General features: G+C 67.2%; 61 protein-coding genes (1 of these 61 only partly in view). 30 read left to right on the top strand and 31 right to left on the bottom strand.

Translation table 11 applies throughout. From position 1 onward, the window contains the following. The 11 genes from flgL to flgB form a co-directional block, all read right to left on the bottom strand. Window positions 1–906, bottom strand: partial view of a flagellar hook-associated protein FlgL gene (flgL, locus tag J2X09_RS10500; protein ID WP_204733375.1) — the 5' portion only. The gene continues 312 nt to the left of window position 1, outside the view; only the first 906 of its 1,218 coding nucleotides appear in the window; it begins with the start codon at window positions 904–906; its stop codon lies off the left edge, out of view. Window positions 907–1,102: 196 nt separating this feature from the next. Continuing rightward, window positions 1,103–3,016, bottom strand: coding sequence for a flagellar hook-associated protein FlgK (gene flgK, locus J2X09_RS10495; protein WP_204733374.1), 1,914 nt, complete (start codon window positions 3,014–3,016; stop codon window positions 1,103–1,105). 13 nt (window positions 3,017–3,029) lie between these two features. After that, the gene (gene flgJ / locus J2X09_RS10490) at window positions 3,030–3,905 is read right to left on the bottom strand and encodes a flagellar assembly peptidoglycan hydrolase FlgJ (RefSeq protein ID WP_204733373.1); all 876 of its coding nucleotides are present in this window, start codon (window positions 3,903–3,905) and stop codon (window positions 3,030–3,032) included. 1 nt (window position 3,906) lies between these two features. Further along, window positions 3,907–4,995 (bottom strand): flagellar basal body P-ring protein FlgI, encoded by a 1,089-nt coding sequence (locus J2X09_RS10485; RefSeq protein ID WP_310308315.1) that lies wholly within the window; start codon window positions 4,993–4,995, stop codon window positions 3,907–3,909. A 165-nt stretch (window positions 4,996–5,160) separates the two neighbouring features. Next, window positions 5,161–5,868: a flagellar basal body L-ring protein FlgH gene (locus J2X09_RS10480; RefSeq protein ID WP_204733372.1), complete on the bottom strand. Its 708-nt coding sequence runs from the start codon at window positions 5,866–5,868 to the stop codon at window positions 5,161–5,163. Window positions 5,869–5,982: 114 nt separating this feature from the next. Then, window positions 5,983–6,765, bottom strand: a complete 783-nt coding sequence (flgG, locus tag J2X09_RS10475; RefSeq protein WP_204733371.1) for a flagellar basal-body rod protein FlgG — start codon at window positions 6,763–6,765, stop codon at window positions 5,983–5,985. A 25-nt stretch (window positions 6,766–6,790) separates the two neighbouring features. After that, window positions 6,791–7,528, bottom strand: a complete 738-nt coding sequence (gene flgF / locus J2X09_RS10470) for a flagellar basal-body rod protein FlgF (protein WP_204733370.1) — start codon at window positions 7,526–7,528, stop codon at window positions 6,791–6,793. A 136-nt stretch (window positions 7,529–7,664) separates the two neighbouring features. Then, the gene (gene flgE, locus J2X09_RS10465; protein WP_204733369.1) at window positions 7,665–8,885 is read right to left on the bottom strand and encodes a flagellar hook protein FlgE; all 1,221 of its coding nucleotides are present in this window, start codon (window positions 8,883–8,885) and stop codon (window positions 7,665–7,667) included. Window positions 8,886–8,947: 62 nt separating this feature from the next. After that, complete coding sequence (locus tag J2X09_RS10460) at window positions 8,948–9,616, bottom strand: flagellar hook assembly protein FlgD (RefSeq protein ID WP_204733368.1); 669 nt, start codon at window positions 9,614–9,616, stop codon at window positions 8,948–8,950. Between the two features lie 38 nt (window positions 9,617–9,654). Next, complete coding sequence (gene flgC / locus J2X09_RS10455; RefSeq protein ID WP_204733367.1) at window positions 9,655–10,059, bottom strand: flagellar basal body rod protein FlgC; 405 nt, start codon at window positions 10,057–10,059, stop codon at window positions 9,655–9,657. A 133-nt stretch (window positions 10,060–10,192) separates the two neighbouring features. Continuing rightward, on the bottom strand, window positions 10,193–10,606 hold the full coding sequence (flgB, locus tag J2X09_RS10450) for a flagellar basal body rod protein FlgB (protein ID WP_204733366.1): 414 nt from the start codon (window positions 10,604–10,606) through the stop codon (window positions 10,193–10,195). A 238-nt stretch (window positions 10,607–10,844) separates the two neighbouring features. Here flgB and flgA point away from each other — a divergent pair, with 238 nt between their 5' ends. The 6 genes from flgA (at window position 10,845) to J2X09_RS10420 (ending at window position 13,701) form a co-directional block, all read left to right on the top strand. Beyond that, complete coding sequence (gene flgA, locus J2X09_RS10445) at window positions 10,845–11,576, top strand: flagellar basal body P-ring formation chaperone FlgA (protein ID WP_204733365.1); 732 nt, start codon at window positions 10,845–10,847, stop codon at window positions 11,574–11,576. A gap of 130 nt (window positions 11,577–11,706) precedes the next feature. Continuing rightward, window positions 11,707–12,027 carry a flagellar biosynthesis anti-sigma factor FlgM gene (gene flgM / locus J2X09_RS10440; RefSeq protein ID WP_204733364.1) on the top strand — a complete coding sequence of 107 codons (321 nt, stop codon included), beginning with the start codon at window positions 11,707–11,709 and terminating at the stop codon, window positions 12,025–12,027. Between the two features lie 16 nt (window positions 12,028–12,043). Continuing rightward, window positions 12,044–12,418, top strand: a complete 375-nt coding sequence (locus J2X09_RS10435; RefSeq protein WP_204733363.1) for a hypothetical protein — start codon at window positions 12,044–12,046, stop codon at window positions 12,416–12,418. Window positions 12,419–12,598: 180 nt separating this feature from the next. Next, window positions 12,599–12,793, top strand: a complete 195-nt coding sequence (locus tag J2X09_RS10430) for a hypothetical protein (RefSeq protein WP_204733362.1) — start codon at window positions 12,599–12,601, stop codon at window positions 12,791–12,793. A 31-nt stretch (window positions 12,794–12,824) separates the two neighbouring features. Next, window positions 12,825–13,019 (top strand): hypothetical protein, encoded by a 195-nt coding sequence (locus tag J2X09_RS10425; protein WP_204733361.1) that lies wholly within the window; start codon window positions 12,825–12,827, stop codon window positions 13,017–13,019. A 277-nt stretch (window positions 13,020–13,296) separates the two neighbouring features. Then, window positions 13,297–13,701 (top strand): OsmC family protein, encoded by a 405-nt coding sequence (locus tag J2X09_RS10420; RefSeq protein WP_204733360.1) that lies wholly within the window; start codon window positions 13,297–13,299, stop codon window positions 13,699–13,701. Here the strand turns inward: J2X09_RS10420 and J2X09_RS10415 are convergent. Together J2X09_RS10415 and J2X09_RS10410 are read right to left on the bottom strand one after the other, a co-directional pair. Beyond that, complete coding sequence (locus tag J2X09_RS10415; protein WP_204733359.1) at window positions 13,698–14,333, bottom strand: LysE family translocator; 636 nt, start codon at window positions 14,331–14,333, stop codon at window positions 13,698–13,700. The genes J2X09_RS10420 and J2X09_RS10415 overlap by 4 nt on opposite strands. 61 nt (window positions 14,334–14,394) lie before the next feature. Continuing rightward, window positions 14,395–14,766 carry an ankyrin repeat domain-containing protein gene (locus J2X09_RS10410; RefSeq protein WP_204733358.1) on the bottom strand — a complete coding sequence of 124 codons (372 nt, stop codon included), beginning with the start codon at window positions 14,764–14,766 and terminating at the stop codon, window positions 14,395–14,397. A gap of 89 nt (window positions 14,767–14,855) precedes the next feature. Here J2X09_RS10410 and J2X09_RS10405 point away from each other — a divergent pair, with 89 nt between their 5' ends. Next, window positions 14,856–15,356 carry a DUF2059 domain-containing protein gene (locus J2X09_RS10405; protein ID WP_204733357.1) on the top strand — a complete coding sequence of 167 codons (501 nt, stop codon included), beginning with the start codon at window positions 14,856–14,858 and terminating at the stop codon, window positions 15,354–15,356. A gap of 16 nt (window positions 15,357–15,372) precedes the next feature. Further along, window positions 15,373–15,945 (top strand): putative glycolipid-binding domain-containing protein, encoded by a 573-nt coding sequence (locus J2X09_RS10400; RefSeq protein WP_204733356.1) that lies wholly within the window; start codon window positions 15,373–15,375, stop codon window positions 15,943–15,945. A gap of 122 nt (window positions 15,946–16,067) precedes the next feature. On the opposite strand, the gene J2X09_RS10395 is transcribed toward J2X09_RS10400, so the two are convergent. The 11 genes from J2X09_RS10395 to flhD form a co-directional block, all read right to left on the bottom strand. Then, window positions 16,068–16,784, bottom strand: coding sequence for an RNA polymerase sigma factor FliA (locus J2X09_RS10395; protein ID WP_204733355.1), 717 nt, complete (start codon window positions 16,782–16,784; stop codon window positions 16,068–16,070). 2 nt (window positions 16,785–16,786) lie between these two features. Beyond that, entirely contained in the window at window positions 16,787–17,593 is an 807-nt protein-coding gene (locus tag J2X09_RS10390; protein ID WP_204733354.1) for a hypothetical protein, read from the bottom strand. Continuing rightward, window positions 17,586–19,142, bottom strand: coding sequence for a flagellar biosynthesis GTPase FlhF (gene flhF, locus J2X09_RS10385; protein WP_204733353.1), 1,557 nt, complete (start codon window positions 19,140–19,142; stop codon window positions 17,586–17,588). The genes J2X09_RS10390 and flhF overlap by 8 nt, the downstream gene beginning before the upstream one ends. Beyond that, the gene (flhA, locus tag J2X09_RS10380) at window positions 19,139–21,214 is read right to left on the bottom strand and encodes a flagellar biosynthesis protein FlhA (RefSeq protein ID WP_204733352.1); all 2,076 of its coding nucleotides are present in this window, start codon (window positions 21,212–21,214) and stop codon (window positions 19,139–19,141) included. The genes flhF and flhA overlap by 4 nt, the downstream gene beginning before the upstream one ends. Beyond that, a complete protein-coding gene (gene flhB, locus J2X09_RS10375; RefSeq protein WP_204733351.1) occupies window positions 21,211–22,368 on the bottom strand; it encodes a flagellar biosynthesis protein FlhB in 1,158 nt (385 codons plus the stop codon). The genes flhA and flhB overlap by 4 nt, the downstream gene beginning before the upstream one ends. 311 nt (window positions 22,369–22,679) lie before the next feature. Continuing rightward, on the bottom strand, window positions 22,680–23,306 hold the full coding sequence (locus J2X09_RS10370) for a protein phosphatase CheZ (protein ID WP_204733350.1): 627 nt from the start codon (window positions 23,304–23,306) through the stop codon (window positions 22,680–22,682). Between the two features lie 13 nt (window positions 23,307–23,319). After that, the gene (gene cheY, locus J2X09_RS10365; protein ID WP_204733349.1) at window positions 23,320–23,706 is read right to left on the bottom strand and encodes a chemotaxis response regulator CheY; all 387 of its coding nucleotides are present in this window, start codon (window positions 23,704–23,706) and stop codon (window positions 23,320–23,322) included. Between the two features lie 50 nt (window positions 23,707–23,756). Further along, window positions 23,757–24,812, bottom strand: coding sequence for a flagellar motor protein MotB (motB, locus tag J2X09_RS10360; RefSeq protein WP_204733348.1), 1,056 nt, complete (start codon window positions 24,810–24,812; stop codon window positions 23,757–23,759). 144 nt (window positions 24,813–24,956) lie between these two features. Further along, window positions 24,957–25,814: a flagellar motor stator protein MotA gene (gene motA, locus J2X09_RS10355; protein WP_204733347.1), complete on the bottom strand. Its 858-nt coding sequence runs from the start codon at window positions 25,812–25,814 to the stop codon at window positions 24,957–24,959. 159 nt (window positions 25,815–25,973) lie between these two features. Next, window positions 25,974–26,510 carry a flagellar transcriptional regulator FlhC gene (gene flhC / locus J2X09_RS10350; protein WP_204733346.1) on the bottom strand — a complete coding sequence of 179 codons (537 nt, stop codon included), beginning with the start codon at window positions 26,508–26,510 and terminating at the stop codon, window positions 25,974–25,976. 54 nt (window positions 26,511–26,564) lie between these two features. Further along, complete coding sequence (gene flhD / locus J2X09_RS10345; protein ID WP_204733345.1) at window positions 26,565–26,900, bottom strand: flagellar transcriptional regulator FlhD; 336 nt, start codon at window positions 26,898–26,900, stop codon at window positions 26,565–26,567. Between the two features lie 549 nt (window positions 26,901–27,449). On the opposite strand from flhD, the gene J2X09_RS10340 reads away from it, so the two are divergent. From J2X09_RS10340 to J2X09_RS10305, 8 genes are all read left to right on the top strand, one after another. Continuing rightward, the gene (locus J2X09_RS10340; RefSeq protein ID WP_204733344.1) at window positions 27,450–28,637 is read left to right on the top strand and encodes a flagellin; all 1,188 of its coding nucleotides are present in this window, start codon (window positions 27,450–27,452) and stop codon (window positions 28,635–28,637) included. 126 nt (window positions 28,638–28,763) lie between these two features. Then, window positions 28,764–30,173, top strand: a complete 1,410-nt coding sequence (fliD, locus tag J2X09_RS10335) for a flagellar filament capping protein FliD (RefSeq protein ID WP_204733343.1) — start codon at window positions 28,764–28,766, stop codon at window positions 30,171–30,173. A gap of 239 nt (window positions 30,174–30,412) precedes the next feature. Beyond that, window positions 30,413–31,558, top strand: coding sequence for a flagellin (locus J2X09_RS10330; protein WP_204733342.1), 1,146 nt, complete (start codon window positions 30,413–30,415; stop codon window positions 31,556–31,558). Between the two features lie 233 nt (window positions 31,559–31,791). Then, window positions 31,792–32,961 (top strand): flagellin, encoded by a 1,170-nt coding sequence (locus J2X09_RS10325; protein ID WP_204733341.1) that lies wholly within the window; start codon window positions 31,792–31,794, stop codon window positions 32,959–32,961. 219 nt (window positions 32,962–33,180) lie between these two features. Further along, on the top strand, window positions 33,181–34,338 hold the full coding sequence (locus J2X09_RS10320; protein ID WP_204733340.1) for a flagellin: 1,158 nt from the start codon (window positions 33,181–33,183) through the stop codon (window positions 34,336–34,338). A 112-nt stretch (window positions 34,339–34,450) separates the two neighbouring features. Continuing rightward, window positions 34,451–35,647 (top strand): flagellin, encoded by a 1,197-nt coding sequence (locus tag J2X09_RS10315; protein ID WP_204733339.1) that lies wholly within the window; start codon window positions 34,451–34,453, stop codon window positions 35,645–35,647. Between the two features lie 289 nt (window positions 35,648–35,936). Further along, the gene (fliS, locus tag J2X09_RS10310; protein ID WP_204733338.1) at window positions 35,937–36,347 is read left to right on the top strand and encodes a flagellar export chaperone FliS; all 411 of its coding nucleotides are present in this window, start codon (window positions 35,937–35,939) and stop codon (window positions 36,345–36,347) included. A gap of 1 nt (window position 36,348) precedes the next feature. Next, window positions 36,349–36,651, top strand: a complete 303-nt coding sequence (locus J2X09_RS10305) for a flagellar protein FliT (RefSeq protein ID WP_204733337.1) — start codon at window positions 36,349–36,351, stop codon at window positions 36,649–36,651. A 132-nt stretch (window positions 36,652–36,783) separates the two neighbouring features. Here J2X09_RS10305 and fliE read toward each other — a convergent pair whose 3' ends face one another. After that, entirely contained in the window at window positions 36,784–37,098 is a 315-nt protein-coding gene (fliE, locus tag J2X09_RS10300; protein WP_204733336.1) for a flagellar hook-basal body complex protein FliE, read from the bottom strand. Window positions 37,099–37,281: 183 nt separating this feature from the next. Here fliE and fliF point away from each other — a divergent pair, with 183 nt between their 5' ends. The 13 genes from fliF to fliR all read left to right on the top strand — a co-directional run bounded on the left by fliF (window position 37,282) and on the right by fliR (window position 49,003). Then, entirely contained in the window at window positions 37,282–38,979 is a 1,698-nt protein-coding gene (gene fliF, locus J2X09_RS10295) for a flagellar basal-body MS-ring/collar protein FliF (protein WP_204733335.1), read from the top strand. A 32-nt stretch (window positions 38,980–39,011) separates the two neighbouring features. Further along, window positions 39,012–40,010, top strand: a complete 999-nt coding sequence (fliG, locus tag J2X09_RS10290; protein WP_204733334.1) for a flagellar motor switch protein FliG — start codon at window positions 39,012–39,014, stop codon at window positions 40,008–40,010. A 160-nt stretch (window positions 40,011–40,170) separates the two neighbouring features. Next, window positions 40,171–40,875, top strand: coding sequence for a FliH/SctL family protein (locus J2X09_RS10285; RefSeq protein ID WP_204733333.1), 705 nt, complete (start codon window positions 40,171–40,173; stop codon window positions 40,873–40,875). Beyond that, on the top strand, window positions 40,868–42,343 hold the full coding sequence (gene fliI / locus J2X09_RS10280) for a flagellar protein export ATPase FliI (RefSeq protein WP_204733332.1): 1,476 nt from the start codon (window positions 40,868–40,870) through the stop codon (window positions 42,341–42,343). The genes J2X09_RS10285 and fliI overlap by 8 nt, the downstream gene beginning before the upstream one ends. A 125-nt stretch (window positions 42,344–42,468) precedes the next feature. Further along, on the top strand, window positions 42,469–42,933 hold the full coding sequence (fliJ, locus tag J2X09_RS10275; RefSeq protein ID WP_204733331.1) for a flagellar export protein FliJ: 465 nt from the start codon (window positions 42,469–42,471) through the stop codon (window positions 42,931–42,933). A gap of 13 nt (window positions 42,934–42,946) precedes the next feature. Beyond that, complete coding sequence (locus J2X09_RS10270) at window positions 42,947–44,227, top strand: flagellar hook-length control protein FliK (protein ID WP_204733330.1); 1,281 nt, start codon at window positions 42,947–42,949, stop codon at window positions 44,225–44,227. Between the two features lie 242 nt (window positions 44,228–44,469). Next, the gene (locus J2X09_RS10265; RefSeq protein ID WP_204733329.1) at window positions 44,470–45,048 is read left to right on the top strand and encodes a flagellar basal body-associated FliL family protein; all 579 of its coding nucleotides are present in this window, start codon (window positions 44,470–44,472) and stop codon (window positions 45,046–45,048) included. Between the two features lie 15 nt (window positions 45,049–45,063). Then, window positions 45,064–46,068 carry a flagellar motor switch protein FliM gene (gene fliM / locus J2X09_RS10260; protein WP_204733328.1) on the top strand — a complete coding sequence of 335 codons (1,005 nt, stop codon included), beginning with the start codon at window positions 45,064–45,066 and terminating at the stop codon, window positions 46,066–46,068. Beyond that, on the top strand, window positions 46,058–46,477 hold the full coding sequence (fliN, locus tag J2X09_RS10255; protein WP_204733327.1) for a flagellar motor switch protein FliN: 420 nt from the start codon (window positions 46,058–46,060) through the stop codon (window positions 46,475–46,477). Before fliM ends, fliN begins: the two co-directional genes overlap by 11 nt. Window positions 46,478–46,594: 117 nt before the next feature. After that, entirely contained in the window at window positions 46,595–46,954 is a 360-nt protein-coding gene (locus J2X09_RS10250; protein ID WP_310308166.1) for a FliO/MopB family protein, read from the top strand. After that, window positions 46,941–47,708, top strand: a complete 768-nt coding sequence (fliP, locus tag J2X09_RS10245) for a flagellar type III secretion system pore protein FliP (RefSeq protein ID WP_204733326.1) — start codon at window positions 46,941–46,943, stop codon at window positions 47,706–47,708. Before J2X09_RS10250 ends, fliP begins: the two co-directional genes overlap by 14 nt. 114 nt (window positions 47,709–47,822) lie before the next feature. Beyond that, window positions 47,823–48,092, top strand: coding sequence for a flagellar biosynthesis protein FliQ (fliQ, locus tag J2X09_RS10240; protein ID WP_204733325.1), 270 nt, complete (start codon window positions 47,823–47,825; stop codon window positions 48,090–48,092). Between the two features lie 143 nt (window positions 48,093–48,235). Continuing rightward, window positions 48,236–49,003 carry a flagellar biosynthetic protein FliR gene (gene fliR / locus J2X09_RS10235; RefSeq protein ID WP_204733324.1) on the top strand — a complete coding sequence of 256 codons (768 nt, stop codon included), beginning with the start codon at window positions 48,236–48,238 and terminating at the stop codon, window positions 49,001–49,003. Here the strand turns inward: fliR and J2X09_RS10230 are convergent. Next, window positions 48,990–49,958 (bottom strand): LysR family transcriptional regulator, encoded by a 969-nt coding sequence (locus J2X09_RS10230; protein ID WP_204733323.1) that lies wholly within the window; start codon window positions 49,956–49,958, stop codon window positions 48,990–48,992. The genes fliR and J2X09_RS10230 overlap by 14 nt on opposite strands. A gap of 96 nt (window positions 49,959–50,054) precedes the next feature. Here J2X09_RS10230 and J2X09_RS10225 point away from each other — a divergent pair, with 96 nt between their 5' ends. Next, window positions 50,055–51,272: an MFS transporter gene (locus J2X09_RS10225; RefSeq protein WP_204733322.1), complete on the top strand. Its 1,218-nt coding sequence runs from the start codon at window positions 50,055–50,057 to the stop codon at window positions 51,270–51,272. Between the two features lie 8 nt (window positions 51,273–51,280). On the opposite strand, the gene J2X09_RS10220 is transcribed toward J2X09_RS10225, so the two are convergent. From J2X09_RS10220 to J2X09_RS10200, 5 genes are all read right to left on the bottom strand, one after another. After that, on the bottom strand, window positions 51,281–51,820 hold the full coding sequence (locus J2X09_RS10220) for a hypothetical protein (protein ID WP_204733321.1): 540 nt from the start codon (window positions 51,818–51,820) through the stop codon (window positions 51,281–51,283). Between the two features lie 109 nt (window positions 51,821–51,929). After that, window positions 51,930–52,679, bottom strand: a complete 750-nt coding sequence (locus J2X09_RS10215) for an AAA family ATPase (RefSeq protein ID WP_204733320.1) — start codon at window positions 52,677–52,679, stop codon at window positions 51,930–51,932. Window positions 52,680–52,686: 7 nt separating this feature from the next. Further along, window positions 52,687–53,436, bottom strand: a complete 750-nt coding sequence (locus J2X09_RS10210) for a sulfite exporter TauE/SafE family protein (RefSeq protein WP_374726495.1) — start codon at window positions 53,434–53,436, stop codon at window positions 52,687–52,689. A gap of 82 nt (window positions 53,437–53,518) precedes the next feature. After that, a complete protein-coding gene (locus J2X09_RS10205; RefSeq protein WP_204733319.1) occupies window positions 53,519–54,508 on the bottom strand; it encodes a tripartite tricarboxylate transporter substrate binding protein in 990 nt (329 codons plus the stop codon). After that, on the bottom strand, window positions 54,505–54,729 hold a 225-nt coding region (locus J2X09_RS10200; RefSeq protein ID WP_310308161.1), incomplete at its 5' end, for a hypothetical protein. The genes J2X09_RS10200 and J2X09_RS10205, both read right to left, overlap by 4 nt.

Raw genomic sequence — 54,729 nt, 5'->3', positions numbered from 1 at the left:
CAGCGCATCCACCGCGTTCTGCACCACCGAGAAGATGTCGGTGGGCGCGGGCGACGGGCGCACTTCCACGCGGTCGCCCGCGGCGGGCGTGCCGCGCATTTCCAGCGACATGCCGTCGAATTCGATTGTGCGGTTGGCCACGTAGGGCTGGCCGGTGTGGCCAGGCACGGGCGTGCCGGTGGTGGTATTGGTCACGGTGTACTGCATCACGCCGCCCACTTCGGCGAAGGTGATGTCGTAGTCGTTGCCGGTGTAGGCGGTGGCGTTGGTCACCTGGCCCACGGTGGTGTTGACGCTGCCGGTGTTGCTGGTGGGCAGGCCGACCGTGAAGGTGCCGTTGCCCTGGGGCACGCGCATCCAGATGGCGTCGCCATCGAGCGCCTGCGGCAGCGAGTTGTTGCCGGCCGCAGCCTGGCCGCGCTGGCCACCGAACTGCACGCCGTTGCCGCCGGGGCCGTACACGTCCACGAACGGTGTGGAATTGCCGCCCAGGCCGCCGTAGAGGGTGCGCCCGGCGTTGTCCTTGCGGTTGGCCACGGCGATGAGTTGTTCGCGCAGGCCTTCGAGCTGCTTGGCCACGTCTTCGCGCTCGGCGTCGGTGAAGGTGGCGTTGCCGGCGGTGATGAGCAGGTCGCGCACTCGCTGGATCAGGTCGCCCGATTCGGCAAGGCCGCTTTCGGCCTGTTGCAGGCTGGCGCGCGAGGCTTCAAGGGCACGCAGATCGGCCTGCGTGCGCGAGAGGCGGTTGGCCGCGGTCTCGGCCAGCGTGGCGGCCACGGGGTCGTCACTGGCCTTGCGCACACGCAGGCCGGTGGCCACGCCCTCCTGCTGCGAGGCCAGTTCGGCCTGGCGGCGGGTGAGGATGGCGATGGTGTTGTCGTAACTGTGGGCGGTGGCGATTCGCATGACGATTCCTCAATCACTCTGACTTCCGGTATCCAATGCTCCATGCCGGAGCGCGACCCGCACCGCACGAAGCTGTCCCTTCCAGAGGCATCGAGGGTCCGACTCCGCCGGCCCAAGATGCCGTCCCCCCTCCCAGCGCCGAAGGTGCGCCAGAGAGGGGGGAAGCCGAAAAGCGGCGCAGGGGGGTGTTCATATATCAACGACCGACTGTTTGGAGCAGGCTGTCGAAGGTGCTCTGCGCGATCTGGAGAAACTTGGCGGACGCCTGGTAGGCCTGCTGGTACTGCAGCAGGCGGGCGGCTTCCTCGTCGAGGTTGACGCCCGCGACGTTGACGCGCGCGGTCTCGGCGGTGTCGGCGATGTTGGCGGAGAAACTCGCCGCGAACTCGGCCCCCTGCACACGCGTGCCGATGTCGGAGAACAGGCTGACATAGCCGTCGGACAGGGGCACGCCTTCGAAGGTGGCGAGGTCTCGCAGCGCCAGCATGCCGGTGCCGTTGCCGGCGTTCTGGCCGATCGATGCCGTCGGTGCGGCGCCGACGCTGAAGGTGTCGCCGGCGCCCGGGCTGCCGCGCATCGTGAGGCTCCAGCCATTGAGGGTGATGGGCTCGCCGGGGCGGAAGGTGTAGCTCGGTGGCGGACCGGGGTTGTCGGGCGCGGGGTTGCCCGGGCCCAGGCCGGTGGCGGTGAAGCTGCCGTCGGCCAGGAAGGTGATGGTGACCGGGTCGGTGAGGTTGGCCGAGGCGGACGAGGCGTACAGGCTTTCCACGCTGAGGCCGCCGGAATTGCCGGTGCCGGGCGTGACCATGACCGGGCTGGCGGCCGCCAGGCGGTCGGGCGAGCCGATGGCCACCTGCAGGTTGCGCGCGGCGGCTTCGTAGGGCCGGATGAGAAAGCTGTCACCCGGGTTGCCGGCGCCGTTGTCCAGGTTGAAGGTGAGGCCGTCGACCACGGCGGGCAGCGAGCCCACGGGCGTGGCGGTGCCGTCGGACAGGCGGATCACGCTCATGCCGGTGGCTTCGAAGCGCAGTTCGTAGTCGGACGCGATCAGCGCGGTCGGGTCGGCCACGCTGGCGCTGACCTGGGCGCTGCCGCTGTTGCCCGGCCGGGCCAGGCCTGTGGCCGCCGCCGGCTGGTTGAAAAAGTTCTGCCCCGGGTTGCCTTGCAGGTCCACACCCAGGCGGTGCTGGTTGTTCACGGTGGTGGCGGTGGCCAGGGCCAGGCGACCCACCAGGTTCTGCACGTCCACCAGGTCTTCGTTCATGAAGCGCATGAGGCCGGCGAGTTCACCGCCGCCCAGGCTGCCATCGGGAATCGGGGTGCTCACGCCGCCCTGCACGAAGGAGACCACGACGCGCGAGGCGTCGGTGCTGTCCGCGCCGACCGCCATCGTGTTGGAGCGCGAGCCCAGCACCAGCGGCTGGCTGCCGGCCACGAACACGCTCACGCTGCCGTCGGCGGCGTGCACGTTGGTGGTCTGCACGTACTTGTTGAGTTCGCCCAGGATCTTGTCGCGCTGGTCGAGCAGGTCGTTCGGCGTGTGGCCGCTGCCCTGGCTTTCGGTGATGCGGGTGTTCACCCTGGCCAGGTCCTGCGCCAGGGTGTTGATGGTCTTGACCGTGCCTTCCACCTGCTTCTTGGTGGTCTGCTGCAGCGAGTCGATCTGGCTGGCGGTGTTGCGCAGGCGCGAGGCGAATTCCTCGCCCTTGGCGATCACGACCGTGCGTGCGGTGAGGTTGCCCGGCGACGAGGCCACATCGGTCCAGGCATTGAGCATGTCGTTGAGCGCAGTGCCCAGACCGGCCGAACCGGTGGGAAAGGCGGCTTCCAGCTGCTGCAGCCGCGCGTAACGCAACGCGTCGGCGGCGGCCACCGAACCGGCCTTCTGCGCTTCGCGCGTGAGGTACTGGTTGTGCGAACGTTCGACGGTGGCGATCTCCATGCCCTTGCCGAAGAAGCCGTTGCCCATCTGCTGGTAGCCAGAGGTCTGCTGGATGACGTTCTGGCGCGAGTAGCCGGGCGTGTTGACGTTCGCGATGTTGTTGCCGATGACCTGCAGCGCGGCGAGGTTGGCATTGAGCGCGCGGGCGCCGATGTTCAGGGCAGACATGACGTGCTCTCTTTCAGCCCTGCGCCCGCTGGAGCGTCAGGGTGGTGTTGATCGCCCGGCTCAGCTTGGCCGCGTACTGCGGGTCGGTCGCGTAGCCGGCTTTCTGCAGGCCGCTGGCGAAGCCCTGCACGGAATGCAGCTGGTCCATCACGCCTTCGTAGCGCGGGCTGTTGCCGATGAGGCGGGCGTAGTCGCGGAAGGAGTCTGCGTAGGAGTCGTAGGCACGGAACTTGGCCGTCACCTTGCGCGGTTCGCCGTTGACGTATTCGGTGGTCGTGATCTCCGCGACCTTGCCCTTCCAGCTGTCGGTCGCCTTGATGCCGAACAGGTTGAAGGACGGCGAGCCGTCGGCGTTCCTGATTTCGCTGCGGCCCCAGCCGGTTTCGTGGCCGGCCTGGCCGATCATGAAGCTGGCCGGAATGCCCGACTCGCGCGCCACGGTGGCCGCGGCCTCGCTGTGCTGTTCCACGAAGCCGGCCTGGCGCGGGCCCGCGCTGGCGCGGCCCACGGTGCTGGCGTCGCTGATGGACAGGGGGTTGGAGTCGCCCTTGGTCAGGCCCTTGCTGGCGTCGCTGCCCGAGATCTGGCGCGAGAGCTGGCGCTCGATCGCTTCGGACAACCCACCCGGCAGGCCGGAGAGCTGCACCGAGAACTGCTGGTCGAGCAGGTCGTTGCCCAGGTCGCTGCCCTCGCCGTCCATCAGGCCCGATTTCATCGTGGCTTCGCGCATGCTCTTGATGAGCTCGCGCATGAACAGCGATTCGAATTGCTTGGCCGCTTCTTTCAGCGCGGCCTTGTCGTCGCCGCCCTTGCCCGCACCGAAGCGCAGCGCGTTGAGCGCCGTCGGGTCTGCGGCCAGGCCGCCGGGCATGAGCGGGTTGGTGTTCATGTCAGATCACTTCCAGCTCGGCGTTCATGGCGCCGGACGCCTTGATGGCCTGCAGGATCGCGAGCAGGTCCTGCGGCGTGGCGCCCAGCGAGTTCAGTGCGCGCACCACGTCGGCGAGCTGCGGCGCGGTGTCGAGCTTGATGAGCGAACCCTTGTCCTGGCTGATCTGGATGTTGGCCTTCTCGGCCACCACGGTCTGCCCGCCCACCGACAGCGGGTTGGGCTGGCTGATGACAGGGGTGGAGCTGATGCTCACCGACAGGTTGCCGTGCGAGACCGCACAGGCGCCGAGCGAGACGGCCTGGTTCATGACGATGGAGCCGGTGCGCGAGTTGATGATCACGCGCGCGGTGGGGATGGTCGCGTCGAGGCGGATGTCTTCCACCTTGGCCAGGAAGCTCACGCGCTGGCTCGGGTCGGCGGGTGCGCGCAGGCGCACCACGCGGCCGTCCATGGCGCTGGCCACGCCCGCGCCCATGACGCGGTTGATGGCGTCGGTCACGCGGCTGGCGGTCTGGAAATCGTTGGCGTTCAGGCCAAGATCGATGGTCTCGCCCAGCGCGAAGGGCGTGGCCACCGCGCGCTCGACCTGCGCGCCACCGGGAATGCGACCCGCGCTCAGGTGGTTGATCTGCACCTTGCTGCCACCGGCCGAAGCACCCGCGCCGCCGACCAGCAGGTTGCCTTGCGCGAGCGCGTAGATCTCGCCGTCGGCGCCCTTGAGCGGTGTGGTGATGAGCGTGCCGCCGCGCAGCGATTTGGCATTGCCCACGGAAGACACGGTGACGTCGATGGCCTGGCCGGGCTGCGCGAAGGCGGGCAGCTGCGCGGTGACCATGACGGCCGCCACGTTCTTGAGCTGCATGCTCGCGCCCGGGGGCAGCGACAGACCCAGCTGCTGCAGGTAGTTGTTCAGGCTCTGCGAGGTGTAAGGCATCTGGGTGGTCTGGTCCCCCGTGCCGTCCAGGCCCACCACCAGGCCGTACCCGGTCAGCTGGTTGCTGCGCACGCCCTGCACCGCCGCGATCTCCTTCACGCGGATGGACTGCGCGGTGGCGGGCCAGACAGCCAGCACGCCGCACAAAAGCATCAAGGTTCGGAGGAAGCGGTCGATATTCATTTCATTGATCCAACTGAGCCAGAGTGACATGTCCTCATCCAGGGCGCCGCAGAACCGGCTTTGCCGGTCTGCCAGCGCCGCCCCCTCGAGGGGGTCGCACGCAGTGCGGCAGGGGTGATCTATCTTGCAACGGGTTCAGAACGGAAGAACCGTCAAAAAGAACCGTGCCAACCAGCCAATTGAGAGCGCTTCGCCCTGCTGGCCGCGTCCGCGCGACTCGATGCGCACGTTGGCGACCTGGGTCGAGGCGACGACGTTGCCGGGGCGGATCTGCCGCGGGTCCACTGTGCCGGTGAAACGCAGCACGTCCACGTTCTGGTTCACGCCGATCTGTTTCTCGCCCACCACCACCAGGTGGCCGTTGGGCAGCACGTCCTGCACCGTGGTGGTGATGGAGCCGGTGAAGGTGTTGGCGTTCTCGGTCTCGCCGTTGCCCGCGAACTTGTTGGACGAGTTCGCGCCCACGTCCAGCTTGCCCAGGATCGAACTGCCCGGGCTGACGAAGGGCAACGCGGAAACACCCCCCGACACACTGCCGCTGCGATCGACGGAAGACGATGACTTCTGCGTGGCGCTGATGCGCTCGGTGATCTGCACGGTGAGGGTGTCGCCCGGCATGCGCGCGCGCGGGTCTTCGAAAGCCGGCCGATAGCTCACCGCCTGGAACAGGCTGCCACCGGGCGCCACGGTGACGGCCGGCGCCGCCAGTGGTGCCGTCTGCGCGTAACGCACCGGCTGGGCGGGCGCCAGATCGACCTGGGGCGTGCGCTGCAGCGTCTCGCAGCCGCCCAGCAACAAGGTGGCGGACAACAGGGCCAGCAGAGAAGAGACGGAACGTTTCATACACATCTTTCGAGAGAAGTGCCTCAAGCCGGGAACACCGCGGAACCGGCTTTGCCGGGCCGCTGGTGTTGCCCCCTTGAGGGGGTCACGGCCACCAGGCCGTGGCGGGGGTGATCACAATTGGCTCAGACGCTGGAGCATCTGGTCAGAGGTCTGGATGGCTTTCGAATTCATTTCGTACGCGCGCTGGGTCTGGATCATGGTCACCAGTTCCTGCACCACGTTGACGTTGGAGGTTTCGACGAAGCCCTGCATCAGCGTGCCCATGCCGGCCGAGCCGGGTGCGCCGTTGATGGGGTTGCCCGACGCCAGGCTCTCGCCGTACAGGTTCTGGCCCAGGGGCTCCAGGCCGGCGGGGTTGATGAAGCTGGCCAGTTCGATCGTGCCGACCTGCTGGGGCGCGGCGTTGCCGGGCAGCTTCACGGTGACCACACCATCGGCGGAGACGGTGATGCTCTGCGCCTCGGCCGGCACGGTGATGCCGGCGGTGAGCGGGTAGCCGCTGTTGGTGACGATGCGGCCTTGCGCGTCGGGCTTGAAGCTGCCGTCGCGCGTGTAGGCGGTGGAGCCATCGGGCATCTCGATCTGGAAGAAGCCGTTGCCGTTGACCGCGATGTCCAGCGGGTTGTCCGACTGCTGCATGCTGCCTTGCGAGAAGTTGCGCGAGGTGGCCACGGTGCGCACACCCAGGCCAACCTGCAGGCCGGTAGGCAGTTCGGCCTGCTCGGCCGTGTTGGCGCCCACCTGGCGCAGGTTCTGGTACATCAGGTCTTCGAACACCGCCGTGGCGCGCTTGAAGCCGTTGGTGGACACGTTGGCCAGGTTGTTCGAAATCACGTCCAGCTGCATCTGCTGCGCCTGCATGCCGGTCTTGGAAATCATCAGCGAATTGATCATGGTGTGCTCCGCAAGGGAAGAGTGATTAGCCGTTCATGCTCAGCAACTGGCTGGCGGTTTTGTCGTTGGTTTCGCCGTTCTGCAGCATGCGCATCTGGGTCTCGAACTGCCGGGACACCGCGATCATTCCGATCATGGCCTCCATGGGGTTGACGTTGGAGCCTTCGAGCGCGCCGTCCTGCAGGCGGGCGACATCGCTGGCGGGCAGGGGGTCGCCCTGCGGGCCGCGGAACAGGCCGTCCTCGCTGCGGCGCAACGGGTTGTCCGCATCGGGAATCACCATCTTCAGACGGCCCACCGTCTGCGGGGGTTCGGCGCCGATGGTGGTGGTCACCGTGCCATCGCTGCCGATGTCCACGCGCGCGCCGTCGGGAATCACGATCGGGCCGCCGTCGCCCAGCATGGGCAGGCCCTGGGCGCTGACGAGCGTTCCGTCCTGCGTCACCTCGAGCGCGCCGGCGCGGGTGTAGGCCTCGGTGCCATCGAGCCCCTGCACCGCGAAGTAGGCGTTGCCGCGCGCGGCCACGTCGAGCTTGTTGCCGGTGGAGGTGATGGCGCCGGGCAGGTCGGAGTGGCCCGGGGTGGCTTCGAGCGCGAACACGCGCGTGCTCGCGCCGTCGCCGCGCACGGGCACGGCTCGGAAGGTGGAGAGCTCGGCGCGGAAGCCTGCGGTGGACACGTTGGCCAGGTTGTTGGCCAACACCTGCTGGCGATACTGCGCGGCGTTGGCGCCGGTCATCGCGGTGTAGATCATGCGGTCCATGCAGGGCTCCTTCGATAACAAGTGCCGGTGCGCGCGAGATGGCTTCGACCAGGGGCACCGCCGGGCCGGCTTTGCCGGACGGCCAGTGCCGCCCCCTTGAGGGGGTCGCGCGCAGCGCGGCAGGGGTGTTTCATGTTCAGCGCATGTTCAGGAGGGTGCTCAACACCTGGTCCTGCGTCTTGATGGTCTGGGCATTGGCCTGGTAGGCGCGCTGCGCGGTCATCATGTTCACCAGTTCGGCGGTGAGGTCGACGTTGGAGTCTTCCAGCGCGCCGGAACGGATGCCGCCGAAATTGCCCGCGCCCGGCTCGCCGCGCACCGGTTCGCCCGACGCATAGGTCGCCGACCAGACGCCGCCGCTGGAGGGCGACAGGCCTTGGGAATTGCGGAAGTTGACCAGGGCGACCTGGCCGGCGGCGCGCGTCTCGCCGTTGGAATAGCGACCCGTGACCACGCCGGACTCGTCGATGCTCAGCCCCACGAATTCGCCAGGGAAGTAGCCGTCCTGGTCGAGGTCGTGCACAGCGAAGTCGGTACCGAACTGGCTCGCACCAGTGAGGTCCAGCGTGACGGGGAACGTCACGGTCGGGTCGTTTGGCGAGGCCAGTGTGATGGTGGGCGGCGGCGTGATGGAGGCGGGGTTGAGCGTGCCATCGGCGTTGAAGTTCAGCACCACCGGCGGCGTGAACGGCGCGGGCGTGCCGCCGTTGACGCTGGAATACACCTCCCAGGTGTTGTTGCCGGTCTTGGTGAAGGCCAGGCCCACCGGCACTTCCATGCCTTGCGGGTCGTAGGCCACCAGCGAAGTGCCATAGGTGGTGATGGGCGTGGGCGGCGTCTGCGTGGCGGCGACGGGTGCACGCGCGTCCAGGTTGAATTCGGCGGTGATGGCGCTGGTCTGGCGCGCAGGAATCGGGGCGCCGGTGGGCAGCGAGAGCGGCTGCGGATCGAAGCTGAGGCGGTTACCTTCGGGATCGGTGGGGTAGCCCATGAGGCGGCCGCCCTGCTGGTTGATGATGTTGCCTTCGCGGTCGAGCTTGAACATGCCCGAACGGGTGTAGGCCAGCGTGCCGTTGGGCTGCTGCACCTCGAAGAAGCCGTTGCCGTTGATGGCAAGATCCAGATCGTTGCCGGTGACGGTGATGTTGCCCTGCGTGAACAGCTGCGAGACGGTCGCCACGGTCACGCCGATGCCCTTGTTGCCTCCGCCGGAGTTGATGGAGCTTGCGTAGAGCTCGGCGAACTCGGCGCGCGAGCTCTTCATGCCCACGGTGTTCGCGTTGGCGATGTTGTGGCCGATCACGTCGAGATTGCGGCTGGCGCTGTTCAGGCCGGAGAGTCCTTGCTGGAATGCCATGGTGGTGTCCTTGGGAGGGGGAAGCGGGGTCGGGAGGTCAGTGGATGGAATCCGTCAGGCGTTCACATGAACGCAAGCACGTCGTTGTAGGCACGGGTGCTGCCGTTCTCCAGCAGCATGTAGATGGAGCCGCTGGAGAAGCTCACGGAATCGACCGAGAGGCGCTGCAGCGACACGGAGTCGACGCGCGTGGCGCCGTCGAAGGCTCGCACCTTGAAGCCCTTGACGGCGGCCGGGTCGATGCCCCTGGCGGTTGCGTCCCAGGTGAAGCCGTTGAGGCCGCCACTGAGCGCGCCCATTTCGACGGTGTCGAGCACCTCGCCGTTGGTGCCCATGATGTCGACCTTCACGTCGGTGGTCTTGGCCTCCAGCGAGAAGGCTGCGCGGCCCTGGCCGTTCTTGAACGTCAGCGAATCGCCCGGCAGCAGCGCCTCGCGGCCGATCAGCGACGTGCCCTGCAGCGCGGTGAGCGAGGAGAACTGCGTGGCCATGCCCTTGAGCGTGGCGTTGAGTTCCTGGATGCCGCTGACCGTGTTGATCTGCGCCATCTGGGTCGTCATCTGCGCGTTGTCCATCGGGTTCAATGGATCCTGGTTGTTGAGCTGTGCCACCAGCAGCTTGAGGAAGCGGTCTTGCGAGGCTTCCGGCGTCATGCTGTTCTTGGCCGTGGTGCCGGTGGTGCTGCCCACCGTCGTGCCCAGGTTGGAAAGGTCGAGCGGCTGGATGAACATGTGTCAGTTCCTGAAAGGGAGGGGATGCAGCGACAGGCTCACTGGCCCATCTGCAGGGTCTTGAGCAGCAGCGACTTGGCCGTGTTCATGACCTCGACGTTGTTCTGGTACGAACGCGAGGCGGAGATCATGTTGACCATCTCCTCCACCGGGTTCACGTTGGCGTGCGTCACGTAACCCTCGGCGTCGGCGCTGGGGTGGGTGGGGTTGTGCACGCGGCGGCCCGGGGCGTCGCTCTCCACGATGTTCTGCACCTTCACGCCGGCGCTGCCGTCGCTGCCCATGGGCACGGTCTGGAACAGGATGTGGCGCGCCTTGTAGGTCTGGCCGTCCGGCCCGGCCACGGCATCGGCGTTGGCCAGGTTGCTGGCCACGACGTTGAGGCGCTGGGACTGCGCGCTGACCGCACTGCCCGAGACACCGAAGATGGAGAACATCGACATACCTGATCCTTTCAACCACGCCACGCGTGAGAAGGTGCGCGCCAGAAACACCGCAGAACCGGCTTTGCCGGGCTGCTGGTGTTGCCACCCTTGAGGGGGGTGGCGCCATAGGCGACGCGGGGGGTGTTCATATTTATTGGCCTGTGATGGCGCTGAGCATCGTCTTGACGTGCCCGTTGATGAAACGCAGCGTGGACTCGTAGCGCACGCTGTTGTCCACGAAGTTGGCGCGCTCACGGTCGAGGTCAACCGAGTTGCCGTCCTGGCTGGGCTGGGTCTGCACCGCGTAGGCCATGTCCGGACGGGCCGGCCCCGCACTGGTGGTGCCCAGGCGCATGTGCATCGCGTTGGTCTGGGTCACGCCGGCGGTGGCACCGCTTTGCATGCCCGAGGCGTTCTTCAGCGCGGACGCGAAATCGAAGTCGCGCGCGATGTAGCCGGGGGTGTCCGCGTTCGCGATGTTGCTCGCGATCGTCTGCTGGCGCTGTGAGCGCAACAGCAGGGCGTTGCCGTGGAAGTCCAGCCGTCCGGTCATCTGTTCAAGCATCGTCAGCTCCAGTGGTTTCGGGGCCGGCCGGGCCTCTGAAGAGAAGGCACCTGACACCGGGGGTTGGAAGAATTATGAAAATCTTGAGGGTCGGCAATGGCCGGAACAAGCGCTGGTTTTCAAGCCATTTCCCGCCTTTGTCCGGTCCGCCCTGGGCCTACAGTGCAGCCCTGAACACACGGTGTGCCTGCCTCGCGCGGGCCCTTCGCCCACCCCCCGGATCACAGGAGCCCGTCCCATGCGTCCCACCCTGCATCGCCTGCTCGCCGCTTGCGGCGCAGCCCTGGCCCTGCTGTCGGCGGGCATGGGCACGGCCCACGCCAGCGGCCAGACCGAACAGCTCGAGAAGACCGCCCGCGAATGGCTGCAGCCCGCGCTGGACGCCGCCCAGCCCACGGACGGCACCTCGCCCCTGCGCACCGAGGTCGTGATGGGCTCGCTGGACACCCGCCTGCGCCTGGCGCCCTGCGCGCGCGTCGAACCCCATCTGCCGCCCGGCTCGCGCCTGTGGGGACGCAGCCGCATCGGCCTGCGCTGTGTGGAGGGACCGACGCGCTGGAATGTGTATGTGCCCGTCACCATCAAGGCCTTCGGACCGGCCTGGGTGATCAAGCGCCCGGTGGATGCCGGCGCCACCCTGACTCAAGAAGACGCCGAACTGGCCGAAGTGGATTGGGCGGCCAGCCCCGTCACGGTGCTGGCCCGTCCGGAGATGTGGGTCGGCCAGCAGACGGCCTTCGCCCTCACCCCGGGCTCGGCGATCCGCCAGAACATGGTGCGACCGACACGGGCTTTCGCCGCTGGCGATCAGGTCCGGGTCAACAGCACGGGCAGCGGGTTCAGCATTTCCGCGACCGGACTGGCGCTCACCGCCGGGCTGGTCGGCCAGTCCGCCCGGGTACGGCTGCCGGGTGGGCGGGTGGTCACCGGCCTGGTCCAGCAAGACCAGACCGTCGAGATGGCGCTGTGAACCGGATATCCGGGATGCCCTGCCACCTGTGACGGAATGCCAGTCCCCCACCGGAAAAATGCCTAAAGTTCGTGTCAGCCGGGTCGATAGTTCTCACACATCACCCTGACTACGGGGTTTGGAGCGTGAAATGAAAGTCGATTCGTCACCCGATTCCTATATTGGTTCCGTGGCCGGTGGTCCCCAGAAGACCGCCGAAAAGCCCGCAGCGAGCGCCGAACTGGCCGCCGTCGCAGGCAGCGCTGCGGCCAAGCCCCAGGGCGTGACCGTCACCCTGTCGTCCTCCACCGTCTCGGCGCTGGGTTCGGGCGGCAGCGAAGTGTTCAACACCGAGAAGGTCGAAGCCATGAAACTGGCGATCTCCAACGGCACCTTCCAGGTGAACGCTGAAGCCATCGCCGACAAGATGCTGGCCAACGCCGCCGAAATGCTCAACGGCGGCCGGGCCTGATTTCAAGGAACGCAACATGACCAATGCCGCAACGTCCCACCACCCCTGGATCGGATCGTTGCAGGCCGAGCTCGATGGGCTGCAGGCCGCCTTGTTGCGCGGCGACGCCCCCGGTGTGGAACGCGCCAGCGCCGCCATGCAGGCTGTGCTGCAGCAAGCACCCAGAACCCCGGAGTTCGCCGATCCCCAGAGCGCCCTGCACCGCGACACGCAGAGCGCCGCGCAGCGTTTCGCCCAGCTGCGCCAGGCCGTCCTGCGCACCAGCGCCCAAAACGAACGCGCCGTTGCCAGCCTGCTGCCGCAACAATCGATGCAACGCCAGCCGACCTACGGTCGCATCGTCAAACCGTCCTCACTGGGCGGCGCCGGCCGCGGCTTCATCACCGCCTGAATCTACGTTTCTTTCATCAAAAAACCGGCATTTGCCGGTTTTTTTACGCCTTCTCACGCCTTCTTCGGACAATGCGGTTTTTGAGCGGCTTTGCCTGATATGTCATTAGACAATCTGATAAAGCAGGCATTTTCAGTGGCATGTCTTTTAAAATACGGGTTAACCCTTAGATGACATGCCATGAACTCCCCCATCACTTCCCTGTGGACCCGCCTGGCTGACACGGCGCGCCACTTCTTTCGCCGCGCCGCCACCGGCGCATCCGACGGGCTCGAGGAATACCTGAGCTCGGCCAAGACCCTCCACCAGCTGGAGGACATGCAACGCCAATGGGACCGGGCGCATCGCAACCCGCACCACCATGGCGCCTATTGAAGAACCTGGATCCCCCGCAGGGACCGACACCATGATCGAACTTCTCAAATCCTATTTCCAGACGCCCCAGTTCCCCGCGGGCGCCCGTGTGAACCGCCTGTACAAGGGCAGCCTGGACCGCGTCGACGGCCGCGTCGTTGCACACACCGACGAAGGCGTGCTGGTCGAATGGCCGCGCAACGGCTCTGGCTGGGAACAACCCGGCGCGCTCTGCTTGCAGGGCTGAACACCCCCCTGCGCCGCTTTGCGGCTTCCCCCCTCTCTGGCGCGCCTGCGGCGCTGAGAGGGGGAAACGGCATCTCGGGCCGGCGGAGCCGGACCCTGGATGCCTCTGGTTGGCGTTGCCTCTGGCGTTGCCGCTTCGGCGCTCGGTACGGCCAGCCCTCGCCTGTCGATGCCCTTACGGATGGTTGCGCCTCGCGCTTGACGGCGCCGTTGGCAGGCATAGCATCAAACTCCCGCCGCGCCTGTCCCGGTGTCGGCGGCGTGTCAGGGAGTCAACGATGAACATCAGCGCCACCGTCAGACACAATGCCGCCCGCTACGACGTCGAGGTGCGTACCGGGGCCACCGCGCAGGCCCTCATCGTGCCGGCCAAGACCTCGGGGGAAGGTTCCGCCGTCAGCGGTGGTGAATTCCTGGTGCTGGCACTGGCCACCTGTTATTGCAACGACCTCTACCGCGAGGCCCGACGCCTGCGGATTCCCATCGACGGGGTGGAGGTGCAGGCCAGCGCGCGGTTCGCCGGCATCGGCCTGGCCGCCACCGACATCCGTTACACCGCGAGCGTGAATTCGCCCGCCTCGCCGGAAGCCATCAGCGCCCTGCTGCGCGAGACGGACGCGGTGGCCGAGGTGCAGAACACCCTGCGCAAGGGTGTGCCGGTCGTCCGGCAGTCCGCCAGCTAGATCCGCTTCTGTTCCACGGCCAGGCGCACCGCGAGCGCGGCCAGCACCCCGCCCATGACGTACTGCTGCACCGCCAGCCACCGGCGGTTGTGCTGGAACCAGCGTGCCAGCCGGGCGGCCGACAGCGCGATGCTCAGGTTCACGCTGAAGCTGAAGACGATCTGGGTCAGTCCCAGCACCACGCTCTGCGCGAACACCGAACCGTGCCCGGGCGAGATGAATTGCGGAAAGATCGCCAGGTAGAACACCGCGATCTTGGGGTTGAGCAGATTGGTGAGAAAGCCCATGGCGAACAGCTTGCGCGGCGAATCCTGCGGCAGCTCACGCGCCTCGAACGGCGAGCGCGCACCGGGCTTCACGGCCTGCCAGGCCAGGTAGAGCAGGTAGGCCGCGCCGGCCCACTTCAGGATCTCGTAGGCCATGGGCACCGCCATGAACAGCGCGGTGAGGCCGGCCGCGGCGGTGAACATGTGCACCAGGAAACCGGCGACCACACCGAACAGCGAGATGACACCGGCCCGCCTGCCCTGGCAGATCGAGCGGGAGATCAGGTAGATCATGTTGGGGCCGGGCGTGAGCGCCATCAGCAGGGCCGCACCGGCGAACAGCAGCCAGTCGTTCAGGGGAACCATGGGAACGCCTCGTCAGGGATGGGAATCTCCGTATCGTAGGCCCGTCCGAACAACCCGGCATTCACCTCGCCCACCAGAGCCAGCGCCCCAGCACGGGCGCCAGCCAGCCACCCCGATGCCGGGTTGCCACGGCGGGGTCGGGGGCGCCCATGGCGCGCAGCCGTGCTTCCAGCGCACCCAGTCCCACCTGGCGCGCGGCCTGCACGGGCGTGAGGTTGTCGAACTCGGACAGCAGCAGCGGGTCGGCGCCGTGGTCCAGCAGCAGTCCGGCCACCGCTTCCTGCCGTTCGAGGATGCAGGCCACCAGCGGCGTGGAGAGAAACTCGGGGTGCGCGTAGTTGAGGTCCACGCCATTGCGCGCGTGGTAACGCACCAGTTCGATCTCGCCCTCGCAGGCCGCCTTGAACAGTTCCTTCCAGTCGCCACCCGACATCGCTTCTCCTTCATGTTTCAATCGTTGGCCGTGTGCCGCCTGGCCGGCACGCCGTGCCTGCACCATAACCGGAGGACACTGTCTTGAACATGAAGCAAACCCTTGCCGCTGCCCTTCTGGGCAGTATGGTGAGTTTGACGGCCCACGCCGCCCCACCCTCGGACGCGTCCATCGCCACGCTGCTGTCGGTTACCCAATCCGACAAGATGCTGGACACGATGTACGCGAACATGGAGCAGATGATCCGTCAGGGCATGCAGCAGGCGACCGCGGGCAAGGCGCTCAGCGACGAGCAGAAACGCGTCATGGAACTGGCGCCCACGCGGATCGCCAGGCTCATGCGCGAGGAGATCACCTGGGCCAGCATGGAACCGATGATCGTCCAGGTCTACCGCGAAAGTTTCGACCAGGCCGAGATCGATGGCCTGATCGCCTTCTACCAGAGCCCGGTCGGACAGTCGTTCGTGGCCAAGATGCCGCTGGTGATGCAGCGTTCGATGGACGCCTCGCAGGCACAGCTGCAGGCCTTCATGCCCAAGCTGCAGCAGGCCATGGCGGAGGTCATGAAGGAAGCCCGGCTGACGCCCTGAGCCGGCAGGAGCGACCATGGCGTACACGGACACCCGCACGGTCTGCTGGCAACCCACATGGAATCCGGCCCATGCGGGCGTCGGGCTGGAACACCTGCTGCTGTCGGAAGGCGAAGCCAGCGCCGTGGTGCTCGCGTTCGACGACACCACCGGCCCGTTCCGGCTCAGCTACCGCCTGGCCTGGGGGCCGACATGGCAGCTGCGCCAGGCCGACCTGCTGGTCGATACCCACCAGGCCTCCGCCGCGCTCAGCCTGCGCACCGACGGGAATGGCCACTGGCGCGACGGACAGAACCGCGTGCTGCACGCACTGGATGGCTGCCTGGACATCGACATCTGGCCCACGCCCTTCACCAACAGTTTTCCCATCCGGCGCGCGCCGATGGCCGTGGGCGAGCGCCGCGAGTTCCGCATGGCGTGGGTATCCGCCCCCACGCTGAGCGTGCAGCCGCAGCCACAGGCCTACACCAGGCTGGCCGAGCGGCTCTACCGGTTCGAAAGTCTGGACGGCAGCGGCTTCACGGTCGATCTGCCGGTGGACGAAGACGGCGTCGTGCTCGACTACCCGGGCCTGTTCAAGCGCGCCTGAGCGGTGCCCACCAGAGGCATCCAGGGTCCGGCTCCGCCGGCCCGAGATGCCGTCCCCCCTCGAAGCGCCGAAGGCGCGCCACAGAGGGGGGAAGCCGCAAAGCGGCGCAGGGGGGCGCTCTGTCAATGCGCCCGCAGTTTCGAGCGCAACCGCGCAATCGACTGGCTGTGCAGCTGGCAGATGCGCGATTCGGTCACGCCGAGCACCGCTGCGATTTCCTTGAGGTTCATGTCGTGCTCGTAGTACATCGACATGATCTGCTGTTCGCGTTCGGGCAGCACCTTGATGGCGGCCACCAGGGCCTGGCGCATGCGCTGGTCCTGCAGCACGGCCGACGGATCGGCTTCGTGGTCGCCCATGTGGCGGTCCAGGAAACCGTCCTCGTCGTCACCGTTCCCGCTGATGTCTTCCAGGTACACGAGCTGCGTGCCGCGCACCTTGGCCAGCAGGTGCTGGTAGTCGGCCAGGCTCATGCCCATCTCTTCGGCGATCTCGCTTTCCTTGGGCACGCGGTGCAGCTTCTGCTGCAGGCGGTGCACGGCGGTCTCGATGTCTTTCTGGCTCTTGCGCGATCCGCGCGACATCCAGTCGCCGTCGCGCAGCTCGTCGATCATGGCGCCACGGATGCGCTGGCTGGCGAAGGTCTCGAACTGCACACCCTGCGTCGGCTCGAAGCGCGCGATGGCTTCGGTCAGGCCGATCATGCCCACCTGGATCAGGTCGTCCAGCTCCACGCTCGGCGGCAGCTTGGCGATCATGTGGTGGGCGAGGCGGCGCACCAGCGGGCTGTATTTGCGCAGCTGGTCGTCCCGGTTCAGGGTGCCTTTGGCGGTGTACATCTTCAACTCCAGAGAGAGGGTGCGGCAGCGTTGGCCGCGTAGGCGGTGACGGCGGCGCGCGGCACGAGACCGTGGTAACCATGGCCTTGCGCATGGGTGGGGCGCGGGCGCTCCAGCGCGCTTTCCTGCACACGCAGGGCCCAGCTGGGGGTGGCCCAGCAATCCAGCGACAGGTCCAGGTGGCGACGGGCGGTGTCGACCACGGTGTTCACGATGGTCTGCAGCGCGGCAGGCGACGGGCCGGCCAGCGGCGCGAGCACTGGTGTGAGATCGGCCGCATCCAGCACCTTGACGGCGCCATACGCGTCGATGCTGGACTGGGGTTGTTCAAGCACGGGCACCAGCGCGTGCGCGCCCATGCCGAAGAGCAGCTCGCCCAGCGCCATCGCAGGAGCGAACAGCAGCACCACCACGCCAGAGGCGAAGGGCGCGAGCAGACGGGAGAGCGCAATGGCCGTGCCGGCGGTCTGTGCGGTGTCCTGCAACACGCGCAGGCCGGCGGCACCGGGCATCACCAGCCAGTCGCCACTGATGGCGGGGCGTTCCAGGTGGACGATGGAGGGGTCCTGCAGCACGCGCATCAGACCAAGGTGAGCGCCGTCGTGGCGGTCACGGCTGGTCGCCTCGACCGCGGTCGCGTCGACGATGACCACCGCACGGCCTTGTGCCGTGAGGCTGGCCGCGAGCGTGCAGAGCCACTCGTAGGCGCGTGCGGGTTGTGCCGGTGCGGCCACCGGCATCAACACTGCCCCGCCCGGGGGTGGTTCACCACGCAGGCCGGCGGCCTGGTCGAAGCCGGGTTCAAACATGCGAAGCCCCCAGGTTGATGCCGCGGCTGGAAGCCTGCGCGAAGAAGTAGCCCATGTCGGTGGGGTGCGGGTCGTAGGCCGACTTGCCTTGCGTGCCCATGGACAGGCGCACCAGCGCCGCGGCATCGGGGTTCTGCCAGTCTTCGGGCACGCGCTGGCCGTTGGCCACACCGCGCAGCACCACCTGGTGGCGGATCAGGGCGTCCAGGGCCGGGCCGAGCTTGACGGCTTCGTCCACCTTGGAGAGCACCACGCCGTGCAGCGAGCTGGCCTTGAACGAGGTCAGCACCTCGTCCAGCGTGTCGCCCTGCGAGCCGGCGTTGAGCACCAGGGTCTTCTTGACCTTGGGAATGTCGAGCATGTCCAGCATGTCCTGGATGCGCTCGTCGCGCTGGCCCAGGCCGGCGGTGTCGATGATCACCAGGCGCTTGTTGGCCAGCAGGTTCAGCAGGTCCTTGAGCGCGGCGCGGTCGTGCGCGAGGTGGGCGACGACACCGAGCATGCGGCCGAAGGCGCGCAGCTGCTCGAAGCCGGAGACGCGGTAGGTGTCGAGCGTGATCAGGCCAACGCTGCCGGCACCGTACTGCTTGACGCACTGGGCGGCCAGCTTGGCGGCCGTGGTGGTCTTGCCCACGCCCGTGGCGCCGACCAGCGACACCACGCCACCTTCGTCGCACAGCCCGGCACCGGGGGTGGCGACCTTGAGGTTGCGGGTGATCACGTCCATCAGCCAGCGCACGGCTTCACCGGCGCCACCTTCGGAAGGCACGCGCTCGAGCACGGCGCGCGACATCGCGGGCGAGTAGCCGGCGCGGATCATCTTGAGCATCAGGTTGGACTGGATCGGGTTCTGCTTGGAGGAACCGAGCCAGGCCAGCGTGTTGAAGCGCTCTTCGATCATGTCCTTGAGCGCGGAGAGCTCGACCGCCATGCGGCTGTCGTCGTGGCTGGGGAAACGGGTCGCGGGCTGCGAGTCTTCCCAGGCAGGTTCGCTGCTGCGGGTGCGGATGGGCGCGGGCTGACGAACCACGATGGGGTCGGGCTGGTTGACACGCTGCACCGGCACGGCCACGGGTTCGGGGCGGGCCATGATCGGCGCGGCCATCTGTGGGGCAGCGATCTGCTGCTGGGCGCGACGCTCCAGGGCAGACGGCTCTTCGGCAGCGGCAGCAGTCGTGGCGGACGTGCCGTGCAGGGCTTCGCGGCGCTTGCGCAGCATGCGTTCGCGCACATAGTCCTGGAACGACAGCGTGCTCATGGCCAGCGTTTCGGTGTCGCTTTGCACCGACTGTGGCGCGGCCAGGGAGCTGGCGGCGGCAGCAGCCGCGGCGGGCCTGGCGCGCGCCGGCGCCGACTCGGGGCGCATCAGGCCGCGTTCGTTGTTCGCGTGCTGGGCCATCGTGGCCAGGCTTTCCTCGGCCGCGGCCATCACCTCGAACCCCTCGCCGGTGGAACGGGTGGAGAGAATCACGGCGCTGTCGCCGAAGGTCTTGCGTGCCTTGTTCATGGCTTCGCGGGACGTGGGGGCAATGAAGCGTTGGATGTTCATGCTGCAAGTTCTCCAAGGATCGGGCCGATGCGGATCAGGTGGGTTTCAGGAATTTCGCTGTGGGCCAGGACCTGCAGGCGCGGCGCGGCGCGGCGCAGCAGGCGGGACATGGCGGTGCGGATGGCGTCGGGCACCAGCAGGCAGGCGGGCACGCCCTTCTCTTCCTGGCGGTTGGCGATGTCGGTGGCGGATTTGCTGAGCATCTCGGCCACGCCGGGGTCCAGCGCGCCGTTGGCGGCACCCGAGAGGGCCTGCATCAGCAGGCGCTCCAGGCCGGGTTCGATGGCGATGACTTCCAGCTCCTTCACGGGGCCGTAGATCTGCTGGACGATGGCCGGCGAGAGCGCCATGCGCACGCGGCGGGCCAGCTCGGCCGGGTCCTGCGTGTGGGCGGCGTGTTCGGCCAGGGATTCGATGATGGTGCGGATGTCGCGCACATGCACAGACTCTTCCAGCAGCAGCTGGAGAACTTTCTGGAAAGTGGCAACCGGGACCATTTTCGGAACGACTTCTTCGATCAGTTTGGGGGCCAGGCGGGTGACGTGTTCAACCAGGTCCTGGGTCTCCGTCCGGCTCAGCAACTTGGCGGCCTGGACTTGCATCAAGTGTGAAAGATGCGTGGCCAGCACAGTCTCGGAATCAACGACCGTAAAACCCGCCATTTGCGCGTTCTCACGCTGCTTTTCGTCGATCCAGTGCGCGGGCAGGCCGAAAGCGGGATCGGTGGTGGGGGTGCCGATCAGCGGCGTGCCGATGCCACCCGGATCGATCGCCAGGAACATGCCGGGAAACACCTCGCCCTCGCCCACCACCACGCCACGCAGGGTGATGCGGTAGGCGCTGGGGCGCAGCTCCAGGTTGTCGCGCACATGCACCGCCGGCGGCAGGAAGCCGACTTCCTGGGCGAACTTCTTGCGCACGCCCTTGATGCGGGTCAGCAGGTCGCCCTGGCGGGTCTTGTCGACCATGGCGATCAGGCGGTAGCCCAGTTCCAGGCCGAGCAGGTCGACCGGCTGCAGGTCGTCCCAGGTGGCTTCGCCATCGCCCTGCACTGCCGGGGCTTCCGGTTCAGGCGCCGGCCTGGCCTGCTCGCGCATCAGCCAGTACGCCCCGCCACCGCAGATCGCGGCGAAGCTCAGGAACACCATGTGCGGCATGCCCGGCACGATGCCCAGCATGAACATCACGGCCCCCGTGATGCCCAGCACCTTGGGCGAAAGGAACATCTGCTCCATCACCTGGGCGCCCAGGTCTTCGTCCTTGCCGACGCGCGACACCACCATGGCCGCAGCCACCGAGATCAGCAGGCCGGGAATCTGCGCCACCAGCGCGTCGCCGACGGCCAGCAGGATGTAGTTGTCGGCCGCCTGGCTGGCCGAGAGGCCGTGCTGCAGCACACCGATGACGAAGCCGCCGATGATGTTGATGAACAGGATCAGGATGCCGGCGATGGCGTCCCCGCGCACGAACTTGGCCGCACCGTCCATGGAACCGAAGAAGTTCGCTTCCTCGCCCACTTCGGCGCGGCGGCGCTTGGCCTCCTTCTCGTCGATCAGGCCGGCGTTCAGGTCGGCGTCGATCGCCATCTGCTTGCCGGGCATGGCGTCCAGGGTGAAGCGGGCCGACACCTCGGCGATGCGCTCCGAACCCTTGGTGATCACCACGAAGTTGATCACCACCAGGATCGCGAACACGATCAGGCCAACCGCGAAGTTGCCGCCGATCAGGAAGTGGCCGAAGGCCTCGATCACCGCGCCGGCCGCGCCGGGGCCGGTGTGGCCTTCGAGCAGCACCACGCGGGTGGAGGCCACGTTGAGCGAGAGGCGCAGCAGCGTGGTGAGCAGCAGCACGGTGGGGAAGACCGAGAAATCCAGCGGCCGCTTCATGTAGGCGGCCACCATCATCACCACCAGCGCCAGCGCGATGTTGAGCGTGAAGAAGGTGTCCAGCAGCCAGGGCGGCAGCGGCAGCACCATCATCGACAGGACGGTGATGACCAGCATCGGCGCGGCCAGGCCGCCGGCCCAGCCGGCGTTGCGGTTCAGCCATTGCTGAAGGGCTTGCAAGTTCATTCCGTCGCCTCCTTGGCGGCTTTCTTGAAGTGCGGATCGAGCTCGGGCGGCACGACGGGCACAGGCTGTTCAGCGGGCATGACACCCTGGCCCTTGAGCGCGGCCTTGAGCTGGTACACGTAGGCCAGCACCTGGGCCACGGCGGTGTAGAGCGCCGAGGGGATTTCCTGGTCGATCTCGGCGTGGGCGTAGAGCGCACGGGCCAGCATGGGCGACTGCAGCACGGGCACCTTGTGGGCCTTGGCCACGTCGCGGATCTTCATGGCCAGCAGGTCGGCCCCCTTGGCGATCACGCGCGGCGCGTTCATGGAGGCGTCGTCGTAACGGATGGCCACGGCATAGTGGGTCGGGTTCATGACCACAAGGTCGGCCTTGGGCACGGCGTTGATGCTGTTGCGCTGGGCCATCTCGCGCTGGCGCGCGCGGCGCTGCGATTTGACGTGCGGGTCGCCTTCCGCTTCCTTGTGTTCCTGCTTCACTTCCTGGTGCGACATGCGCATGCGCTGCGCGTGCAGGAATTTCTGCGCCGGGAAGTCGATGGCGGCGACGAGACCGACGACCAGCAGCAGCAGACCCACGCCGACCATGAGCCACTGACCGAGCTGGCCGATGCCGGACTCGAGGGGCTGCATGACCAGGGAGGCAAAGTCTTCGACGTGGGAAGCCACGAACTGCCAGCCCACCACACCAACGATGGCGGTGATGGCGGCGAGTTTGGCGGTGTCGAACAGCTGTTGTTTGGTGAACAGGCGGCCGATGCCCTTGAGGGGGTTGATGCGGCTGAGGTCCGGCATGATGGGCTTGGTGCTGATGGCCCAGCTGCCGGAGGCGAATGCGGTGAGCAGGACAAGGGCCAGCACGGCCAGGCCCAGCGGAAGGAAGAGCATGAGGCCCTGCGCGAAGCCGTCGATCAGGCGTTCGGTGGAGAGCTCGGGCTTGAGCAGGGTCTGGCGGTCGAAGCGGAGCTGGCCCTGGAGGGCACTGCGCAGTTTTTCGAAACCGGTGGGAGCCAGGGCGAGCAGCACAACGGCGCCACCGCCGAGGACTGCGAGGTTGGACAGGTCCTTGGAGCGCGATACCTGGCCGTCCGCACGCGCCTTTTTCAGGCGCTGCGGGGTGGCGGGTAAGGTCTTGTCCTGGGCGGAAGAGTCCATGGTGCGGGTTCACTCGATCGGTGAGACCGATTCTGGAATCCGCACGGAAAAACTAAAGGGGGATAAGACGCCCTTCGGTGGCTCTTTTCATTCATGTACATCGCGGGCTCCCGGACGCCGGGCGCTCTGTTCCGCGAATGTCCCCCGGCGGCTGGTGCCGCCTCCTCCCTCTATTTCGCTTCACAGACCGCCCGGCATCCGGGAGCCAGTGGCGGGTGAGCGAACGTCTTCTCCAGAAATGCCGTGGAACCGGGTTTGCCGGGCCACAGGCGTTGCCCCCTGAAAGGGGGTGGCGCAAAGCGCCGCGGGGGTTAGAAACCCAGTGACGCCAGGAGGTCGTCGACCTGCTTCTGGTCGCTCACCACATCGGTGCGGCCTTCCGGGTCGACCACCGGGCCGGCCAGCGCGGGCTGTTCGACGATGGCGTGGTCCTGGCCGGGCTGGCCGCCGGGAGCGGACTGCAGCAGCAGGCCGAGCAGTTGTTCTTCGATGGTGCCGGCGAGCTGCACCACGCGGCCGATCACCTGGCCAGTCAGGTCGTGGAAGTCCTGCGCCATCATGATGTCGGTCAGACGCGCGTCGGACTTGCCGCTCAGGTCGACGATGTCCTTCGACCATTCCAGCAGTTCGGGCATGGCGCGGGCCAGGCCCGGCACGCGGGAGATGGTGTCGGCCAGCTGGCGGCCGCGCTCGGCGATCTTCGCCTGCTCGGCCTTGCCTTCGTCGACGTGGTTGAGCACCTTTTCGGCGGCCTCGCCCGTGAGGCGGGCGATGTAGGACAGGCGGCTCTGCGCATCGGGCAGCTGGTCCACCGTACCCTTGAGCTTGTCGGTGTAGCCCAGTTCCTTCAGGGCTTCGTGCAGTTGCCGGGTGATCGAGCCGAGCTGGCGGAACATGTCGGGATTGCCCGACGCGGCCGCTTCTTGTTGTTTGTTCATGTGGCGGCCCCTCTCAGATGCCGAGCTTCTTGAAGATGTTCGCGAGCTTCTCTTCCAGCGTGGCCTTGGTGAAAGGCTTGACGATGTAACCGGCGGCGCCGTTCTGCGCGGCCATCACGATGTCTTCCTTGCGGGCCTCGGCGGTCACCATCAGCACCGGCAGGTGCTTGAGTTTTTCGTCCTTCTTGATCTCCGCGAGCAGCTCGAAGCCGTTCATGTTGGGCATGTTGATGTCCGACACCACGAAGTTGAAACCACCATTGCGCAGCTTGCTCAACGCGATCGCGCCGTCCTCGGCTTCATCGGCATCGGTGTGCCCGATCTCCTTGAGCAGGTTTCGCACGATGCGGCGCATGGTGGAGAAGTCGTCAACGATCAGGAATTTCATCGGGGTGGACATGGAAGCCTCCGTGGGAGGAAAGGATCAAGGGAAATGGAGCGTGCCGCGCATCAGCCGCCGCTCTGTGAAGGGGTTTTCGTCACCTGGCCGGAAATCTGAAGCGTGGGCAGGGCAATGGCGGGCGTGATGGGCTGCGCGGGCGCGGCCACCGGGGTGTCGGTCTCGACCGGCACGGCGGCGGTGGGCAGGGCGGGCGGTGGCTGAACCGGTTCGATCGCCGTGCCGGGCAGGGCCGGGGCGCGGGGCAGCAGGCGTTCCTCGCCCTCCTGCGTCATCACCACGATGCTGATGCGGCGGTTGACGGGATCGGTGGGCGCATCGGCGCGCAGCAGCCGGCTCGACGCCAGGCCTTCGACCCGGCGCAGCTTGTTGTCGGGCAGGCCGCCCGCCACCAGCTCGCGGCGCGAGGCGTTGGCGCGGTCGGCCGAGAGTTCCCAGTTGCTGTAACCCCGGTCGCCGCTGCCGTAGGGCGTGGCGTCGGTGTGGCCCGCCAGGGCGATGTGGTTCTCCACGTCGCCCAGCGCCGCTCCGATCTCGCGCAGGATGTCGCGCATGTAGGGTTTGACCAGCGCGCTGCCGGTGTCGAACATGGGGCGGTTCTGCTGGTCCACGATCTGGATGTGCAGGCCGTCGGGCGTCTTTTCCATCTGGATCTGCGATCCATACTCGGAGAGCCTGGGGTTTCGCTCGATCAGGGAGGTGATCTTGCGCTCCAGCGCGTCAATGCGCTGGGCATCCCGGCGCATGGATTCGGCGCGCGCCATCTGGGCGCCCATGAGCTTGGCGGCGCGTTCGGCTTCGCCGCTGTCCATCTGGCCGGACGATTTGCTCAGGTCGCGCCCGCCACCGGGCAGGATGCTGCTGCTGTTGCCGGTACCGGGGCCGCCCATGAGCGACACCTTCACCGGCGACTGGAAATAGCTCGCGATCCCCTGCAGCTCCCCCTTGGCCGTCGAGCCCAGCAGCCACATGAGCAGGAAGAACGCCATCATCGCGGTCACGAAGTCGGCGTACGCGATCTTCCACGCACCCCCGTGGGCGGCATGGCCACCCTTCTTGATGCGCTTGATGATGATCGGTTGCAGCTTTTTGCCATCACCCGCCATGACAAGCTCCTATGCAACAAGCGAGGCCGCCCCTTGCTGGGGCAACGAGGGTCCGGCTTTGCCGGCCCAAGGTGCCGTCCCACCTCGAAGCGCTGAAGGCGCGCCACAGAGGGGGGAAGCCGCACAGCGGCGCAGGGGGGTGTTTCATTTCTTCTTGACGTGGGTTTCCAGCTCGGAGAAGGTCGGTCGCACGTCGGCGAACAGCACCTTGCGGCCGAATTCGATGGCGGTCAGCGGCGCATAGCCCTGCATGCTGGAGAGCAGCGTGGTCTTGACGCAGAGCAGCTCCTTGCTGCCCTCTTCCATCTTCTGGTCCAGCAGCCCGCCCAGGGGTTCGAAGACACCATAGGCCAGCAGAATCCCGAGGAAGGTGCCGACCAGGGCCGAACCGATCATGCCGCCCAGCACCGCCGGCGGCTGGCCGACCGAGCCCATGGTGTTCACCACGCCCAACACGGCGGCCACGATGCCGAACGCCGGCAGGCCGCCGGCCAGCCGGCCGATGGCCGCCACGGGCGCATGGGCTTCCTGGTGGTGGGTTTCGATCTCGGCGTCCATCAGCGACTCGATCTCGTGCGCATTCAGGTTGCCCGAGACCATCATGCGCAGGTAGTCGGTGATGAACTCGACCACATGGTGGTCAGCGGAAATGGTCGGGTATTTCTTGAAGAGCGCGGACTCGTGCGGGTTCTCCACGTCCTGCTCGATGGCCATCAGGCCTTCCTTGCGCGCCTTCTGCAGGATGTCGAACAGCAGCGCGAGCAGTTCCATGTAGCGCGCCTTGGTGTAACGGCTGCCCTTGAAGCACTGGGCCAGGCCTTTGAACGAAGCCTTGACCACCTTCATCTGGTTGTTGATGAGGAAGGCGCCCAGGGCCGCGCCCAGGATGGTCGTCAGCTCGAAAGGCAGTGCCTTGAGCACGACACCGATGTTGCCTCCGTGGAATATGAATACCCCGAAGATGCAGACCATCGAAACGGCGAAACCAATGATGACGAACATGTTCTTGTGCCTGGAAGAGGACGCGGCACACAGGCGCACGCGTGACTTGAAGGGATGCGTTTTCTATCGGTCAACTCTAGGTCCGATTGAGGGTGGCCATAAACGCGAAATGGACCCGCATCGGGGTCCATTTCGGGGTTTGAGCAACCGGTCGCGGGCTCAGTGCAAGCGCAGTCCACCGTTGGCGGAGCCTTTGCCGGCGCGGGCCGGTGGCTGGCACAGACCGCAGACGAAATGGCGGTTTTCATAGGGCTCGGTGACGAAATGGCCACCGCAGCAGGAGCACTTGGTCAGCGTCAGCATGCCGTTGTCGACGAACTTCACCAGGCGCCAGGCGCGGGTGACGGAGAGCAGCGGCTCGATGGCGCTGGCCTGCATCTGTTCGCTGTACAGGCGGAAGGCCTTGATCACGGTGTCGATCTCTTCCAGTTCGCTGGTCTTGGAGAGGTATTCGTGGATGTTCAGGAACAGCGACGAGTGAATGTTGGGCTGCCAGGTCAGGAACCAGTCCGTCGAGAAGGGCAGCTGGCCCTTGGACGGCGACTTGCCGGCGACTTCCTTGTACAGGCGCAGCAGGCGTTCGTAGGACAGGCTGGTTTCGTACTCCAGCACCTGCAGGCGGGCGCCGAGCTGGATCAGGGCGACTGCGCGCTCGATGTCGCGCGACTCGTTGAGGATGCTCTTGCCTGCGGCCATGGTGGGCTCCTGGAGTGAAAACGGAGAAAGAGGGAAAAAAGAAGGAAACGGGGATCAGTGAGCGGCCATCGACTCGGCGAAACGGCCGGCCATCAGGATGCTGGCGTGCAGCTGGGTGGTGGTGGCGTTGTCCACCTTCTTCACGTTGTGGCTGGTCAGCAGGTTCCACACCAGGTCGTCGTCCACGCGGAAGCGGCACAGCAGCATGTTGCTGGAGGCGATCTTGAGCAGTTGGGCGGTGGACAGCATGCCCAGCAGGTCGGCGGCCTCTTCCGTCAGGCCCAGGCGGTACAGGGCTTCTGCACGGTCCTTGCGGATCAGGTTCTGCGCCAGCATGAGGTAGGTCAGGTTGGCTTCGCGGATTTCTGCCAGGAGTTGTTCGCTGTCCATGATGTGTTCCTTCTTTCAGTAAAGGCCGCTGTTTGTTGGGCCGATGGTTGAATTGTGTCGATCGGTAAAAAAACTTGAATCGGTAAATGGCTGTGCAACGTGTCAGGTGCACACCACCCCCTTGTAGGACAGACACCTACAACCTTGGTATTCAAAATGGCCTGACCCGTACAAGCGCCCCCGGCGAGAGAAAGCGCAAATCCAGAGGCGTCAAGGGTCCGGCTACGCCGGCCCAAGACACCGTCCCCCCTCCAAGCGCCAAAGGCGCGCAAGAGAGGGGGGAAGCCGCGCAGCGGCGCAGGGGGGAGCCCCGGTTAAACGACAAACTGGCGCCGAACGGCCCGGTTTATCCGCCCGTTGGCTGGCGCACAAACCTCAAGAATCTGGGCCTATCACCGAAATTGACTCAACGAACTTCCAAATGGGTTCGTCGTCCGGCCAAGCATGGCGGCGAGCAGCGACGGTGGGGGCCCGAGAGGGTCGCACGGCACAAGGGCATACCGGCCCTGGTACCGGTTCACTTTCCAGGACCATTTACAGGAGTTAGTTATGACCACCATCAACACGAACGTCATGTCGATGAATGCTCAGCGCAACCTGAGCAGCTCGGCCAGCTCGCTGGCCACCTCCATGCAGCGCCTGTCTTCCGGCCTGCGCGTCAACAGCGCCAAGGACGACGCCGCAGGCCTCGCCATTTCCGAGCGCATGAACACCCAGGTGCGCGGCCTCAGCGTCGCCGCCCGCAACGCCAACGACGGCATCTCCCTCGCCCAGACCGCCGAAGGCGCGCTGGGCAAGATCGGCGACATGCTGCAACGCATGCGCGAACTCGCCGTGCAGTCGGCCAACGCCTCCAACAACAGCAGCGACCGCACCGCACTGAACGCCGAAGTGACGCAGCTGCGCCAGGAAATCGACCGCGTCGCCAAGACCACCTCGTTCAACGGCACCAAGCTGCTCGACGGTTCCTTCGCCAACGCCACCTTCCAGGTCGGCGCCAACGCCGGCGAAGGCATCAGCATCGACAGCATCGTCAACTCCGACTCCGCCGCACTGGGCCAGACCTCGGTGCACGCCACGGCCGCCATCTCGGCACCGGCCACGCCCGTCGCACCCGCCGTGCTGGCCGCGATCCCCGCCGGTGGCGCCACGCCGCTGTCGATCAACGACGCCAACGGTGTTGCCGTCAACCTCGGCCCGATCGGCGAAGCCACCACGCAGGCCCAGCGCGCCGGCCAGGTGATCGACGCGATCAACGCCAAGTCCACCGACACCGGTGTGTTCGCCCGTCCGGTGTACACCGCCGGCGTGATGACCGGCTACGAAGTGTTCTCCGACCGTGCCCTCGTGGCCGGCGACTTCGGCAACTTCGCCGCCGGCACGACCGGCGCGGGTGCCGCCACCGCCGCCGCCGCCGACTCCTTCGTCGAAGACATCAACGTCAACTCCTTCGGTGACTCGCAGCTCGCGCTGCGCGTGATCGACAACGCGATCAACGCCGTGAACAGCTCGCGCGCGGACCTCGGTGCCCTGCAGAGCCGCTTCGAGAACGCCGTGGCCAACATCCAGATCACCGGCGAGAACATTTCCGCCGCCCGTGGCCGCATCGTCGACGCCGACTTCGCCAAGGAAACGTCGAACCTCTCGCGCGCACAGATCCTGCAGCAGGCCGGCACCGCCATGGTGGCGCAGGCCAACCAGATTCCTCAGGGGGTGCTCTCGCTGCTGCGTTCGTGACCGAACCCTCCGCACATCCGCAGGCGCCGTCAACGCGCGGCCTTGCGGGATGAGCGGGATGCACAGACCGCATGCCACCGCGTGCGGTGCGTCCATCCCGGACAGACCAACACCACGTGAACTGACATGGCAATCACCTCCACCGGCCTGGGCAGCGGCGTCGACATCCAGAGCATCGTCTCTCAGCTGGTCGCGCTCGAGCGCGGCGCGCTCAAGCCGCTGCAGACGCAGGCCACCAAGATCCAGAGCAAGATTTCTGTCATGGGCACGCTGAGCTCGATGATGACCGCGTTCGGTGAACTCGGCACCAAACTCGCCACCCCCAGCTCGTTCCAGGCCGTCAAGGGCAGTTCTTCCACCCCCACCGCCGTGGGCATCACCGTCGCCGCCGGCACGGCACCCACCTCGATGTCGATCGAGGTGCAGCAGCTGGCCCGGGCCCAATCCACGGCCTCGCTGGCGGTCCCCCGGGACACGGCGATGGGCGCGGGCAGCCTGCGGATCACGCTGGGCGACTGGAGCTCGGGCTCGTTCGTCGCCGGCGAAGCCGCCGCGGTGGACATCGACATCGTCGAGGGCGAAGACACCCTCACCCAGATCGCGGCCCGCATCAACACGGCCAACGCCGGCGTGACCGCCACCGTGCTGCGCGACGCCTCCGGCGAACGCCTGCTGATGCGCTCCCGCGAAACCGGCGAAGCCATGGGCTTCGAAATGCAGGTCACCGACGCCGATGGCGATCCCGCCTCGGGCCTCTCGCGCCTGGCGGTGCAGGGTGGCGTGGCCTCCGGCGTGCAGATCACGCACGGCGCGAACGCGCTGGCCACGCTCAACGGCATCGCCATCGAATCGACCAGCAACACGTTCGCCGACGGCATCCCCGGCGTCACGCTGCAGTTCTCGCAGGTCACCACCGCACCGGTCGAGGTCGCCGTGACGCTCGACAAGGAGGCGATGACCAAGACCATCCAGTCCTTCGTCGACGCGTACAACCAGCTCAACGACATGCTCACCAGCGTCACCGGCTACAACCCGGACACGAAGGTGGCGGGTTCGATGCAGGGCGACAGCACGGCGGTCGGCCTGCAGAACGCACTGCGCGGCATGATGCGCTCGTCCACCCCAGGAGGCGAGTTCACCACGCTGGCCGACATCGGCATCGAGATCAAGGCGGGCGGCAAGATGAGCATCAACACCACCCGGCTCAACACCGCGCTCGACAACCCCGAGGCGGTGCAGAACCTCTTCAACGCCGACCACATCAGCCCCACGGAACAAGGCTTCGGCGAGAAGCTCAAGGCCTTCGCCGAAGGCTTCTCGGGTGCCAGCGGCACGCTGACCTCGCGCACCGAATCGTTGCGCGCGGCGGCCACCCGCAACACCAAGGAACAGGACAAGGTGAACGAGCGCGCCACCCGCGCCGAAGCGCGTTACCTCAAGCAGTACAACGCGATGGACGCGATGGTGGGCCAGCTCAACTCGCTCAACGCCTTCGTCAGCCAACAAATCGCGCAGTGGAACAAGACGACATCTTGAACACCCCCCTGCGCCGCTTTGCGGACCCCCGCAGATTTTTCGCCCCACGACAAGCCCCGGCGCACCGCGACCGGGGCTTTTTTCTGTGCGGTTTGCCACGGCCTCGCGCGCGGCCTCTGGAAATGCTCAAGAAAACAGGGCAGGCACCGAAATAGGTTGCAACGAACTTCACTGAGGGTTCGTGGCCCGGGCAACCGGACAAGTCCATCAACCACTTGATCGCTCAACAGGAGTTAGTTATGACCACCATCAACACCAACGTCATGTCCATGACCGCCCAGCGCAACCTGGGCACCACCTCCAGCTCGCTGGCCACCTCCATGCAGCGCCTGTCCTCCGGCCTGCGCGTCAACAGCGCCAAGGACGACGCCGCCGGCCTCGCCATCTCCGAGCGCATGAACGCCCAGGTGCGCGGCCTCAGCGTCGCCGCACGCAATGCCAACGACGGCATCTCCCTCGCCCAGACCGCTGAAGGCGCCCTGGGCAAGGTCGGCGACATGCTCCAGCGCATGCGCGAACTCGCCGTGCAGTCGGCCAACGCCTCCAACAACAGCAGCGACCGCACCGCCCTGCAGGCCGAAGTGACCCAGCTGCGCTCGGAAATCGACCGCGTCGCCAAGACCACCTCCTTCAACGGCACCAAGCTGCTCGACGGCACCTTCGCCAACGCCACCTTCCAGGTCGGCGCCAACGCCGGTGAAGGCATCGCCATCGACTCCATCGTCTCCGCCGACTCCGCCTCCCTGGGCGACACCTCGCTGATCACCTCGGTCGGCACGATCACCACGACGGCCGGCGCCAACGCCGCCATCGACGCCGGCACGCTGTCGGTCAAGGGCGTGGACCTCGGCCCGATCGCCGCGGCCACCAGCGCCGCCCAGCGCACCACGCAAGTGATCGACGCGATCAATGCCCGCTCGTCGGACACCGGCGTCTTCGCCCGTGCCACCTACACCGCTGGCGCTGTCACCGGCTTCGAAGTGTTCTCGGAAGACGCCATCGCCGTGGCCGATTTCGGTGGCTTCACCGCCGCCGCCACCGGCACCGTGGCCGTGGGCGCAGCCGCCAGCAGCCAGCTCGAAGACATCAACGTCAACAGCTTCGGTGATGCCCAGAAGGCCCTGAAGGTGATCGACGCCGCGATCGACTCGATCAACAGCTCGCGCGCCGACCTGGGTGCCCTGCAGAGCCGCTTCGAGAACGCCGTGGCCAACATCCAGATCACCGGTGAGAACGTCGCCGCCGCACGTGGCCGCATCGTCGACGCCGACTTCGCCAAGGAAACGTCGAACCTCTCGCGCGCACAGATCCTGCAACAGGCCGGCACCGCCATGGTCGCCCAGGCCAACCAGGCTCAGCAAGGCGTGCTCTCGCTCCTGCGCTGATCGCACCCCGCGCATCGCCTCACAGGGCGGTGGCATGGCGCAAGCCGTGCCACCGCTTTTTTCATGGGCGGTTGTCTGGTGCCGACAGACGGGACTTGACACGACACACGGTCGCCATGCGGCGCTAAAGATTCTTCAAACCCCTCCGAAATTAGAAACAACGAACTTCTCCATGGGTTCGTGGCCTGGAGCCCTCCAGGCAGTCAGCCCGACCATTTCAACAGGAGTTAGTTATGACCACCATCAACACCAACGTCATGTCCATGACCGCCCAGCGCAACCTGGGCACCACCTCCAGCTCGCTGGCCACCTCCATGCAGCGCCTGTCCTCCGGCCTGCGCGTCAACAGCGCCAAGGACGACGCCGCCGGCCTCGCCATCTCCGAGCGCATGAACGCCCAGGTGCGCGGCCTCAGCGTCGCCGCACGCAACGCCAACGACGGCATCTCCCTCGCTCAGACCGCTGAAGGCGCCCTGGGCAAGGTCGGCGACATGCTCCAGCGCATGCGCGAACTGGCCGTGCAGTCGGCCAACGCCTCCAACAACACCAGCGACCGCACCGCCCTGCAGGCCGAAGTGACCCAACTGCGCCAGGAAATCGACCGCGTCGCCAAGACCACCTCCTTCAACGGCACCAAGCTGCTCGACGGCACCTTCGCCAACGCCACCTTCCAGGTCGGCGCCAACGCCGGTGAAGGCATCGCCATCGACTCCATCGTCTCCGCCAACTCGTCTTCCCTGGGCCAGCTGACCGCCACCGAACACTTCGTGGCCACCGTGGCAGCCCCCACCACCGCAGCCAACGCGGCGATCCCCGCTGGCACGGCAGGCTGGACCATCAACGACGCCAACGGCAACGCCGTGGCCCTGGGCGCCATCGCCGCATCGACCTCGGCCGCGCAACGCACGACGCAAGTGGTGGACGCGATCAACGCACGCTCGGCCGACACCGGCGTGTTCGCCCGCGAACTGGCTGCAGGTGGCTACGAGATCTTCTCCAGCCGCGACCTGGCCGCAGGTGACTTCGGTGCCGCCTTCACCGCCGCCACCACCGGCGACCCTGGTGACACCGCACCGCCCGCCACGCTGGCCACGCTGGCCGACATCAACGTGAACAGCTTCGGCGACGCCCAGCTCTCGCTGCAAGTGATCGACAAGGCCATCGACGCCATCAACAGTTCGCGCGCCGACCTCGGTGCCCTGCAGAGCCGCTTCGAGAACGCCGTGGCCAACATCCAGATCACCGGCGAGAACGTCGCTGCCGCCCGTGGCCGCATCGTCGACGCCGACTTCGCCAAGGAAACCTCGAACCTCTCGCGCGCCCAGATCCTGCAGCAGGCCGGCACCGCCATGGTCGCCCAGGCCAACCAGGCTCAGCAAGGCGTGCTCTCGCTCTTGCGCTGATCGCACCCCGCGCATCGCCTCACAGGGCGGTGGCATGGCGCAAGCCGTGTCACCGCCCTTTTTTCATGGGCGGCGTGGGATCACGGACCCTGCGCGCGATGGCGATTGAAGACTAAAGATTCTCGCGACAGCACCGAAAACAAGAGCAACGAACTTCTCCATGGGTTCGTGGCCCGGGTGATCCGGGCAGACAGCCCAACCACCTCACAGGAGTTAGCCATGACCACCATCAACACCAACGTCATGTCCATGACCGCCCAGCGCAACCTGGGCACCACCTCCAGCTCGCTGGCCACCTCCATGCAGCGCCTGTCTTCCGGCCTGCGCGTCAACAGCGCCAAGGACGACGCCGCAGGCCTCGCCATCTCCGAGCGCATGAACGCCCAGGTGCGTGGCCTCAGCGTCGCCGCACGCAACGCCAACGACGGCATCTCCCTCGCCCAGACCGCTGAAGGCGCCCTGGGCAAGGTCGGCGACATGCTCCAGCGCATGCGCGAACTGGCCGTGCAGTCGGCCAACGCCTCCAACAACAGCAGCGACCGCACCGCCCTGCAGGCCGAAGTGACCCAGCTGCGCCAGGAAATCGACCGCGTCGCCAAGACCACCTCCTTCAACGGCACCAAGCTGCTCGACGGCACCTTCGCCAACGCCACCTTCCAGGTCGGCGCCAACGCCGGTGAAGGCATCGCCATCGACTCCATCGTGTCGGCCAGCTCCGCCACGCTGGGCCAGCTGGGCGATACCGATCTCTTCGTTTCCAACGTCACCCACGGTGCCGACGGCGCGATGGCGGCCCTGGACGCTGGCGACCTCGTGATCAGCGGTGTGGAACTGGGCCCGATCGCCGCGGCCACCACCGGCGCGCAGCGCTCGCAGCAGGTCGTGGACGCGGTGAACGCCCGCTCGTCCGACACCGGCATCTTCGCCCGCATGACCGACACCGGCTACCAGCTGTTCAGCGCAACCGACTTCGATGACGGCGCCTTCACCGGCGGTTGGGCCGACGACGTCACCGGCGCTGCCGTGCCCGCCGACGCCGCCCCGCTGGCTGCCGCCGACCGCGCCACCCTGGGCAACATCAATGTGAACAGCTTCGGCGACGCCCAGCTCTCGCTGCAGGTGATCGACGCCGCGATCAACTCGATCAACAGCTCGCGCGCCGACCTCGGTGCCCTGCAGAGCCGCTTCGAGAACGCCGTGGCCAACATCCAGATCACCGGTGAGAACGTCGCCGCCGCACGTGGCCGCATCGTCGACGCCGACTTCGCCAAGGAAACGTCGAACCTCTCGCGCGCACAGATCCTGCAGCAGGCCGGCACCGCCATGGTCGCCCAGGCCAACCAGGCTCAGCAAGGCGTGCTTTCGCTCCTGCGCTGATCACGCTGCAGGCATCGCCTGCACGATGGGGCGGTTGCGCGGCCAAGGCCGTGCACCGCCCTTTTTCTTACCCGCTTGAAGCGGCGCTTGCGCCGGTGCATTGGAGTCCTTCATGACCACCATCAACACCAACGTCATGTCCATGACCGCCCAGCGCAACCTGGGCACCACCTCCAGCTCGCTGGCCACCTCCATGCAGCGCCTGTCCTCCGGCCTGCGCGTCAACAGCGCCAAGGACGACGCCGCCGGCCTCGCCATCTCCGAGCGCATGAACGCCCAGGTGCGCGGCCTCAGCGTCGCCGCACGCAACGCCAACGACGGCATCTCCCTCGCCCAGACCGCCGAGGGCGCGCTGGGCAAGGTCGGCGACATGCTGCAACGCATGCGCGAACTGGCCGTGCAGTCGGCCAACGCCTCCAACAACAGCAGCGACCGCACCGCCCTGCAGGCCGAAGTGACCCAGCTGCGCCAGGAAATCGACCGCGTCGCCAAGACCACTTCCTTCAACGGCACCAAGCTGCTCGACGGCACCTTCGCCAACGCCACCTTCCAGGTCGGCGCCAACGCCGGCGAGTCGATCTCTGTTCAGGGCACGGCCGACGTGCGCGCCGAGAGCGTCGGGAGCGCCACCTTCCTCACCACGACGGGAATGGCCTGGGCCGCAGGAACGGCCACCTCGGCGGGCACCATCACCGGCATATCGGTGACCGGCCCGAGGGGAAACATCATCCCGGTGGGGGATGTGGAAGTTGCGCTGGGGGACACGGCAGCGCAAGTCACGAAAAAGATGGAGGCAGCCTTCAACGCCGCCACCGCCGACACCGGGCTGGTCGCGCGCGCGGTCGCGGGTACCGCCCAGATGTCGCTCGACTCCGTCACAGAATGGGTGGACGGCAGCGGCGCTGCAGCGGGCTTCAACATCAACGGGGGGACCAGCAGCGCCGCAGGTGTCAGCACCTTTGGCTTGACTGGTGGCCCCGCAGCTTCCTGGGTCCACCGGCTGGAAGACCTGGACGTCAGCACCGTGATCGGCTCAGGCCAGGCGATCACGATCGCCGACAAAGCCATCACCACCATCAACTCGGCTCGCGCCGACCTGGGAGCCCTGCAGAGCCGCTTCGAGAACGCCGTGGCCAACATCCAGATCACCGGCGAGAACATCTCCGCCGCCCGTGGCCGCATCGTCGACGCCGACTTCGCCAAGGAAACGTCGAACCTCTCGCGCGCACAGATCCTGCAGCAGGCCGGCACCGCCATGGTCGCCCAGGCCAACCAGGCCCAGCAGGGCGTGCTTTCGCTGCTGCGCTGATCGCGTTTCGCGCCACATCGCCTCACGGGCGGTGGCATGGCAACTGCCGTGCCACCGCCCTTTTCCTTTTGGCCCGCTTTTCGGCCCTTCAATCCGGGCGCCAGGGCTCAAGATTCGGGTCACCGAACCGAAACATCCATGCATCAGGCCCCAAAGGGCCAGCGCCCGGAAAAATGTTCACTAAAGGATGTAAAGCATGAACTTCACCCGCCAAATGGAGCCGCTCATGCCTACAGTCCGCCCGCTGAGTGCCGATACAGAGAGGTATCAGACCTCAGGAACCCAAGCCATGTTCACCTCCGTCAACACCCGCGCAGCTTCCACCTACAAACGTGTGGCCGTCGATACCGGCGTGCAGACCGCCGACCCGCACCAGCTGGTCAGCCTGCTGTTCGACGCGTTGATCCAGAGCCTGAACCTGGCCCGTGGCGCGATGGAGCGCCGCGACGTGGCCAGCAAGGGCGCGGCCATCGGCAAGGCGATCCGGATCATGGAGGAAGGCCTCAAGGCCGGCCTGAATCTGCAAGAGGGCGGGGAACTCGCCGCCAACCTCAAGGGGCTGTACGAATACAGCGTGCAGCGCCTCACCCTGGCCAATCTGCGCAACGAAGTGGCCCCCATCCACGAGGTCCTGAACCTCATCGAGCCGCTGGCGGACTCCTGGAAACAGATCCGCGCCGGCGCCCTCCAGGGAGCCTGACATGGAGCACCACCTTTTGGACTACTACAAAGCCATCGAGAAAACCAGCCAGCAGATGCTGGAAGCCGCACAGACCGAGAACTGGGACCAGGTGGTGCGTCTGGAAGGCGCCTGCGCCGTGCTGATCGCCCAGCTGCGCCACAAGTCGAACACCGAACAGCTCGATGCCGATCAGCGCAAGGAAAAGACGAAGATCATGCAGCGCATCCTGCGCATCGACGCCGAGATCCGCAACCTGGCCGAACCCTGGCTGAACGACCTGGCGCAGATGTTCGACAAGAGCAGCCCCGCCCCGATGCACTGAGTGACCGGGTCACGGAGCGAGAAGATTGAAAACCAGAGATACCGCGGAACCGGCTTTGCCGGGCCGCAGGTATCGCCCCTGGAAGGGGGATGCGGCCACACGCAGTGAGCAAGCAACGGGGTGGAACCCGTGCTAGACGCTCATGTTCATGATGTCGGAATAGGCCTGGACCATCCGGTTGCGCACATGCAGCGTGGCCTGGAAGCCAACCTGGGCCTTCTGCATCGCCAGCATGGTCTCTTCCAGGCTGACCTTGGGGTCGCCCAGCTGAACCTGGGTCTGCAGTTTGGAAGCGGCTTCCTGCGACGCGCTGACTTCCTTCAGCGCCGACTTGAAGTTGGCCGCGAAGCCCGATTCGGCGCCACCCACGGCGCCCGGGCGCTTGAGGGCGGACTGGCCGATGCCGTTGAGGCCCTGGCTGCTGAGAGGGGAAATGCGCATGTCCATGGCGGACTCCTTCGACGAGATATGACGCCCTGATGCTAGAGGGCGCCCCGAGCCCAAGGGACGGGAATAAAGGCACAAACCCCCGCCTTTTCATGGCTATGGCGAGGGGGCCGGGACCGAATAATCGACTGCAACAGGGTGTATCCCCCCCTGGCGTCGATCACTTACCGAGTCCCGAATCCCATGAGCACCACCGCCGTTGCCGAACTGGATATCACACCGACCGCAAAAAACCGCAGTGCGTTCGGTGATGGCTTCGCGCGCATGGACCAGGGGCAGAAGATCAAGCTCGGTCTGGGCGCCCTGGCGCTGCTGGCGATCGCCCTGGCCTTCTTCTTCATGGGCCGCCAGCCGGAATGGCGCGTGCTCTATGCCAACCTGGGCGACAAGGACGGTGGCGCCATCGTGGCCCAGCTCTCCCAGATGAACGTGCCCTACAAGCACGCCGAAGGCGGCCAGGCCATCATGGTGCCGGCCGACAAGGTGCACGACACGCGCCTGCGCCTGGCCTCGCAAGGCCTGCCCAAGGGTTCGGTCACCGGCTTCGAGATCATGGAAGCCAACCGCTTCGGCATGACCCAGTTCCAGGAACGCCTGACCTTCCAGCGCGGCCTCGAAGGCGAGCTCACCCGCTCGATCCAGTCGCTGTCCTCGGTGCAGAGCGCCCGCGTGCACCTGGCCCTGCCCAACCAGAACGGTTTCTTCCGCGAGCAGCAGAAGCCCAGCGCCTCGGTGCTGCTCAGCCTGCACCCCGGCCGCACACTGGACCGCGCCCAGGTGGCTGGCATCGTGCACCTGGTGGCCTCCAGCGTGCCCGAGATGAACCCCAAGGCGGTGAGCATCGTCGACGACGCCGGCACCCTGCTCTCCAGCCCGCCCGATGGCCAGTCCCAGGGCGTGGACACGCAGAAGCTGCAGTACGTGCAACAGCTCGAACAGCTCTACACCCGCCGCATCATGGACATGCTCGAGCCGCTGGTGGGCCGCAACAACGTGAAGGCGCAGGTGAGTGCCGAGGTGGATTTCTCGCAGGTCGAATCCACCAGCGAACAGCACCGCCCGAACCAGGGCCCGGACGCGCCGGCCGCCGTGCGCAGCCAGCAGATGGTGGAAGACGGCAGCGGCCCGCGTGCCCAGCCGTCGGGCGTTCCCGGTGCGGTGAGCAACCAGCCGCCGGCCACCGGCACCTCGCCCATCAACGGCGCCGCCGCCCCCGTGGGCGTGAACAGCGGCCAGGGCACCACCCAGGCCGGCAGCTCGCGCCGCGAATCGGTGGTGAACTACGAAGTCGACAAGACGGTCAAGGTGGTGCGCGAGTCCACCGGCCAGATCAAGCGCCTGAGCGCCGCAGTGGTGCTCAACCACCGCACCACGGTGGACAAGGCCGGCAAGGAAACCACCACGCCGATTCCCCCGCAGCAACTGGAACAGATGACCGCCCTGGTGCGCGAGACCATCGGTTTCAGCAGCGACCGCGGCGACTCGGTGAACGTGGTCAACGCCGCCTTCAACGTCGAGAAGCCGATCGAAGCCGACGCCCTGCCCTGGTGGCAGCAGTCCGACAATCAGGAGCTGCTGCGCAGCCTGGCCTGGCCGCTGGGCATGGTCGCCCTGGGCCTGGTGGTGCTCATGGGCATGGTGCGCCCCGGCCTCAAGCTGATGAAGACGCCGCCCCAGCGCCTGGAGGCCACGCAGGTCCAGCCGCTGAGCGCGGTGCTCAACGAAACGCCCGACCGCCCCGGCCTGCCGATGCCTGGCGCGTCGGCCGAAGTCACCCCCGAAACGCAGCGCCTGGCCGACGCCAAGCGCCTGGCCCTCGAGAACCCGGCCGCCGTGGCCAACATCGTGAAAGGCTGGGTGAACGGCGAAGCACCCGCCTGACCCACCCCACGCACACCACCGAGAGACCCCCCATGGAAGACCAGGGAATCCAGGACGCCGCCATCTTTCTCATGTCGCTGGGCGAAGAGGAAGCGGCCGAGGTGTTCAAGCACCTCAGCCCGAAGGAGGTGCAGAAGCTCGGCGAGACCATCGCCAAGACGCGCGCGGTGTCGCACGAGCGCGTAGACCAGGTGATGCAGAAGTTCGCCACCGAAGCCTCCTCGCAGAGCCTGCTGGTGTCCGACACCGACAACTATGTGCGCGCCGTGCTCAAGCGCGCGCTGGGCGACGACAAGGCTTCGCTGCTGATCGACCGCATCCTGCAGGGCGGGGACGTCTCGGGCATCGAGAGCCTGAAGTGGATGGACCCGCTGTCCATCGCCGAACTGCTGCGCAACGAACATCCCCAGATCGTGGCCGCCATCCTGGTGCACCTCGAATCCGACCAGACCGCCGGCGTGCTCAAGAACTTCACCGAACGCACCCGCAACGAGGTGATGCTGCGCATCGCCACCCTCGAAGGCATCCAGCCGACCGCGCTGAAAGACCTCAACGAGGTGCTCTACAAGGTGCTGGCCGGCGGCGACAAGATCCGCAAGACCTCCATGGGCGGCGTGAAGACCGCGGCCGAAATCATCAACATGATGGGCACCCAGATCGAAACCTCGGTGATCGAGTCGATCCGCGAATTCGATTCCGACCTCGCCCAGAAGATCATGGACAAGATGTTCACCTTCGAGGACCTGCTCAAGCTTGACGGCAAGTCGGTGCAGATGGTGCTCAAGGAAGTGGCCACCGACTCGCTGGTCATCGCGCTCAAGGGCGCCAGCAGCGAGTTGCGCGATCTGGTGCTGGGCAACATGTCCAGCCGCGCGGCCGAAGCGTTGCGCGAGGACCTGGAATCGCGTGGTCCCGTGCGCCTGTCGGAGGTGGAGGCGCAGCAGAAGGAAATCCTCAAGGTCGTGCGCCGCCTCTCCGACGAGGGTCAGATCGTGATCATGGGCGGCGGCGAAGAAGAAGCGTTTGTATGAACACCCCCCTGCGCCGCTGCGCGGCTTCCCCCCTCCGTGGCGCGCCTTCGGCGCTTCGAGTGGGGACGGCATCTCGGGCCGGCGGAGCCGGACCCTGGATGCCTCTGGAAGGGCTGTCTCTCTCGTTGCGGGTCGCATCGAATTCATGGGCTGTCTGAACATGGCATCTTCCAAACCCAACCCCCACTCCCGCTTCATTCCACGCGAGGAAATCGAAGGCATCGCTGCCTGGCACTTCTCGGCCGTGGACGGCAGCGACGACACCCCCCGTGCCCCGCACACCGAAGGCACGCCCGGCGAGGGCGTGACCTCGGAGGTGCTGCAGGAAGCGCGCCAGCAGGCTTACGCCGAGGGTTTCTCGCGCGGCCACGACGCCGGCAGCCAGGAAGTGCGCGACGCCATGGAAGCGACGCTGCGCAAGACCGCCGAGGAAACCGCCGTGCGCATGGCCCAGCTGCTGCACAACACGCGCGACCACCTGAAAAAGAGCGAAGACCAGATCTCGCGCCACATCCTGGAACTGGCCTGCGACCTGGCCCGCCAGGTGGTGCGCCAGGAACTGCGCAGCGACCCTGCCCACCTGCGCCCGGTGATCGCCGAAGCCCTGGGCCAGCTGGTCGAGGACAGCCAGGTGGCCACGGTGCGCATGAACCCGGGCGACCTCGCCATGATGAAAGGCGCCCTGCAGGAAAACATGGGCAACCACCCCGCCGAGTTCGTGGCCGATCCGGCCGTCAGCCCCGGCGGCTGCCTGATCGAGTCGGCCACCATGACGGTGGACGCCACCATCGAGAAACGCTGGTCGCGCGCCGTGGGCAACCTCGGTCTGGAGACCCCCTGGAACCCGGAAAACGCCGATGTCTGACAGCACTTTTGGAACGGAAAGCCGCTGGGGCCACTTCATGGAAGACGTGCGCGCCAACGCTGCGGTCAAGACGCCGCTGGAAGTGCGTGGCACCCTCACCCGCCTCGCGGGCCTGGTGCTGGAGGCCGTGGGCCTGAAAGTGCCCGTGGGCTCGCAATGCCTGATCGACAACGGCCACAAGGACCCGGTGCTGGCCGAGGTGGTGGGCTTCTCCAACGACAAGGCCTACCTGATGCCGGCCGGTGACACGCACGGTCTCTCCAGCGGTGCGAGCGTCACGCCGCTGGCACCGTACCGCACCGTGCCGCGCGTGGGCCATGCCAACAAGCCGCCATCGCCGGACGACCGGGGCACGCTGCGCCTGCCGCTCGGCGCCGGCCTGCTGGGCCGCGTGGTGGATTCGCACGGCAACCCGCTGGACAAGATGGGGCCGATCGAGAACGTCGACATCGAACCGATGGACCGCGCGCCGCTCAACGCGATGGAGCGCGACCCGGTGCGCCAGCCGCTGGACACCGGCGTGCGCGCGATCAACGCCCTGCTCACCGTGGGCCGTGGCCAGCGCATCGGCCTCTTCGCCGGCTCCGGCGTGGGCAAGAGCGTGCTGCTGGGCATGATGGCCCGCTACACCAAGGCCGACGTGATCGTGGTCGGCCTGATCGGCGAACGTGGCCGCGAGGTCAAGGAGTTCATCGAGGACATCCTGGGCGTCGAGGGCCGCAAGCGCTCGGTGGTGGTGGCCGCCCCGGCCGACGCGCCGCCGCTGGTGCGCATGCAGGGTGCCGCCTACGCCACGGCGATCGCCGAGCGCTTCCGCGACGACGGGCTGGATGTGCTGCTGCTGATGGACTCGCTCACCCGCTATGCGATGGCGCAGCGCGAGATCGCGCTGGCCATCGGCGAGCCGCCCGCCACCAAGGGTTACCCGCCATCGTGCTTCGCCAAGCTGCCGCAGCTGGTCGAGCGCAGCGGCAACGGCCTCAACGGCAAGGGCTCGATCACCGCCTTCTACACCGTGCTCTCCGAAGGCGACGACCAGCAGGACCCGATCGCCGACGCGGCACGCGCCATCCTGGACGGCCACATCGTGCTCTCGCGCGCCCTGGCCGAATCGGGCCATTTCCCGGCCATCGACGTCGAGGCCTCGGCCTCGCGCGTGATGCACAACGTGGCCGGCGCCGTGCACCTGGAACTGGCGCGCCGCTTCCGTGGCCTGTACTCGCGCTACCAGAAGAGCCGTGACCTGATCCAGCTCGGCGCCTACGTGGCCGGCAGCGACCCGGAGACCGACCGCGCGATCGTGCTCTACCCCGCCTTGCAGCGCTTCCTGATGCAGGACATGCACGAAGCCGCGACCCTGCCCGACAGCCTGCAGCAGATGCAGGCCGCCCTGCAGGAGGAAAAAGACAAGAGCGGTGCGGCACAACAGCGCACCACCCGACCCCATCACAACCCATATGAAGGCTAGGCCCACCCCTGCGGCGCTTCGCGCCACCCCCTCAATGGGGCAACACCAGCGGCCCGGCAAAGCCGGTTCCGCGGTGTTTCTGGATCGCATCTCTTCAAGCCACCATTCCTGCTGAATCGACTCACATGACGCAACTACAAACTTTGCACAAGGTGGTTGAACTCGCCGAGAAGCGCCGGGACGAGGCGCTGGGCGTGGTGGCCCAGATGCAGCGCGAGAAGAAGATCGCGCAGGACCAGATGGACCAGTTGCAGGCCTACGCGCTCGAAGCCGAGGCCCGTTGGGTGGCGCGCAGCGCCTCCGGCGTGGACACCGCGATGCTCATGCACCACCGCGAGTTCATGCACAAGATCTACCACGCGGTGGAGTTCCAGCGCGGCGTGCTGGCCGACCGACAGCGACTGATCGACACCGCCCAGGAGCAGGTGCTCGTCACCGAGCGCGACCTGATGGGCCTGCGCCGTTTCACCGAGCGCAAGCAGCAGGCCATCCAGCAGAAGGTGCAGCGCCAGGAACAGAAACAGACCGACGAGATGGCCCTGTCCATCCACCTGCGCCACGCGCTGGCACAGGCCCAGGCCCGCAACTGAAGACGCCCACGACATGACCACGACGCACGCCAGCACCCACGCCCCCAAGCCGGTTGAAGCCTCGTCCAAGGCCGCACAGCAGGGCCAGAACACGCGCAACGAGAAACCGGCCGACACCGATCTGTTCGCCAGCCTGCTGAGCCTGGTGAGCGACGCCCACGCGGCGCTGGCCAGCCCGTCCGCCGAAGGCGAGGCGACCGACGCCCCGCAGGACGATGAGCCCATCGACGGCACCGCCCAGAACCCGCTGGCCGCCCTGCTCGCCTGGAGCACGCCGTCGTTGCAGAGCGCTTCGGCGGCATCGGGCACAGCGACCGCGGCAGCCCCGGCACCCACCACCCCGGTGGTGGCCGAAGGCACTGCCAGGGAGAAAGGGCTCGACATCACCGGCATGGCGCGCGTGGACGAACCCGCCGCGCCCAGCACCACCGCGCAGGCCCGCGCCGCCGTGGCCTCGCGCCCGGCCTTCAGCCCGCTCAACCCCAACACCGGCACGGTGGCGAACACCACGGCCGCGCTCCAGCGCGCGCCCGACGGCACCGCCACCACGCCCGCCATGGTCTGGCAGCGCGGTGCGGTCTCCAGCACAGACGCCCTGCAGCAACAGCAAAGCGCCCAGTTCGCGCAAGCCCGTGCCACCGTGGCACTGAACGAACGCCTGGGCCTCACCGCCGTGGCCGAGCCGGGCGCCACCCCCGCCGGCCCGCGCGAGTTCGCACCGGCCGGTCTCTCCGGACCCGGCGCCACGGCCACGAACAGCCCCACACAGGACGGTGGCCTGACCGCCGCCACCGGCACGTCCGCCGGCGACAGCAGCGGTGGCGACGCTTCGTCGTCGCAGACCTCGGCCGACCAGGGCCAGGGCGATGGCCGGCACCACGCCGAAGCCGGCGCCGAGGCCGAAGGCCCGACCGTGAGCCACTGGGGCACCCAGCACCTGCGCCACGCCAGCCTGCGCGTGGGCGAAGGCGGTGCCGATGCCATCGACATCCAGCTCGCCGTGAAGGGGCAGGAGGTGCAGGTGGCGTTCCAGACCGACAACGCGGAGGCCCGCGCCTCGCTGCGCGAGAGCGCGGGCGACGCCCTGGCCGATCTGATGCAACGCAGCGGCATCCAGCTCGGCAGCGTGTCCGTGGGCTCGCAAGGACAGGCACACAGCGACGGTTCGAGCGCGCGGCCCACGGTGCGCAACATCGAATCCATCGGCCGCAGCGGACCGGCGGCCGAAACCGCCGCGCCAGCGGTTCGGCAGCCCCGCACCGACGGCAACCGCCCCCTGGACGTCTTCGCCTGAACCGGCATCACCCCCCGCGCCGCCTGCGGCGTCATTCCCTTCAGGGGGCGCACCTTGCGGCCCGGCAAGGCCGGTTCCGTGGGTGCCCCGGTGGGTGGTGTGCGATGCCTCACACCGCCCGAGCGAAGCGGTGAATAGCCCCCTTTTCCGGCGCTTATCTCGGGAACACCCAGGGGGGGCGAGGCCAATAATTCTTTCAACACCACACGGTTTGCCCCGTGTGAAACCGTTGAAGGAAGACCATGTCCGCTGCCGCCGCCACTGCCACCGCCGCCGCCCCCGAAGCGCCCAGGAAGAAGAGCAAGAAACTGCTGTTCATCCTGCTCGGCGTGGTCGTGCTCGCGATCGCTGGTGCGGGCGCCGCCCTGTTCATCCTGAAGAAGAACACCGCCGAAGACGACTACGGGGATGACGACCATGCCCCCGCTGTCGAACACAGCAAACCCAAGACACCGCCCACCTTCCTGCCGCTGGAGAACATGGTCATCAACCTGGCCGATCCCGGTGGCAACCGTTTCGTCCAGGTCGGCCTGACGCTGCAACTGCAGGACGCCGCCACCGAGACCGCCGTCAAGGCCTTCCTGCCGAGCATTCGCAGCAATGTGCTGATGCTGATCTCGCAGCGCACCGCCGACGAGATGCTGGGCATCAAGGGCAAGGAAAAGCTGGCCGCCGACATCATCGCCACGATCTCTCGCGAGATGGGCTACGCCGTGCCTGAATCCGACGCCGAGGGCCAGGACGCGCCGCGCAAGAAGAAGGCGAAGGGCGCGCCCAACCCGGTGCAGGCCGTCCTGTTCTCCAGCTTCATCGTTCAGTAAACGGGACGAACCACCATGGCCGACTCATTTCTGTCCCAGGAAGAGATCGACGCCCTCCTGGAAGGCGTCACAGGCGAGAGCCAGAAGCTCGCCAAGGAAGAGGTGCAGACCGGGGGTGTGCGCGACTACAACCTCTCCAGCCAGGAACGCATCGTGCGTGGGCGCATGCCCACCATGGAGATCGTGAACGAGCGCTTCTCTCGCAACCTGCGCCTGGGCCTGTTCAACTTCATCCGCCGCAGCCCCGAGATCTCGGTCGGTGCGGTGCAGGTGCAGAAGTACAGCGCCTTCCTGCGCGAGCTGGTGGTGCCCACCAACTTCAACATCATGGCCATCCGCCCGCTGCGCGGCAACGGTCTGGTGGTGTGCGAGCCCACGCTGCTGTTCGGCGTGATCGACAGCCTGTACGGCGGCAATGGCAAGTTCCACACCCGCATCGAGGGTCGCGACTTCTCGGCCACCGAACAGCGCGTGATCAACCGCCTGGTCGACGTGGTCAGCGAGGAATACAAGAAGGCCTGGCGCGGCGTGTACCCGATCGAGCTGGCCTACCAGCGTTCGGAGATGCAGCCCCAGTTCGCCACCATCGCCACGCCCAGCGAGATCGTCGTCTCCACCAGCTTCACGCTGGAGATTGGCGACATCTCGGGTTCGCTGCACATCTGCATGCCCTACGCCACGCTGGAGCCGATCCGCGACGTGCTGTATTCCGCCGTCCAGGGCGACGCCATCGAGGTCGACCGCCGCTGGGTCAAGCTGCTGAGCCACGAGATCCAGGCCGCCGAGGTGACCATGGTCGCCGAGCTGGCCCAGACCGAGGCCACCGTGGAACAGCTGCTGGCGATGCAGATCGGCGACTTCATCGAGCTCGATCGCAACCCTTCGATCAAGGCCCATGTGGACGGCGTTCCCGTCTTCGAATGCCAGTACGGCACCCACAAGGGCAAGTATGCGCTGCGCGTGGAACGCAACCTGCGCGGCACCGATTTGCACTGGTTGGGAGATTCCTATGTCAACTGAGACCACCAACACCATGAACGACGCTGCTGTTGCCGACGAATGGGCCCAGGCCCTGGAAGAACAGGCCTCCACCGAAACGGTCGCGGACAGCGCGCCCGAGTTCGAGGCCAGCACCGCTCCGGCGGCATCGGGAGCGAACCCGATGCAGGACATCCAGATGGTGCTGGACATTCCCGTCCAGCTCTCGGTGGAGCTGGGCCGCACCCGCGTGCCGATCAAGTACATCCTGCAGCTCGCGCAGGGCTCCATCGTCGAGCTCGACGCGCTGGCCGGCGAGCCGATGGACGTGCTCATCAACGGCTACCTGATCGCCCAGGGCGAGGTGGTGGTGGTGAACGACAAGTTCGGCATCCGCCTCACCGACATCGTCACCCCCTCCGAACGCATGCGCCGCGTGAGCAGGACATGAACACCCCCTGCGCCGCCTTCGGCGTCTCCCCCTGGAAGGGGGGCGATGCCAGAGGCCCGGCGAAGCCGGTTTCTCGGCATCCATGGACTGACGCCCTCTCACTCAACGACCTTTGACATGCTGCAAAACGCGATGCCCGCGCTGCTTCTGCTCGCCTTAATGGTGGGCATGGCCTTCGCCCTGAAGTGGGCGCGTCGCCGCCTGCCTGGCGCGGTGGGCCACAGCGGCCCACCCATGCAGGTGCTCTCCAGCCTGTCACTGGGTCCGCAGCAGCGCGTGGTGACCGTCCAGGTCGGCCAGGGCGATGACGCCGTGTGCCTGGTGCTCGGTGTCTCGCAAGGCAGTGTGAACGCGCTGCACCAGATGGCGCTGCCGCCCGAACTCGTCGATCCCGCCACCCCCATCGTGACGCCCGCCTCCGGCTTTGCCGCGCGCCTGGCGCAACTGACCCAAAAAGGCCCCCATGCGCCGCGTTGATTTCCTGCGCACCGGTCTGCTGCTCGCGGCCCTCGCGCTCTTCGCCACCGGCGCCTGGGCGCAAGGTGCGCCCGCCGCCGGCCCCAGCCTGCCGCTGATGGTCGGCCAGGGCGCGGGTGGCAACAGCTACTCGGTGCCGATCCAGACCCTGCTGTTCTTCACCGCGCTGTCGTTCCTGCCCGCGGTGCTGCTGCTGATGACGGGTTTCACCCGCATCGTGATCGTGCTCTCGCTGCTGCGCCAGGCCCTGGGCACGCAGTCGGCGCCACCCAACCAGGTGATCGTCGGCCTCTCGCTGTTCCTCACGCTGTTCGTGATGGGCCCCACGCTGGACCGCGTGTACGCCGACGCCTACGAACCCTATTCGCGCAACGCCATCACCTTCGACCAGGCGCTCGAACGCGGCCAGGCCCCGATGCGCGCATTCATGCTCAAGCAGACCCGCCAGTCCGACTTCGAACTCTTCGCCCGCCTGGCCAAGCTGGAAGCGAACGTGACCGCCGAGAACGCGCCGTTCCGCGTGCTCGTGCCGGCCTTTGTGACCAGCGAGCTCAAGACGGCGTTCCAGATCGGTTTCATGATCTTCATTCCCTTCCTGGTGATCGACATGGTCGTCGCCAGCGTGCTGATGTCGCTGGGCATGATGATGCTGTCGCCCGTGCTGGTGGCGCTGCCGTTCAAGCTGATGCTGTTCGTGCTGGCCGATGGCTGGAACCTGCTGCTGGGTTCGCTGGCCGCATCGTTCGCCACATGAGAAAGCCCCCACGCTCCACCGCTGCGCGGGTCGCTGCCCCCCGAGGGGGCTGGGCCTGCCTTGGGAGCGGCCCGGCGGCTGGCCCGTTTTCTTTTCGACTAGGTTGATTGACTGATGGATCCCCAAGCCGCTCTCACGATGGCGCAGAACGCGCTCTTCATGCTGCTCATGGTCGCCGCGCCGGTGCTGGCCGTCGTGCTCGGCGTGGGCCTGCTGGTCAGCCTGTTCCAGGCCATCACGCAGATCCACGAAGCCACGCTGGCCTTCGTGCCCAAGCTGATCGCGGCCATCGCGGTGTTCGCCATCGCGGGCCCGTGGATGATGACGACGATGGTGGAGTTCATCCGCAACACCATCACGTCGATCCCCAACTTCGCTGTATGAGGGACCACCCCCCTGCGCCGCTGTGCGGCTTCCCCCCTCTGTGGCGCGCCTTTGGCGCTGCGAGGGGGGACGGCATCTCGGGCCGGCAGAGCCGGACCCTTGTTGCCTCTGGGTCTTGCGCTGCGCGCTGAGGAAACGCGTCCATGCCCACCTTCACCGAAGCGCAGATCATGGCGCTGGTCTCGCCGGTGTTCTGGCCGTTCCTGCGCATCCTCGCGGTGTTTTCCTCCGCGCCCATCTTCTCCTCGCGTTCGGTGCCGATGCGCACCCGCGTGGCGCTGGCGATGCTGGTGGCGCTGTGCGCCCAGGCCGGCCTGCCCGACCAGCCGGTGATCGCCCTCACCGACCCCGCCGCCTTCGCCGTGGTGATGCAGCAGGTGATCGTGGGCGTGGCCATCGGGCTGGCGGTGCGCATCGTGTTCGCCTCGGTCGAGCTCGCGGGCGAACTCATCGGCCTGCAGATGGGCCTGAACTTCGCCGGTTTCTTCGATCCTTCGACCAACTCGCAATCGAGCACGGTGGGCCGCTTCTTCGGCAACACCACCATGCTGCTGTTCGTGGTGATGGGGGGCCACCTCATGCTGCTGCAGGCCGTGATCGCCAGCTTCAACACCTTCCCCATCGGGGGCAGCGCCTTCGAGTCCATCAACCGCATGCAGCTGCACGAACTGGGTGCGGTGGTGTTCCGCTATGGCCTGTGGATCGCCCTGCCCATGATCGGCATGCTGATCTTCATCAACATCGTGCTGGGTTTCGTCTCGCGCATCGCACCGCAGATGAACGCCTTCGCCATCGGCTTCCCCCTCACGCTGTCGGCTGGCCTGGTGGGCATCGCCTTCACGCTGCCGATGCTGGACGCGCCCGTGGCCGCGCTCATGCGGCTGGCCACGCAGATGTTCATCGGCGGCTGACCGCGCCCTCCAGCACCCGAGGTGCGGCTTCGCGCATCGCGGCCACGAATCGCCGCAACCGCGCGGGGTAGAAGCGCGCGTACGGGTAGATCAGGTACAGCGGCAACGCAGACGCCTGCCATTCGGGCGCCAGCCGCACCAGCCGTCCGGCGGCCAGGTCGTCCGCCACCATCCAGGCCGACACAATGCCCACCCCCAGCCCGGTGAGGGCCGCGTTGCGCGTGACATAGAGGCTGTCCGTGCTGAGGCGGGGCCGGATGGCGAAACGGTGTGTCTCACCACTGGCGGCGTGCGTGAGCGAGACCTCGTTGCGGTAGTAGGTGCGCAGCGCCAGCCACGGCAGGGCTTCGAGCTCGCTGGCGTGCACCGGCACCGGACCGCCGCCCAGCACGGAGGGCGAGGCCACCACGATGCGCAGCACGTCCCCCAGCTTGATCGCCACCACGGCCGGATCGCGCACCTCGCCCACCTGCAGCGCACAGTCCACCCCCTCGCCGATGAGGTCGTGCGCGTCGTCGCGCAACAACCATTCCACGTTCACCTGGGGATGGCTTTGCAGAAAGTCCGCGAGCGGTCCCACGAACTGCTCCTGGCCGAACGCGTGCGGCGCCAGCACGCGCAGGCTGCCCTGCGGCTCCTCACCCACGCCGCGCAGGTCGGCCTCGAACGAGGCCCAGTTCTCCAGCAGGGCCTTGGCGCGTTCGAAGCAGCGTTCGCCGTCTTCCGTGAGGCGCATGGCCCGGGTGGAGCGCTGCAGCAGGCGCAGGCCCAGCAGCCGCTCCAGCGCCTGCAGGCGCCGGCTCACGGTGGGCTGGGTGGTATTGAGCTGCAACGCCGCACCCGAGAGGCTGCCGGCCTCGACGATGCGCACGAAGGTCTGCATCAGCTCCAGCCGGTCGCCCGTGGCTTCGGTCGGCACGGACAGGGCATGGGGGCGGTTTCTGCGCGAATTCATGCATCAATCGTATATCTGAAGTGCTCGCCAAGCCACTACCGACGCGTGCCTCCCGGTGACAGACTCTCCTCCTAGCTGTCCATCCAGGCATCCACCATGTCACTTATCCGCGTTCCGAATATCTCAAACGACGCCGCTCCGCCAGCGGCCGGGCTGTCCCAACGCACCGTGCTCGTGCTCGCCACCGGCGCGGGCCTGGGGGCGGCCTCGATCTACTACAGCCAGCCCATGCTGGGCGTGCTGGCCACGGACACCGGCGCCAGCACCCAGACACTGGGACTGATGCCCACGCTCACCCAGCTCGGTTACGCGCTCGGCATCTTCTTCACCGCGCCTCTGGGCGACCGCCACGACCGGCGCACGCTCATCCTCATCAAGGTGGCGCTGCTCGTCGCCAGCCTGGCGGCGGCGGCGTTCTCACCGTCGGTGGCCCCGCTGCTGGTGGCCAGCCTGGCCATGGGCCTGGCGGCCAGTTTCGCGCAGGACATCGTGCCCGCCGCCGCCACGCTCGCGCCCGAGGCCCAGCGCGGCCGGGTGGTCGGCACGGTGATGACCGGCCTGTTGCTGGGCATCCTGCTCTCGCGCGTGGTGAGCGGGTTCGCGGCCGAGCACGTGGGCTGGCGCGCCACCTTCTTTGGCGTCGCCTTGGCCACGGCGGCGCTCGGCGTCGCGCTGTGGCGTTTCCTGCCGCGCTTCGCGCCCACCACCCAGCTGCCCTACGGCGCGCTGCTGGGTTCGCTGCTGCAGCTGTGGCGCAACCACCCGGCCCTGCGCCGCGCCGCGCTGGCGCAGGCGTTGCTGGGCGTGGGCTTCAGCGCCGTGTGGTCCACGCTGGCGGTCTGGCTGCATGGCGCGCCGTTCCACCTGGGCTCGGCGGTGGCCGGCGCCTTCGGTCTGGCGGGCGCGGCCGCTGCCCTGGCCGCCCCGATCATCGGGCGGCTGGCCGACCGCCACGGTGCCCACGCGATCACACAGCTGGGCGCCGTGATCGCAGCGATCTCGTTCGCGTCCATGGCCCTCACGCCCTGGCTGCCACGCGAACTGCAGATGGCCTGGCTGGTGGTGGGCGTGGTGGGCTTCGATCTGGGCTTCCAGGCCTCGCTCATCGCGCACCAGACGCTGATCTACGGCATCGACCCCGGTGCGCGCGGCCGGCTCAACGCGGTGCTGTTCGTCTCGATGTTCAGCGGCATGGCCCTGGGCGCCGCACTGGGCAGCGTGCTGCTGGCCCAATGGGGATGGCTGGCCGTGAGTGCCCTGGCCACCGGCACCGCCCTCGCGGCGCTGCTGGTGCGCCGCTGGCGCCCGGCCTGAGCGGCGCCTCAGCGCAGCGATGCACCCGGCGAGCCGGCACGCCAGTGGCGCACTGTGTCTTCCAGCCGCGGCACGATGTGGAAGAGCGCGATCACAGTGCACAGCGTGAGCACATAGCCGGGCGGCAGGGGTTCGTCCTTCCAGCGCAGTTGCCATTCACGCGGATCAAGCCAGCCACCAGCCTGGGAGCCATGCAGCGCGATCAGGCACAGCACGGTGAACAAGGGCAGCAGCTCCAGGAAGCTGTATGCCATGCGCTCGGCAGCCTGCAACTCGCGCGTGCCGCGGGGCCGGCCGATCTCCAGCCAGTGGGTGGCCTCGTGCAGCAGGAACAGCGCCAGCAGCAAGACCAGCATGGCGAGATTGATTTCCAGCCAGAGCGCGGCGAGGCCGCCAAGGCCCATCTGGGCCAGCAGGGTGAGGTGGTACGCCGTTTCCCGGCGGCTCGCGGGCGCGTTGATATGCGTGCGGCGATGGCACCAGCCTTCCACCAGGCCGCCCAGCACCCACAAGGGCAGCACCCCGTACATCAACAGATCACGCCACATGTCCGTTCCCTGATTTGTGCAAGAACGCCAGGGCAAGATGCTCGCGCCACGGCACCGCGCCACGTGTAGGACATGTCTGAAGCGCGCCGCGCACCGCCAGCCGGTCGCTTCAGGGCGACAGCAGGCCCTTCAGCATGCGCGCCGGATTGGCGAGAAAGTCGCGCGTCACACGCACATGTGCCGTGTCGTCGTAGGCCACCGGCGCCACGCCGTCGGCACCGCACTGGTAGATGCGTGCATCGGGGTAGGCCATGAGCAGGGGCGAGTGGGTGGCGATGATGAACTGCGAGCCTTCCCGCACCAGGTCGTGGATGCGCGCGAGCACGGCGAGCTGCCGCTGGGGCGAGAGCGCGGCCTCCGGTTCATCCAGGATGTACAGGCCCTGCCCTCCGAAACGCTCGTTGAGCAGTGCGAGGAAGGACTCCCCATGCGACTGTTCGTGCAGCGACCGCCCGCCGTACGATGGCAGGATCGGCGCGCCGGGCCCGGGCTCGGCATCGAGCTGCTCGATCTCGGTGGCCACGTTGAAGAAGCTCTCGGCACGCAGGAAGAAACCGGTGCGGGGCCGCCGGAAGCCCCGTGCGATGCGCAGGTGCTCGTGGAGCACGGAGTGGGATCGGCGTGTGCTGAACCGGAAGTTCCGGCTGCCACCTTCCGCGTTGAAACCCAGCGCGACGGCCATCGCCTCAAGCAGGGTGGACTTGCCCGAGCCGTTCTCGCCGATGAAGAAGGTGACGCGCGGGTGCAGATCCAGCTGATCGAGCGAGCGCACCGCCGGCAGGTGGAAGGGATACCGATCGAAGCTGTCGACCGTGTCGCGCCGCAGGCTCACACGCTGGACGAACTGGGAGGAGATCATGGCCCGCTCAGCCCAGCAGGCGTGGCACGGCGGCCACTAGCATGGCCAGGCCCGAGAGGCTGAGCAGCGTCAGCACCACCTGCCGAAAGGCCGCTTCGCTCAAGCCCACGTACAGCCGTGAGCCCAGCAGCACCGGCACGAGCAGCGCCACGGCCACGATCGGCAGCAGGGGCCACATGTCGCGCGTGACCGCACCCGACACCAGATAGCCCAGCATGGTGAACGCCAGCGCGGCGAGGTTGAAGTTCTGGATGATGGCGCGCTGCTCGTCCTTCGCCATGCCGCGCAGCGTGCACCACAACGTGGGCACCACGCCGGTGAACCCACCGATGCCGCCCATGAAGCCACCCGCCAGGCCGGCCACGCCATCGGCCAGGCGCCCGCCGCGCGTCACCCGGGGCAGGCGTGAGGACAGCAGCATCAACGGACACCAGATCACGAGCACGGTACCGAGCACGAGGCGGAAGAGGTCCGGGTTGAGGTGCGGCAGCACCGCGATGCCGAGCGGTATGCCGAGCACGCCACCCGCGAGAAACGGCGCGAGCGCCTGCATCCGGAACGGCCGCCGGCTGCTCACCACGGCAACGACCTGGCCGGTGAGCGAGCCGAACACCGCCATCACGGCGGCCACGCGCGGTTCGATGCCCCAGACCCAGAACGACATGGCGACCATGCCGAAGGCAAAGCCCGAGAGCCCCTGCACAAAGCCCGCGACGGCGGCGCCCAGCGCCAGCAGGGCGATTTCCGGTGTCAGCACACGCGTGTCTCCAAAAAAGAAGCGGCCCACCACCGGGTGGGCCGCTGCCGATCTTGCCACGGGCCCGCGCCGGGCCGCCGCCTCAGTTCTGCACTTCGATCTTTTCGTCCCGGATCACCTTGGTCCAGCGGGCCACGTCGACGCCGAGGAAGGTCTGTGCATCGCGCGCCGAGGTGGCCCACGGGTCAGCGGCCTGCAACCGCAGCGTCTCGAGGATGCTGGGCTTCGAGAGCGTGGCCTGCACCATCTCGTTGAGCTGCGCGACGATGGGTGCAGGCAGGCCTTTCGGCCCGGCCAGGGCGTACCAGGCGCTCACATCGAAATCGGGCAGCACGGTCTCGGCGACGCTGGGAATGTTCGGGAACAACGCGAAGCGGTTCTTCGATGTCACCGCCAGCGGCCGCACCTTGCCGTTCTCGATGTGCGCGGCCATGCCGGCCAGCGAGGTGAACAGCAGCGGCACCTCACCGGCGATCACCGCCAGCGCCGGCGCACTCCCGCCCTTGTAGGGCACGTGGGTGAGCTTCACCTCCGCGCGCGACTGGAACAGCACGCCCGCCAGGTGCATGCCGCTGCCTTGCCCGCCGGTGCCGTAGTCGATCTTGCCGGGCGCCGCCCTGGCCTGCTGCACCAGTTCCTGCACCGTCTTGAACGGGGCATTGGGGTTGGCGATGATCGCGAACGGGCTGCGCGCCACCATCGAGATCATGGTGAAGTCGTTGACCGGGTCGAACGGCAGCGACTTGTACAAGCCTGGCGCAGCGGAATGGCCCGAGGCCATGAGGAACAGCGTGTAGCCATCGGGCTCGGCCTTGGCCACGTAGTTCGCGCCGATGGTGCCGCCCGCTCCGGGCTTGCCCTCCACCACGGCCTGCTGGCCGAAGCGCTCGCCGAACTGCGCGGCGATCAGGCGCGCGAGATTGTCCACCGGCCCACCGGAGGTGAAGCCGTGGATGATGCGCACCGGCTTGGTGGGCCAGGCGGGCGCGGCGGTCTGCGCCTGGGCGGATGACCCCAGCACGCCCAGCGATGCCAGCGCCAGCAGCGCGGTGGTGAAGGTGTTGCGTTTCATAGGAAGAACTTCTCCGGTTGGGGCCCGCGCTCGACGGGCCGGGATTGGTAATTGCCCTCTTCGAACATGCGCATGCGCGATGCCATGAGTTCCTCGCTCAGCTTCGCCAGCTTCTTCTCGTCGAACGTGAGCCTGCCGTCGCGCTTGGCGAACCGGCCGGCCACGATCACGTTCTCGATGTCCGATGTTTCGGCGTACATGACCACGATGTGCGCCGGGTT

Source organism: Hydrogenophaga laconesensis (assembly GCF_031457235.1).
Classification (GTDB): domain Bacteria; phylum Pseudomonadota; class Gammaproteobacteria; order Burkholderiales; family Burkholderiaceae_C; genus Hydrogenophaga; species Hydrogenophaga laconesensis.
Note: the sequence above shows the minus strand (reverse complement) of the source record. Positions and strands in the feature narration are given on the sequence as shown.

Coding starts and splice junctions, on each gene's coding strand:
- flgK (WP_204733374.1), bottom strand. CDS start 3,016: ATGTCTGCCCTGAACATCGGCGCCCGCGCGCTCAATGCCAACCTCGCC.
- flgJ (WP_204733373.1), bottom strand. CDS start 3,905: ATGAACACCAACCCGCTCATGCCCGGCGGCCTGGCCGCAGACCCGACG.
- J2X09_RS10485 (WP_310308315.1), bottom strand. CDS start 4,995: ATGCTTTTGTGCGGCGTGCTGGCTGTCTGGCCCGCCACCGCGCAGTCC.
- J2X09_RS10480 (WP_204733372.1), bottom strand. CDS start 5,868: ATGAAACGTTCCGTCTCTTCTCTGCTGGCCCTGTTGTCCGCCACCTTG.
- flgG (WP_204733371.1), bottom strand. CDS start 6,765: ATGATCAATTCGCTGATGATTTCCAAGACCGGCATGCAGGCGCAGCAG.
- flgF (WP_204733370.1), bottom strand. CDS start 7,528: ATGGACCGCATGATCTACACCGCGATGACCGGCGCCAACGCCGCGCAG.
- flgE (WP_204733369.1), bottom strand. CDS start 8,885: ATGGCATTCCAGCAAGGACTCTCCGGCCTGAACAGCGCCAGCCGCAAT.
- J2X09_RS10460 (WP_204733368.1), bottom strand. CDS start 9,616: ATGTTCATCCAGCCGCTCGACCTTTCCAACCTGGGCACGACGGTGGGC.
- flgC (WP_204733367.1), bottom strand. CDS start 10,059: ATGTCGATGTTCTCCATCTTCGGTGTCTCGGGCAGTGCGGTCAGCGCG.
- flgB (WP_204733366.1), bottom strand. CDS start 10,606: ATGCTTGAACAGATGACCGGACGGCTGGACTTCCACGGCAACGCCCTG.
- flgA (WP_204733365.1), top strand. CDS start 10,845: ATGCGTCCCACCCTGCATCGCCTGCTCGCCGCTTGCGGCGCAGCCCTG.
- flgM (WP_204733364.1), top strand. CDS start 11,707: ATGAAAGTCGATTCGTCACCCGATTCCTATATTGGTTCCGTGGCCGGT.
- J2X09_RS10435 (WP_204733363.1), top strand. CDS start 12,044: ATGACCAATGCCGCAACGTCCCACCACCCCTGGATCGGATCGTTGCAG.
- J2X09_RS10430 (WP_204733362.1), top strand. CDS start 12,599: ATGAACTCCCCCATCACTTCCCTGTGGACCCGCCTGGCTGACACGGCG.
- J2X09_RS10425 (WP_204733361.1), top strand. CDS start 12,825: ATGATCGAACTTCTCAAATCCTATTTCCAGACGCCCCAGTTCCCCGCG.
- J2X09_RS10420 (WP_204733360.1), top strand. CDS start 13,297: ATGAACATCAGCGCCACCGTCAGACACAATGCCGCCCGCTACGACGTC.
- J2X09_RS10415 (WP_204733359.1), bottom strand. CDS start 14,333: ATGGTTCCCCTGAACGACTGGCTGCTGTTCGCCGGTGCGGCCCTGCTG.
- J2X09_RS10410 (WP_204733358.1), bottom strand. CDS start 14,766: ATGTCGGGTGGCGACTGGAAGGAACTGTTCAAGGCGGCCTGCGAGGGC.
- J2X09_RS10405 (WP_204733357.1), top strand. CDS start 14,856: ATGAAGCAAACCCTTGCCGCTGCCCTTCTGGGCAGTATGGTGAGTTTG.
- J2X09_RS10400 (WP_204733356.1), top strand. CDS start 15,373: ATGGCGTACACGGACACCCGCACGGTCTGCTGGCAACCCACATGGAAT.
- J2X09_RS10395 (WP_204733355.1), bottom strand. CDS start 16,784: ATGTACACCGCCAAAGGCACCCTGAACCGGGACGACCAGCTGCGCAAA.
- J2X09_RS10390 (WP_204733354.1), bottom strand. CDS start 17,593: ATGTTTGAACCCGGCTTCGACCAGGCCGCCGGCCTGCGTGGTGAACCA.
- flhF (WP_204733353.1), bottom strand. CDS start 19,142: ATGAACATCCAACGCTTCATTGCCCCCACGTCCCGCGAAGCCATGAAC.
- flhA (WP_204733352.1), bottom strand. CDS start 21,214: ATGAACTTGCAAGCCCTTCAGCAATGGCTGAACCGCAACGCCGGCTGG.
- flhB (WP_204733351.1), bottom strand. CDS start 22,368: ATGGACTCTTCCGCCCAGGACAAGACCTTACCCGCCACCCCGCAGCGC.
- J2X09_RS10370 (WP_204733350.1), bottom strand. CDS start 23,306: ATGAACAAACAACAAGAAGCGGCCGCGTCGGGCAATCCCGACATGTTC.
- cheY (WP_204733349.1), bottom strand. CDS start 23,706: ATGTCCACCCCGATGAAATTCCTGATCGTTGACGACTTCTCCACCATG.
- motB (WP_204733348.1), bottom strand. CDS start 24,812: ATGGCGGGTGATGGCAAAAAGCTGCAACCGATCATCATCAAGCGCATC.
- motA (WP_204733347.1), bottom strand. CDS start 25,814: ATGTTCGTCATCATTGGTTTCGCCGTTTCGATGGTCTGCATCTTCGGG.
- flhC (WP_204733346.1), bottom strand. CDS start 26,510: ATGGCCGCAGGCAAGAGCATCCTCAACGAGTCGCGCGACATCGAGCGC.
- flhD (WP_204733345.1), bottom strand. CDS start 26,900: ATGGACAGCGAACAACTCCTGGCAGAAATCCGCGAAGCCAACCTGACC.
- J2X09_RS10340 (WP_204733344.1), top strand. CDS start 27,450: ATGACCACCATCAACACGAACGTCATGTCGATGAATGCTCAGCGCAAC.
- fliD (WP_204733343.1), top strand. CDS start 28,764: ATGGCAATCACCTCCACCGGCCTGGGCAGCGGCGTCGACATCCAGAGC.
- J2X09_RS10330 (WP_204733342.1), top strand. CDS start 30,413: ATGACCACCATCAACACCAACGTCATGTCCATGACCGCCCAGCGCAAC.
- J2X09_RS10325 (WP_204733341.1), top strand. CDS start 31,792: ATGACCACCATCAACACCAACGTCATGTCCATGACCGCCCAGCGCAAC.
- J2X09_RS10320 (WP_204733340.1), top strand. CDS start 33,181: ATGACCACCATCAACACCAACGTCATGTCCATGACCGCCCAGCGCAAC.
- J2X09_RS10315 (WP_204733339.1), top strand. CDS start 34,451: ATGACCACCATCAACACCAACGTCATGTCCATGACCGCCCAGCGCAAC.
- fliS (WP_204733338.1), top strand. CDS start 35,937: ATGTTCACCTCCGTCAACACCCGCGCAGCTTCCACCTACAAACGTGTG.
- J2X09_RS10305 (WP_204733337.1), top strand. CDS start 36,349: ATGGAGCACCACCTTTTGGACTACTACAAAGCCATCGAGAAAACCAGC.
- fliE (WP_204733336.1), bottom strand. CDS start 37,098: ATGGACATGCGCATTTCCCCTCTCAGCAGCCAGGGCCTCAACGGCATC.
- fliF (WP_204733335.1), top strand. CDS start 37,282: ATGAGCACCACCGCCGTTGCCGAACTGGATATCACACCGACCGCAAAA.
- fliG (WP_204733334.1), top strand. CDS start 39,012: ATGGAAGACCAGGGAATCCAGGACGCCGCCATCTTTCTCATGTCGCTG.
- J2X09_RS10285 (WP_204733333.1), top strand. CDS start 40,171: ATGGCATCTTCCAAACCCAACCCCCACTCCCGCTTCATTCCACGCGAG.
- fliI (WP_204733332.1), top strand. CDS start 40,868: ATGTCTGACAGCACTTTTGGAACGGAAAGCCGCTGGGGCCACTTCATG.
- fliJ (WP_204733331.1), top strand. CDS start 42,469: ATGACGCAACTACAAACTTTGCACAAGGTGGTTGAACTCGCCGAGAAG.
- J2X09_RS10270 (WP_204733330.1), top strand. CDS start 42,947: ATGACCACGACGCACGCCAGCACCCACGCCCCCAAGCCGGTTGAAGCC.
- J2X09_RS10265 (WP_204733329.1), top strand. CDS start 44,470: ATGTCCGCTGCCGCCGCCACTGCCACCGCCGCCGCCCCCGAAGCGCCC.
- fliM (WP_204733328.1), top strand. CDS start 45,064: ATGGCCGACTCATTTCTGTCCCAGGAAGAGATCGACGCCCTCCTGGAA.
- fliN (WP_204733327.1), top strand. CDS start 46,058: ATGTCAACTGAGACCACCAACACCATGAACGACGCTGCTGTTGCCGAC.
- J2X09_RS10250 (WP_310308166.1), top strand. CDS start 46,595: ATGCTGCAAAACGCGATGCCCGCGCTGCTTCTGCTCGCCTTAATGGTG.
- fliP (WP_204733326.1), top strand. CDS start 46,941: ATGCGCCGCGTTGATTTCCTGCGCACCGGTCTGCTGCTCGCGGCCCTC.
- fliQ (WP_204733325.1), top strand. CDS start 47,823: ATGGATCCCCAAGCCGCTCTCACGATGGCGCAGAACGCGCTCTTCATG.
- fliR (WP_204733324.1), top strand. CDS start 48,236: ATGCCCACCTTCACCGAAGCGCAGATCATGGCGCTGGTCTCGCCGGTG.
- J2X09_RS10230 (WP_204733323.1), bottom strand. CDS start 49,958: ATGAATTCGCGCAGAAACCGCCCCCATGCCCTGTCCGTGCCGACCGAA.
- J2X09_RS10225 (WP_204733322.1), top strand. CDS start 50,055: ATGTCACTTATCCGCGTTCCGAATATCTCAAACGACGCCGCTCCGCCA.
- J2X09_RS10220 (WP_204733321.1), bottom strand. CDS start 51,820: ATGTGGCGTGATCTGTTGATGTACGGGGTGCTGCCCTTGTGGGTGCTG.
- J2X09_RS10215 (WP_204733320.1), bottom strand. CDS start 52,679: ATGATCTCCTCCCAGTTCGTCCAGCGTGTGAGCCTGCGGCGCGACACG.
- J2X09_RS10205 (WP_204733319.1), bottom strand. CDS start 54,508: ATGAAACGCAACACCTTCACCACCGCGCTGCTGGCGCTGGCATCGCTG.